Origin of the sequence: Sphingobacterium sp. UBA7038 (assembly GCF_002494055.1) — a bacterium.
In the GTDB taxonomy this organism is placed as follows: Bacteria; Bacteroidota; Bacteroidia; order Sphingobacteriales; family Sphingobacteriaceae; genus Sphingobacterium; species Sphingobacterium multivorum.
The window spans coordinates 1-57671 of sequence record NZ_DLAV01000012.1; the positions used below are offsets into that span (position 1 = coordinate 1).

Genomic DNA, 57671 nt, shown 5'->3' on the forward strand with positions numbered 1-57671 from the left:
TTCTGAAAATGCAGTGATGATACAGATCTGGACTTCACTGATCGGCATATTACTGTTAAAGTACCTCCAAAAGAAGGCCAAATATGATTGGAATCTTTCCAATCTTGTGGCATTCATCAGAATGAATATCTTCGTGAAAATAAACATCTGGAAATGGATAGATGATCCATTTGTCAGGCCTCCGGTCAAAGGAAAAAATGGACAGCTGAACATCTTCACGGAATGAAAAGTAGGGGTCAAAATTCAAATGAGCAAAAAATCAATGGTTGTAACACAGAAAACGACTCCTAAAATTTATTTAGGACACATGTGATAAAACAAACACATACATCGAAAACACACCAATAAGAAAATTATAAAACAACAAATACTCTTACTCAAAAAAAAAAACTTGACTAAAATGACAGTTCGACCTTTTTATCTGATGAAGAGAATTTATAATTTGCCTATGATCAACTTAGTTTATCTCACACATGTAGCCATGGCTGTCCAGCTTGAACATGCTGTGACGCTATTTTATGCAACGGGAAATGCTAGCAAGTATGCAAGCCCACTCCTCAAGCAAAAACACCAGATATATATCAATTGTACGAAGAGCTTCAAAATCAGTCTTATCAGATTGTTTATTATTACGAGCCTAGATAAGGCAGCCTTTTTCTTAGGCTCCACCGAATTAATTAGAATACGAACAAGTTTACTGTTGGTATTCTAATGGATAGTTAGAAAATTTTAAATCGCTATCCTAGAATTTCAGTAGAATCAAAGTTTATGGAGGAAAAATATACCGTCGAGTAACTTTATATGTTCTAAAGTTTACTTATAAAGTCAAGTACATCTGCATATTTACCATCTGTACGCTGGCCTGCAATTGTTACCGTATTTTTTTTACCTCCGGAACTTATTGTAATCACATAGTCTGCTCCATCTACACAACGTGCACATTCGTCAATTTTGGCGTTCATTAAATCATACGTTTCGACATATGACGATAACTTTCTAAAAATGTCTTCACTTGTTTTGTAGCTTTTATCTTTTACAGTTTGAGGATTGCCAGTAGTTCCAGCCGGATACTTTACCTCTGTCTTATTTTGATCGACACTGATATTTACAAATTCGCCCCAGCCAGAAATTCCTTTTATTTCTACTTTAAGTCCAGAAGTTGAAGGATCATTGGTATCATTCGATTTTTTACATCCAAAAAAGAGGAAAATACCCATTAAAACTAAATAGACTGTTCGTTTCATAATTTAGAATTTATTTTATTTGACTATTTAACGAATTATTTAAAATATATGCTACAATAAAAAGAGTGTATCCGAAAATCCAGTCAATGTTTTTGCTATCTGCTCTCTGTTAAGCAGCATGTTATAGGCAACAAGCATAGTCATTACTTATGTCTTTGAAGTAATAAATTCATGTGACAATAATCGAGTTTTTTTTGAATACAGCCGAGCTTGTTTTATAAATCTTATCTTGTACAACCTTTTGAATCCCGTAAACAAGAAGCATATTTCAACTCTGTTTTAAAACTGATCAAAAGTGATTTTATACTGATAACCGCAACCTAAGTACAAATAAGACTTGGCTCAAGATCCGAACTAAATATTTCTAAACCTTTTTTTGAGTTAGTTTTTTACAACTGAAAAACAATAAAACAAGTAACAAAATAAAGTAGGCTGATTTTTGCCTATTGTGTACATTTGAGTCACATCATAATTCAATAGAGACCCTACACGTAATAGGATCTCTATTATTTCTGCTTAACTATTTTTCAAATTAATCTACTTGAATAGAGAAGTATGACGAATAATCATTACTATTCTGATTGCCCGAATCTTGGATCTTTACCTGAATGTTGTTATAAAAATGACCATCATTTGACGGCAAGTAATTTGCAATCGAAGTGCTATATACACCTGTATTAGCTACATTAGTAGCAATAACTCGCACCATTTGATTATTTTGATAAAGATAAAGATTTATAGATCGAGTATTCACCAAATTTTTATTCCATTTAATTTCTATCGGATCGGTATTTTCTGAGATATAGAAACTAGAATATTCAATATAATTGTTCACATAGTTGTAAAATATCTTTCGCTCCGGTACAGTAATCCAATTATCCAATGAGCTATAAGGATACAACGTCTGTGCTGCCACAATATCATAGTTTGAAAAGCCATTCCAAAGATTTAGCGCTGTCCCCCCATTCATAACCGAATTTGGATCCGAAGATGGAGTACCAGAAATTTGGATGGCCCCTTGTTGTTGCTCGCCATTTATTTGCCAATTGGTATGTCTTAAACCTAAGCAATGACCTATTTCATGAACCATATTATAAATTTTTCCGGCGTCCGATACGGACATATTAGAATTAAAATCAGGGTTAATTCTGACTCTAAAGCCAGATAAGCCATTGGATGGAAATTCCGCAGCAGCAATTACATAATCGGGCAAGACACCATTATCAAATGTGAACAAAATTTGATTCCCCATCGTGTTCCCTGATTTCAATGGATAGAAATTCAGTTTTGTATTACTAACATTAGCCCAATGGCCAAGTGCCTTTTCTACAGCACTTGTCCAATAATAATCAACAAAATCACATTGATAGGCTATTAACTCAGCATTCTTATTTGCAATAATATCGGGTGTTCTGGTTTGTCCCTTATTTGTACTTTTTGCTTTCAAATTTACCTGATCAGCATTGCTTGTCTTTTGTGGGTTGCCGAAAAATAGTTTCACTTTTTCAATATCTGTTTCCCCCTTTTTGAATAGCAAGTCATTTTCTACCAAATAATAACCTTCTAGATCTTTGATCATATCTGCTCGTACCCCTGAAGATACAAGTGTTTGATATAAGACATCTGCATTTTTTGATAACATTTCAACTGAACTAGTATCAGCCTTTTTGCACGAATACAACAGCGCCAACAGAAGGCAGTTTAAAATCATTTTCTTAGAAAATGATTTTTCAAAATTTAAGTATTTCATAATTTTTGTTTTTTTCAAAACAAGCAAACAAAAATTAACTCAATATCAATTAAAAATTAATTTTAACCTATTATGTCTAAAAATATTACAAATAAAGAAACAAACCGCCTAAAAAAATGCACTTTATTAAACAAAATAATGAATCGATAAATTCAAACAACATCATTTTTACGTCTTCTTTAGAAAAAAAAAATCCTGCACAAGGCAGGATTTTCTACATATTATTGTTTTTCGATATTAATTTTGTGTAACTCTACCTGGAGTTGTATAATTTAATGACTGCGGATCAAAATGAGTCCAACTTGCTGTCCAATCCTCTGTTCCAAATGCACCTCGATAAGCTACTTTATCGAAGAAAGTTCCGGAAACCTTAGCATTTGTAAAGCTTGCTCCCGTAGCTGCAGCTGATCCTGTTGATAACGTAAAGTTTGGATTTGCAGGCGTACTAGAAAAGTCTTTTCCAAAATTATAAGGAGCTGTAAACAAGCCGATTGCATACATTTTATTCTCAAAAGTATTATTAGCTTTAATTAGCGCATCTACTTGACTTGCTATACTCGTTGTTGAAGTTGTCTTGATCCCTACTGGATTTCCGTAAAACAAATTATTGGTAAATACGGCTTTTCCATCTACAACATTTTTAGACGTTGATTCAGCTGTAGTCACTTTTGTATCATCAACATAAATTCCAATAGGGAATCCTGAAATCACAGAATTTACTACACTGATTGAAGAATTACGACGAAGTTGGATACCATGTTGGAAATTCGCATTTGGTGAAAATCCATCTTTGGAAATCGGGCCTATGATAGATACATTTGAAAAAACAGCAGATGTCTTTGGTGTCTGATCAGTTCCACTACCGTTATTATCCGATTCAAAACCATTGGATTGTGAAACGTCAGCCGCTGCATTAGCACGTTGAGCCACTGCAAATTGGACATTTCCAGAGTAACCAAAATCCGTATCAAAATCATCATCCCAAGTACCTATTGCCAATAAGTGTTTTGCATTGACAGTACCACCAAACCATTCGAAAGCATCGTCTCCAGAGCGATATACCTGAATATAATCTAATGTTGTTCCACTACCAACACCACCTAAGGTCAATCCATTGATTTCATTATCTGGTGAGAAAGGAATTCCGCCGAATTCTATGCGTACATATTTTAGAGTTCCAGAATTGTCAGCTGCATCAGTACCACCATAATAGATATAGTTTTTGTCATCTTTACCTGTTGGAGCCGTCAAACCGCCTTCAATTTTAACATCATTACCTTGGTTAACAGGTGCTTTACCAAGTATAATAACGCCTCCCCAGTCTCCATGAGAACGAGCTCCTGATGTCAAGCCTGAGGTAAATACAATTGGTTTATCAACCGTTCCAACAGCATTGATTTTTGCTCCACGTGTGATCGTCAATGTTCCTTTAGTTGCCTTATCCCCTTTGATAATGGTACCAGGTTGAATCGTTAACGTCGCGCCATTAGATACATACACAAATCCTTTTAACACATAAATCTTATCGGAAGTCCAAGTGGTGTTACTTGTTATTTCTCCGGAAATTTCGATCACATTTTCATTTCCTGGATTAGTCGGAGTTTCTGTTCCACCACCATTATCCGTAATTGTCGTTTCTTTACATGCTCCTGCAAGTAACAATGCAGATAAGGATAAGAATAAAAATCTTTTTTTCATTTTTTAAGTTTTATATACTGTACAAATAAATTCAATTACTTTAACCTTGAAATTAAATTCCTATTAATTTTATATTATGATCTAAAATGTATAATTAAATGACAATGAATAGTTTGAACCTGGTTTATATTTAAAACTAGTTTCATTAGGCATACTCAACTGCTTATTATCATAATAGACATTAATCGCATTATTTAAAATATCTCCTGCATTGAGTTTAACCTCTCCTTTGCCCTTCAAGACCTTATAACCAACTTGAAAATCCAACACATTCCGAGGCGCTTCCCAAGTACTTGCAAAGCGAATACCACTGGCTTGAGTAATGCGCTTACCTATTCTATTATAAAGGATGTTGACGCTCAACTTATTATCGAGTGCTGAATGTTGTAATCCCGCATTTATCACATAAGGAGATTGCCCTACCATCGGTCTCGATTTATCAATATAATCCAAATCAGTAGGATTTTTCACTTTAGAGTGTACCAAAGAAACATTCAAATAAGCGATTGTATTTTTCAAGAATTCCTGTTCATTAATAAAGCTTAAATTTTTACGCGCTTCCACCTCAATGCCATATAGGTCTGCTTTAGGTGTATTGAAATAACTGATATCTGGTGTTGAATTCACATCGTAACGAAACGGTTCAATCGCATCAGTAAAACCTTTATAAAAAGCAGATACGGATAGAATTTCACCAGCAGAAGGATAATATTCGAAACGTAAATCCGCATTATTAATGGAGCTTCTTTTTAATTTCTCATTTCCAATAATCATCCCCATATTCTCAAAATCATAGAACGAGAATGGAGCCAACTCCCTAAATTCAGGTCGTGCCAATGTACGATAATATGACGCTCTGATATTGGTTTTAGGAGTCAAACTATAAGTCATATTAACTGACGGCAAGAAATCCAGCTTAGTGTCATCAACGCTTTTCTCAATATTTCCTGACAATATCCGTAAAGCATCTACCTCTACATTGTAATTTTCAACTCTTAAACCGTATACAATCCTAAACTTATCCGCAAATTTTTGGTCCATCATTAAATAACCAAAGCTCGATAACGATTTCGCATTATAGATATCACCATCCCCTTTTACTTCGCCAAATTTATAAACGTTCTGATCAATCAGCGTTGGTGAAAAAATCTGATCTGGAGCCAATTGAAGGATACGTGTTTGTTCATCACCAGTTATAGCCAAAGTATTTAATTCAAACCCTACAAACCTTGCATCAAAATTACGTTTCCTAAATTGCGATCCCAGACCAGCTTTTAAAGTACTTGGTGCACTCAAGAAATTTAAAGGTGTTGAATAACTAGCTTCACCTGAAAAAATATTCTCGTTCAGATCCGCAAACAGTCTTGAATTTGCTTTACCAACAGTAGTTAAATTTGCAAGATATGGAACAGAAGGATCATTCGCATAATCTTCATGCTTTTGATAATTTATTTTGGTTTGATTCGGTTGATTATTCCCGATATTACTCCAAGACGCCGTCCATTTAATCTTATCATTTTTATCACTCAATACATGCTCACCATCTAGAGTAGATTTAAACAGGGATTTTTGCATTAAGTCAAATGCATAAAACTTGTTAATGGAAGATGAACTACCGTCTGTTCCAAATCGTTCCGTATATGTGTTATCATAAGTTCGATTGTACAAGTTTTTCCAAGTTATTTTATTCTTTCCAAATGTATAACCAAAATTCGCTAAAGCACCTAAATTAGTAGAGAACTTGTATTGTTGATCACGGTAATCATAGGTAAACCAATTGCGTTCAATATTTGGAAGAATATTCTGCGAATTACGATAGTTTACAGAAAATAAAGCTCCAAAACGACTATTATCTTCGTATTGTTTTACACGCCCCAAAGAAAATTGGTATGTCTGTGAAGGCAACGCACTTTTTGTCTGAATACCAAAATCATTCGGAAGCGATTTTAGTGCTAGTCTTTGCCATTTTTGAGATAACTGTCCATCAACATCTGCCCGAGATGGAAAATTTTTAGCCAATTGACTTGATCCATCATCAAAACCTAAATAATTTTGAACGTTCTTTTTAGTTTGTAAAAAATCTTTAAATGTCGATGCAGAATTATAACCATATCCCAAGCCGAAAGAGATAAAATTTCGATCTGGGATATCTTTTGTAGAAATTTGAACTGCTCCCCCAGCAAAGTCCGCAGGAAGATCAGGTGTTGCAGTCTTCGAAATTGTAATTTTATCAATTAAAGCCGCTGGAATAATATCAAATGAGAATGCGCGACGATTGGCTTCTGTACTTGGTAATACCGAGCCATCCATCATAGCAACATTGTAGCGGTCACTCAAACCGCGAACGATGACAAACTTATTATCTTGAATTGTCGTACCACTGACACGACGTAATGCTTCGGATGTATTTTTATCTGGCGATCTTCTGATCTGCTCACTTGAAATACCATCAGAAATCAATGCACTATTTTTTTGTTGCGAATATAACGCACCGATAGATTCTTTCTTAAAAGATCCTGTAACCACAACTTGATCTAACACCTGTCCTTCTGAATTATCAAGAACGATATCTAAATTGGTTAAATCATTCGCTTTAATCTCAACTTCGGTAACTTGCTTTGTCGAGTAACCAATGTAAATATATTCTACAGTATATTTACCTGCCGGTAAAGCTGGAATACTGTACTTCCCGGATACATCCGAGCTCCCACCCCTTGATGTTCCTAAAATACGAACAGTTACTCCAGTGATTGTTTCACCAGTTTTGCTGTTAGTAATAGTCCCCATTAACTTCCCACTACTTTGTGCATAAACTGTTGTTGATGCAGCTACTACAAGCGTCATGGCAGCAGCGATTCCTTTAAGTTGTAATTGTGGTTTCAATTTATTTGTTTTTTGTTTCTGCAAAGCTATTAGCAGAATATTAGATTAACATTAACAACAAATTACCATTACATCAATCAGTTGTTAATTTAATGTTACTTACCTCCTATTTTTCTCGATTTTCAGCAAAAAATGGCTTTTTATCCTATTTATACGAATATTTGCTCCCCTTAATGGGATAGCATATTAAAGAAGTGTAATAAAATTATTAAGCCCTTAATTTATTAACACAATAAGATTATTTTCCTAATTTATACCTCAATAAATGCGATGTACTGCTTTATATAGATAAGTGGCACTGCGAGTTAAAAGAGAACAATCATATTCCATTGCCAACTGTTAACTCACCGCAGTAAATTGCTTTTTTATATGCAATATAATTGCAATTATATTGCATATAAAAAGCAATTTATCTAAGTTTGAATATATTTTCAATTTCTGATCCTCATGAGCACTCCAATCGTATCGACTACACAGTTATCATTTCAGTATCCCAATTCCTCGTCAATTGAATTTCCAGATATTCACATTGAGAAAGGTCAGCATACGCTGTTGTTAGGCGACTCAGGTTCTGGGAAAACAACACTGCTTAATATATTAGGAGGTTTGTCACGACCAGAGACAGGTCTTGTCAAAATAAATAACCAAGACCTATCCTTATTATCAAACAGCAAATTGGATCAGTTCCGTGCGCAATATATCGGGTTTATATTCCAAGAAGCTCACCTCCTAAGAAATTTAACACTTTTGGAAAACATCAAGTTGGCACAGTCTTTAGCAGGGAAAAGAATAGACCTTAATGCAATACAATTCATATTGACGCAACTGCAATTAGATCAAAAAAGTGATGCCTACCCAAACGAATTGAGTCGCGGCCAATTACAACGTGCCGCTATTGCACGTAGCATCATCAATAAACCAGCTCTACTTATTGCTGACGAGCCAACTGCCGCTCTAGATGACAATAATACCTACAGGGTATTAGAACTACTATTATCGATAGCTAACACTGCAGGATCGACTTTATTGATAACAACACACGACAAGAGAATAAAAGATCAGTTCTCCAAAATGTACCTTTTAAAATAATTGTTTTACTTTAATTTACGCGTCACCCTTAGTTTTTAGAATTTGTTATGAACACGATACAATTGGTTTGGAAAAATTTAAGTAGGCAGTTTGGCTCGGTCTTTCTAAGCATTCTGTTAACGGCATTTGGAATCTCCATCCTTGCCGTGCTTTCAATTACCGGAGAAACTTTTGAAAAGCAGCTTGACAATAACAGTAAAAATATTGATTTGGTTGTTGGAGCCAAGGGAAGCCCCCTTCAATTGATCTTATCAAGTATTTATCATATTGACAATCCAACCGGCAATATCCCACTGGACGAACTGGAACCATTACGCCAAAATCCCCTTGTTCAGCTTGCAGTGCCCCTATCTTTAGGTGACAATTTCAAAGGCCATCGCATTGTCGGAACAGATTCATCTTTCTTAGCTATTTATGAAACAGCAATAACTGAAGGCCGTATCTGGCAAAATAACTTTGAAGTAGTCATTGGTGATCAAGTTGCAAAAAAACAACAGCTCAAAATTGGCGATCAGATCCATAGTTCACATGGCTTGAGCAAAGATGGACATCATCATGACGAACATCCGTTTACCATTGTTGGTATTCTAAAACATAACAATAACGTTACCGATAACTTAATACTAACGAACTTAGAAAGTGTTTGGGATGTACATGGCATTGCACATAAACATGAGCATCAAGAAACAGCAGTAGAGAAAGAATTACGCGAACGCCAAGAAGACCGGGAGGAAACCGTCAGGGCGCATCTCCACCATCATGGTGAAGATATAGCGGAAAATCCATCTTCTCCTACCGAAATGGACGAAAAAGGACATCAGGAGCAGGAAGACCATCATGAGCACGCGGAGGAAGGCATGTTTGTGAAGTCAATAGGTGCCGACATGGTAAAGCAAAATGGACTGGAAATAACCGCCATTCTACTAAAATATCAATCCCCTGCAGCGATCGGAATTTTGCCAAAATTGATTGATCAGCAAACAGACATGCAGGCCGCATCTCCCGCCATGGAAAGCACTCGTCTATTCTCGCTATTAGGCGTAGGGATAGATTCTTTATCGATACTCGCTTATGTAATTATGTTTATTGCAGGTTTAAGTGTCTTTATTAACCTATATAACGCATTAAAGCAACGTAAATACGACCTTGCAATCATGCGTACGCTTGGAGCCTCCAAAGGAAAACTCTTTGCCATTGTGCTTCTTGAAGGACTAACCATTACGATTCTTGGTGGGTTAATTGGGCTTATAATGGCACATCTAGCGCTTTACTATATCAGTAATCAGACAAGTCAAAGCGCCGATTTTATAGAGGCCTTTACACTTCATCCGAAAGAACTGATTTTCTTGTTTGTTGCTTGTTTAATAGGTATCTTCGCAGCACTTATTCCTGCGATCAAGGCCTACAGGACAAGTATTTCTGGAACACTATCAAATAAATAAGTTTAAACTAAGATCACACAACGACAAAAGATCACAATAAGAAGAGCAGCTTATCCTTTAAGCAGGATAACGGAAAAATACATACGAACAGCTTCTCGATACATAACAATAGCATAACACATGAAAAAAGCACTGACAGTATTCATACTTCTACTATTTTGTACAATAAAATCACAGGCCCAAATAGGCAGTAATCCGGATGTTCCAGACCATACGCCTATGATGAACAAAACTTGGGAAGCGATTGATAAGATGGCTTATAAAGTAACTTATAATGGGGCAAAAAAAGTATATACTCCATTCTATCCCAAAGAACTTAAAGCCCTTGAAAATAAAATAGTTGAATTACCGGGCTACATGGTTCCTCTTCACAGTGGTCGCAATCATAAAAACTTTATGATGTCTGTATTACCTGTGATGCAATGCCAATTCTGTGGATCCAACGGGATACCACCAATGGTTGAAGTAACGTTAAAAGGTAATGCGATAAAATTTTCCGAAGACCCGATTAAATTAAAAGGGAAAATGATCTTTACCAAGGATCCGCTTAAGGGAAATGCTGAAATTCAGATGGTAGACGCAGAACCAATAAAATAAACTAGCGTCTATTATTAAACCATTAAATGGGCTTTGCAAATCTCTCACAGCCCATTTACTGGGCCAGAGTCGTCTTTTATTCCCTATTGTCTATTCAACAGGGAAACTTCCATACAAGCTGCTAAAGCAGCCGTTTCGGTTCTTAAACGCGCTTCTCCCAACGAAATCGGATGAAACCCCATCTGTAGTGCCAAATCAATTTCCTCTTCAGAGAAATCTCCTTCCGGACCAATGAGGATAATATAATGCTGGGCAGGCTCCAAAACCTGGTTTAAATACTTCTTTTCAGCGTCAACACAGTGTGCAATTGCCTTTTGAACACCTTCTTTTGGGATTTCTCTCAAAAACTGTTTAAACGATACTGCTGGATTTAGCTTGGGAAGATAGGCTTTCAACGATTGTTTCATCGCAGCAACAACCACCTTATTTAGACGATCTAATTTCACCTCTTTTCGCTCAGAATGCTCACAGATAACTGGAGTTATTTCTTGAATTCCAACCTCAGTCGCCTTCTCCAAAAACCATTCGATGCGATCAATATTCTTCGTTGGACCAACAGCAATATGTAAATGATATTTTGGCTGCTGAAATTCCTCCTCAACATTTAAGATCGTGAGAACAGTACGTTTGGGATGAGGGTCAATAATTTGAGCTTCGTACAAACCACCGCGGCCGTCTATGAGATGTAAACGATCACCAGTATCCATACGAAGCACACGAATAGCATGTTTACTTTCTTCTTCACTAAGGATAAAATTTTCTAATGAAGGGTTTAAATCCGGTGTAAAAAATAACTGCATGTGCTTTCGTTATTGTTTTATTCTTCTGTATCATCATCGGCCGATTCGACCAATTCCAATTTGACAAACTCTATGTTCTGCTGAGCCTTACGGATAATAGTGAATACGTAACCATATTCTTCTTTACGCTCACCGACTTCAGGTATCTTATCAAAGATTTCGCTCACCAGACCCGACATCGTATCGTAATCCTGACTCTCGGGTAATTCTATCGGTAGAAATTCATTCACATCATGAATACTAGCGCCTGCATCGACCATATATTCCGTTTCCGAGATACGTTCGACAACTGGAGTTTCCTCGTCGTATTCATCCTGGATCTCACCAACAAGTTCCTCAACAATATCTTCAAGAGTAACCATACCCGCAGTCCCACCAAATTCATCCAATACAATCGCTAACTGTAGACGTTTTTGCTGAAACTCAGCCATTAGATCATTGATCTTCTTCGTTTCAGGAATGAAATAAGGTTTGCGCATAATATTTCTCATGACAACCTCTTTTCCCTTAGCTAAGAGGGGTAAAATATCTTTCGTATGGACAATACCAACGATTTGATCAATATTATCCTCATAAATTGGCAGGCGAGAGTACCCTTCTTCAGTCATGGTTTCTATCAGCTCAGAGGCATCAGCCGTGACCTCCACAGCCACAATTTTGGTACGAGGTACCATAATATTCTTAACGATACGTTCGTTAAAATCAAATACATTTTTGATCAACTCGTGCTCAGAAATATCCAGAGCACCAGACTCTTTACCTTTATCCAAAAGATATTGCAACTCTTCAGAAGAGTGAGCAGATTCCCCTTTGGTAACTTCAAATCCCAAAATCTTCAACAGAAAATTAGCGAAACCATTTAAAATCCAAATAAATGGTCTAAAGATAAAGTAGAAAAATTGCAGTGGAACCGCAATTTTCATTGTTGTTGCAACAGGTTTTTGAATCGCAATTGATTTAGGAGCGAGCTCTCCAAATACAATGTGTAACACGGTAATAATCGTAAAAGCTAATACATGACCTGCATTCGTCGCGATTGTACCTGTCAATTCAACTCCGAAAAAACCTAGTACCCCCTGCACAATTTGGGTCATTACAGCCTCTCCTACCCAACCTAAGGCCAGTGAAGAAAGTGTAATACCCAATTGTGTAGCGGCCAAATAACCATCCAAATGCTCCGTTATACTTTTGGCTATTGTAGCAACTTTGCTACCTGTTTTTGCCTGAACTTCAATTTGGGAGACTCGGACCTTGACAATAGCAAATTCTGCCGCGACAAAAAAGCCGTTGGCCAATACTAAAAACAATGTCCAAAATATATCGAGCGCCATGCTTGGGGTTATTTGTTAACAAATTCTTTTTTGTACAAATCGATAGCCTCGATCAAGATTCTTTGTGCTTCTTCACGTCCTTTTACACCCTCAACAATGACATGCTTCTTTTCAAGTGCTTTATAACTCTCAAAGAACTGTACAATCTCCTTCATGGTATGCGGAGGTAACTGATCAATATCTTTAATGTAATTAAAAACGGGATCATTTTTAGCTACCGCAATAATTTTATCATCTTGTTCTCCACCATCAACCATATTCATCACACCAATAACCTGTGCTTCAACCAATGTTAATGGTAAAATATCCAATGAACAAATGACCAAAATATCCAAAGGGTCTTTGTCATCGCAATAAGTCTGTGGGATAAAACCATAATTGGCAGGATAAACGACAGATGAACTCATTACTCTGTCCAAAAGCAACAAACCAGTTTCTTTGTCTAATTCATACTTTCCTTTGGATCCGTTTGTAATCTCAATGATAGCATTTACGGCATTTGGAACATTCTCACCTGGAGAAACCATGTGCCAAGGGTTTTGTTTACTCATTTTTTATTTTACTGTATATTTTGTTTGTTTCTTTTATCTTTTATACGCTTTTTTAACAACGTTATTGCAATTGGTAAAAATGCGATCACAATCATACCAACGACAACATATTCTACATAATGTATAATCCAAGGGAACTCAATACCAAGGAAATATCCAGACAGGGTCAATACAAGTACCCAAATGGCAGCTCCGGCAACATTATACAGAACGAACTTCTTAAAATCTAATTTTACAACACCTGCAAAGATAGGTGCAAAAGTACGAACTATTGGAACAAATCTTCCTATAATTAAAGCAGTTCCACCATATTTATGGTAAAATTCTTCGGCCATGACCACATATTTTCGCTTAAAGATGAAACTATCTTTTCGCTTAAACAGCATCGGCCCCGCTCGATAACCAAACCAATACCCTGTAAAATTCCCTAACACTCCCGCTATAAACAAGCCCAAACAAAGCGTGTATATATTAACGTCAATTTTATTTAGCGCGCAAAATAATCCTGCAAGAAATAATAAATAATCCCCAGGTAGAAAAAATCCAAAAAATAGGCCCGTCTCAGCAAATACAATTAAGATAACCAGATAAAACCCTCCTGAACTCAATAGCTCCTCCGGGTTTAATAATTGTTGAAATGACAACAAGAGTTCATGCATAACCTTTAGTAAAAATCAATGTTGCGTTCCTTTTTTAGAACAACTTCCACGCTTATCTCTGTACAAATTTGAAACGACAAGGTACAAATATAGCATTCTTCTAAAAAACGAACGTAAATCAAGTGTAATATAATCCTTTCTAATTATTGATTTTGAGCAGTTATACTGACGATAGACTCGCGAATAGTAGTCGCAATTTCATGAAGTTCGTCCTCTGCCAAGCTCAATTTAGGTCCAGCAAAGTTTAAATCACTAATTTTATTAATAGGCACCAAATGTATATGTGCGTGAGCCACTTCTAAACCAACAACTGCAACACCAACTTTTACACAAGGAATCACTTTTTTAATACCTTGAGCAACAATTTTAGCAAATACCCAAAGTGCCATATATTCATCATCCGCTATATCAAAAATATAATCTGTTTCTTTCTTAGGGATCACCAGAACGTGTCCCTTAGCCAATGGGCTGATATCCAAAAAAGCCAGAAAATCATTACTTTCTGCAACTTTGTAAGCTGGAATCTCCCCAGCAACGATTTTTGAAAAAATTGTCGACATATTATTCTAATCTTGGAATAAATCTTTTAAACAGTGATTAGCAAACAACAGACTTTAAAATGCAAAGCCTTCGGTATGTTAACAATTAAAAATTTAACTGTAGATTTTATCACACCCTGTTTTTCTACTGTCAACAAATATAAACAAAAAAGGTCGCGATTACTATATCACGACCTTCTTAATATAAAGTTAATTTGTGGATGCGCGGTTATGGCATACCGCACATAACCGACATATATTATCTTGAAATCTCTACGATTTCGAATTCAATTTTACCGGCAGGCACTTCAATAACAGCTGTATCACCTTTCGATTTTCCCAACAAACCCTGGGCAATAGGAGATTTAACTGAAATCTTGCCCGACTTCAAATCTGCTTCTGACTCCGCCACCAATTGATAAGTCATTTCAGCACCATTCTTTTTGTTCTTGATCTTAACAATCGATAAGGCCAAAACTTTAGATGTATCCAATTTGGACTCATCAATTAAACGTGCAGTCGCCAATGTATTCTCCAAATTGGCAATTTTAGCTTCGTGAAGCCCCTGAGCTTCTTTAGCTGCATCATACTCTGCATTTTCTGACAAATCTCCTTTGTCTCTAGCCTCTGCAATAGCATTGGCAATTTTAGACCTTCCTTCCGTCTTCAGATAAGCCAATTCTTCTTTAAGCTTACGCAATCCTTCTTCCGTAAAATAAGTTACTTCTGCCATAATTTTATCTTTTTTCTTATTTTCTACTTTTTAAAAAAGAAACAAGACCATATTTCCCTCGTCAGGAAACATGGTCTTGCTTTGAATCTATACGAAGATAATAATTGTTTTCAACAAAACAAATTCTTACCCGTTAAATAAAATTAAATCTCTTCCTCATCAACAAATTTATACCCCAGCCCCCGAACTGTTTGTAGATAATGTGGCTTATCTGGATTTGTTTCGATCTTTTTCCTTAAACGAACCACATGCATATCCAAAGTACGTGTGTTGACATTGGAGCTATAACCCCAGACAACCTCCATTAACTCCTCGCGTGTAATCTCCCGGCCTAAGTTTTGTAAAAAATGAAGCAAAATTCGGTTTTCCAAAATGGTCAACTCAACTTTCCTTCCGTCACGTATTAAGGAATGAATATTCGGATGATGTTCCGTTTGCCCAAATTTATATACTTCGGGACTGTTCTTAGGTAAGAAAAATTTCACCTTATTATCGATCATAGCAATAAGCACATCCATATTGAATGGCTTACTAATGTAATCAGTCACACCAAAGCTATAGGCTTCAATTTTGTCCACATCTTGAGACTTCGCTGTCATCATGATAATGATATTCTCAAACCCGGCTTTACGGACATCTTCACAGATTTCGTTGCCTTCTTTTCCTGGAAGCATCCAATCCAACAAAACCACATCGGGTCTCTTTTCCAAGATCAAACTTTCCGCTTCATTCCCATTTCCACTCTGAATGACCTGATAGCCTTCGGATTCCAATCGATGTTTTACCAAGAACCGTAAGTTCTCATCATCTTCAATAACAGCAACAGTGATGTCTTTATTCATATTTAAATTTATTTTTTAAACCGGAAATACCAAGGTAAAGGTGGTCCCCTGTCCCAATTGACTTTTTACTGTAATATCACCGCCTATAAATTCGGTAATCTCTTTACAGAAAGCCAAGCCCAAACCGATACTTCCTTGCTGATTATATTGACTTTTTATTCTATAAAACTTTTTGAAGATGTTGTTAAACTCTGCCTTCTCAATACCTATTCCTTCATCCTTAAAAGTGATAACAAAATTCTTCTTGTTTTGTTGTATCGCAATATCTAAGATTTTATGCCCCGCTTTCGAATATTTATAGGCATTATCGATCATATTTTGAAACACACTACTTAACAGTACCGGATCTGCAAGCATTGATGTCCTTACATCAATTTTTGTGCTAATCTTGAAATCCGCATATTTTATTCTTGACGAAGCTACTAGATTTTCGGTAAATTCCTCCAAATCAACTTCTTCTTTATTTAATTTTATGGTTTTATTTTCGATCTGACTAAAAGACAACAGCTTATTCATCAAGTTATTTAATCGGTCTGCCTCCTGATCTAATATATTTCCATACATTTTCCGCTCTTCATCAGAGAGTACCTGCGCACTCTTAATATTATTTCCAGCAATTTTAATAACACTCACAGGCGTCTTAAACTCGTGGGTAAGATTATTGATGAAATCGTACTGCAATTTAAAAAGTCTTCCGTTAATTTCTAAATTTCTATAAATTAAATATAATATTGCAATCAAAATAATATAAATCAGGGATACCCCTCCCAATACCGGCCAAAAACTGCGATTTATCTCTTTTGACAGAAAACTTTTACTCGACCTAAAAAGAAGTTTGTAGTCTGCTAAGGCTCCAGGTAACGGCATCTCCGTTGAAATCTCGTCATTTTCCGGCGTGATCGGAGCACCAACCAGTGGCACTATTTCTACTTTCTCATAAAGATTTGAATAACTATTTTTTACTTCCAGATACATTGGATCAATCTGAAAATTGAACATATCCTGTTCATATCCGACAGTATGATCCAAATTACCTTCCATAATAGACTTATAGACTATTAAGTCGTTGACCCTTGGAATATTCAGATAGGTAATCTGTCCAGGTCTTATGGTATAAAAAACCTTCAGAATATCCTTATCAGAAAGCTTGGCATTCGGTTGCAATTTATCGATATAAGTTGCCAGCTTCACACCAATATTATTAATCTCTTCGGAATGCAAGCCCATCTGCCCACGATCCCGAATCGTATTTTTATTCAGGCCAGACCTGGAAACGGTAAAAAAAGTAATGGTTTTCGGTTGAATTCTAAGGTTATTAACAATAAAACCATAGTTCAAGTTATGATCATTATTAAATTGTAAATCAAAAAAACCAATTTCTCTAACGAATGGGTAGGAACTTAATATACTATATGCATATTTTCCCGCCTGGACTGAATCCAAAAAACCTTGATAAAAAGATACTTCAGGAATTCTATTCTGAAAAAAATCATTGAAAGGGACTAAGGTTTGATCAAATATCTCCGATTTCCGATTGGTAAATTCGTTCTTAATATGCGATTCTGTATAATTACGCGAAAGAAAAAGGGCAAATATATAAAGACCACTAATCACGATGAAAAACATCAACAATAATCCGTAATTTTTTCGATAGCTATATTTCTCTGCTTTCATAATCTCCCGCCCTTAGTCTACAAGATATTTCGCCAAAAATCGCTCCAACTCATTATAGTAACCAAAGACATTCTCGTCCCGTTTAAAAGTTCTATCCTCGTCCTCTTTTAGGATGTATTGTACGGGAATATTATTATTCTTTAATTTCTGTACAAATTGATTTGCATCTGTTACCGAACTAAACCGATCCTTTCCTCCCTGTACCAATAGCACCGGTATCTTTACTTTATCCGAATGAAATACAGGTGAAATATTTTTAAATAGCTCAGCCTCCCGAATCGGATTCCCAACTACTTGATACATTTTCTGCACATACGATTTAAAATATGGCGGTATATCTCTAAAGTAAGTGAACAGATTGGTATAGCCGGAATAAGACACGGCACATTTATAAAGATCAGAATTAAAACAAGCAGCGTGTAGCGCCGAATAGCCTCCAAAACCTTTCCCTACAATAGCGACACGTTCCCGATCAGCAATTCCTTCTTTAATCAACCATTTTACTCCATCAGTAATATCATCCTGAATCTTCCCGCCCCATTCCTTAAATCCCGCAGTCCAAAACTTCTTACCGAAACCGGTCGATCCCCTATAGTTCATCTGAAAAACCAAATAACCCCTGTTCGCCAAAAACTGCGCTTCGTTATCGAATCCCCAAACCTCCCGTCCGTTAGGTCCATCATGGGGCAATACAACCATTGGAAGATCTTTGCGATTGGAATGTATGGGGTAAGTCAGATAGCCTGAAATCTGAATACCATCGCGTGCTGTATAGGTGATATACTCATTGGGCGATAGCTCTTTGTCTTTTAGATCGGAATTATTATCTGTTAGCTTCGTTAATTTTTGAGTCGAAAAATCATAGAAATAAATACCGCCCGGGTTTACGTCCGTATAGGTTTTGATAATTACTTTGTCACCCGAAATGTCGGTATTTAGCACCTGAAATTCAAATCCATCGATCTGTTTGGACAACTGATCATATTTCTTTTTGGTAGCTTCATCAAAAAAATGCCTATTTTGTCTAGAGGTACTGTAATTTACGAACAATAGCTTATTTTGTTCCGTAAAATACCCTCCAGGACTCACATCAACATCTTTATGGCTGTAAAGTTCCCCTAACTCCTTCTGGTTTGCCAAATCATAGCTAACCAATGCCAGTTTATCCCGGTCTATATTGGATAAGGCATAAATGATCGCATCAGAACTATCTTGATAACCCAAAGGTGTAAAACTGCTCTCCACATCACAGCGTATAATCTCTTTAAAAGGTTCTTTCTCGGAACTCCGATAGAGCACAGACTGCTGTACGGAATCATTGGCTACCGCCAATCTTACCTGCCCATCATTGGACACAACCCAAGAACTCATATTTCCCGGATTCTGTAAAACCAATTCCCGAGGCCTCCCGTCTAAATAGATACGATAAAGGTCAAAAAAAGAAGAGTCTCTATCGTTGATTCCCGCTATAAAACTATCACCTCCGGTCGCCATAGCATGAATCCATCGAAACCGACCTCGTACCGGTTTAATCAATGGCCAAATCTTTTCTGTGTTGATGTCCACAGCATATAAACGTAAACTGTCCTGCGAAGATTGTTCCGTCAAAAAGGAAATTTTTGAATCATTGTTCCAAGCGAAGGATTTTACATTAATATCATTTTGATAAGTAAGCTGTTTGGAACTATCCTTATTGATCAAATCTATTAAATAGATATTTTTGCAATGATTATCTAAGCCAATGTAAGCGATAAATCGACCATTTGGAGAAATCTTAAAATTTGATTTTTCAGGTGTAGAAAAAAATTGATTTATTGGAATAAGATCAACACTATATCGTTGACACCCCAACATGATCATGGCAGAAAAAAACAAACCTATCCAAAATTTCATCCTCATAATCCCAAATACATCCTTATCATTTATTCCAAATATTGCAATTAAATACGGAATTGCATGAAATGCAACCTTATTTTTACAAGATATAGTAATTAAATGTAATATTCAAACTTATCTCGGTTCTGTCCTTTAGAATCTTTTTTATCGCAGAAAAATAGCGTATTTTTGCATATGTTTTTATACAATGTCTCCGTTATAGCAGAAGAAACAATCCATCAAGAGGTCGTTTCATGGATTCAGGATAATATCGTGCAATCCCAAAAATTTCAAGTGCATTTTCTGGAAATGCTCCAGTCGCCGCATGAAGGTATGACCTACTGCATTCAAGTTATACTCCCTACAGAAGACCATATAGCAGATTTTCAGCAAGTGCATCTAATTCCATTACAACAACTCATTTCGGAAGTATATAAAGACAAGGTGTTCCTTTTCGACAGTACCATGAAGTATCTAAAAAAATAAAAGAGCTCTGTGGAGCTCTTTTATTTTTTTATTTCATTAATATCGTTACCATCTTCTTCAAGGTTCTTATTATTCTTTTCACCTATCTCTGCCGCCAATTGATAGCGCGGATCATAACTGATTTTTGGCGTTAAAAAATGAAGTAAAATCAAACGGGCATATCTAAAATTAAAAGGTGCGAAGACCAAAATGGTTACAGCTAGACCAATCAGATAAGACCAAGGAGACTCGCTTCCTGTCAAAATTGCGATAGCAACAGATACAGTAACAATCTCAGCGACAGACAAAGCATAACTCACATACATGGCAGCATAGAAATACCCCGGCTCAACCTCGTACTTGACACCACAATAAGGGCAAGTATCATTCATATGCTGCTTGTGTAAACTGTATACCTTTCCTACAAATACATTACCAATATGACACTTCGGACATTTGGAATGTATCATTGCATGGAATTTGGATGTGGGCATTAAGAATCTATTTTATTTCGTTTAAAAATTTCTTTGTTACGGGGTTCTTCTTGCGGTATTTTTTATACCATAAATAACCAAGGCCCGCCGCGGCTAGATAAGGTATTACCAATAGAAACAAAATACCGTCATTCAGACCTCTTCCTTGCATATTCCCTTCCTTCGTAGAATTCTCAGCGTTCAATGTACACATCGCACACTGTCCGTACGAAACAGACACAGCCGAGCAACTTAAGGTAAATATTAGGAGTAAATATTTAAACCATTTCATAGCACAAAGGTACTGAAATTTTAACGATTAGCGTGCCAAAGATTCAAATTTATCCCAAAAGCCATCTTTCGGCAAAGAAGCGATCAATTCCATCTTATCCTTTTTTATTGGATGCGTAAAGGTCAATGAACGAGAATGTAAACAAATACTGCCCAAAGAACTGCCTCTTGGATATCCATACTTATTATCACCAACAATAGGACATCCCATCGCTGCAAGTTGCGCACGAATCTGATGTGTACGACCTGTTAAAGGCTCTACGCGCAGCAAATAGAATCCATTCAACTCACCCACCAATGTATAATCCAGCTCGGCATAACTTCCGCCTTTCACCTCGCGTGGAAAGGCCTTTGTTACCCTTGTTTGTCTATTCCGAACCAACCAATTGATAAGTTTCCCCTCAGTTTTTCGCGGACGCTGTCTAACGATTGCCAAATAGGTCTTTTTCACATGTCTATCCTGAAAAAATTTATTCATTCGCTCTAGCGCCTTGCTTGTTTTGGCGAACAAAATCATACCACTAACAGGTCTATCTAATCGATGAATAACACCAACAAATGCTTCATTTGGCTTATCATATTTCTTTTTCAAATATACTTTCACCATATCTTCTAAAGATAGGTCTCCTGTTTCATCCACCTGCACAATATCCCCGGCTTTCTTATTTATAGCGATGAGATGATTGTCTTCGTAAATGACGTCTTTATCGGTTATTTCGCTGTGATTCATTTCTTTCAAATATAAAAGGGTTATCCAAATACTACACAGTGCTAAGACCTGTTGAGTTGGATCCCATAATGACGCTATTATTTATTAAAAAAGGCCCTACGCAAGCGTACAGCCTTTCCTTATGTTCTTTTTTAACACAACTTACTTTGCAGTGTCCGCTTTAAGCAACTCAGCTTTTTTCGCATCCTCCTTCATCTTCTTTTTAAAGAAACCACGCAACAAGAAATTATGCTGCAATGCCTCCATATTCTCGTCCAGTTTGGATGTGCTCGAATTTAAATTATTGATTGCCGATTTAATTTGATTTGCCGATGCCGGGTCATTCAATAACACACCCACCGCATTATCTTTATCATTCAATCGACTTGAAGCATTATTCAAATTGTTTATCAATGCATTTGCTGTCTGGGAAACTCCTTGCAACTGCGCTGCAGACTGACGCAGATTAGAGAATATAGCGGTATCGGTCGTTAAATCATGAATCAAGCCCTTATTGCTATTTAAAGAGTTTGTCAAGGTGACCAAATTAGCAGAAGCTTTGTTTGCATTATTCATTGCAGCACTGATCGATAATAACGTCGCACGCAATGTATTTACCATGGACGTATCGGTCAACATCGCGCCAACCATTCCTTTTCCATCCGCCAATCCACGTGATATTTCTACAAAGTCAGTGGTAATCTTTGCTAAGTTTTCATTATTTACCTGCAATGTTTCCATCATCGCTTCCATGTCCGCAGTCTTCGCCGAACGCAAGAAATCACCTGTCTCCACAGTGGGCGCGTTTTGCGACCCTCCAGAAATCACTACGATCTTGTTACCGATCAAACCATCCGAGCCCAATTTTGTTACGGCATCTTTACGAATATACTCAGCAGATTTCTCCTCAATGGTCAATACCACCTCAACATCCTGCACGCTTTTAAAATGTATATTCTTAATGATCCCGACCTTAACCCCAGAAAACCAGACATTACTCCCCACCTTCAATCCAGCGACATCGGGAAATGAAGTCGTAATTTCAATATTTCTAGTAAATTTCTTTTGCTGGCTACCCAAAATAAAAATACCCGCTAAAAGAATCAATACGCCTAAAAAAACAAAAATACCGACAATGATTGCTCTTTTATTTTCTGCCTTACTCATGTATATTATAGAATAAAATTATAATTATAAAACGCTCTTACTCGTGCGTCATCTGTATCAAAAATTTCTTCAAAAGACCCCTGTCTTTCAAACTTACCATCCAACAACATCACAATCCGGTCTCCCACTTCTTTCGCACAAGCCAAATCGTGCGTGATAATAATTGATGCTGTTTTATACCTCTCCTGAACCTCGTTAATCAATCCATTAATCTCCAAACAAGTAATCGGATCGAGCCCTGCTGTTGGCTCATCGTACATCATGATTTCAGGTCTAAGAATCAGGGTACGCGCAATACCAATTCGCTTCCGCTGTCCACCAGACAACTCTGAAGGCATCTGATTGATCGCTTGCGAAAGCCCTACTCCATCCAACACCTCTTCTACAGCTTGATTGATCTCCGAACGAGTTAAGTTGCGTTTATTTCGAACCAATGGAAATTCCAAATTTTCGCGCACAGTCATACTGTCATAAAGTGCGCTATTCTGAAAAGAAAACCCTATTTTCAAACGTAATTCACGCAATTCACGATCATTTAATTCAAGAACTGACTCTCCCAAAACATTGATCGTCCCCTCATCCGGTCTTAATAAGCCCGAAATCAATTTGATCAACACGGATTTCCCTGTTCCAGAACGCCCAAGCACAACGAGATTTTCTTCTTTATATAAATCCAGATTGACACCACGTAGGACGTGATTATCACCGAAAGATTTACTAACATCCCTAATTTCAATGACCGGCTTCGAATGGTCGATGGTTGACTTAATCTTTTCCATAGCTCACTATCCAAAGAACGATAAAACTTGAACAATAATTATTTCCTCAATAAAGACAAGGAACATCGAAGCTACAACGGCCGCATTCGCTGCCTTTCCAACACCTTCAGTTCCCTTTGAAGAAAAATAACCGCAATAACAACTTACAGCTCCAATGGTAAAACCAAATATAACTGCCCGCAACACCATAGCGCCTAAATCCTTAAATGCTATCGTTTCAAATACTTGCGTAAAAAAACTCAAAAAACTTAAGTCATCTTTACTCATCATACTTAGGTAACCACCTAAAAGGCCTATACCTGCCACATAAAAACACAGTACTGGAATTCCAATAGTTGTAGCTAATATTCTACTTACAATAAGAAACTTATATGGATTAGTCCCCGAAACTTCCATCGCATCGATTTGCTCCGTGACATTCATCGAACTTAGTTCTGCCCCAATTTGCGAGCCCACTTTACCCGAAGCTATTAAAGCCGTCACCAATGGTGCTAATGCACGAACAATAGCGATCGAAATAAGCGAAGGCAACATCGAAGTCGCTCCAAATTCCTCCAAAGAAGGACGTGACTGTTTTGTAAAAACAAATCCAACAATAAATCCCGTTAAACTGATCAAAGGCAACGATTTATAGCCTATTTCATAGCACTGACGGACAATCTCTTTAAATTCATAGGGTGGAGTTACCAATTCACGCCAAAACCGTAGCAAAAAACGGTGAATGTTTGCAAATTCTAGAAAAAAAGTCTGAAGTTTTTTAGCCATTTAAATGATGTCTATTTCAAATTAATGTGTTTTAAAACACGTCTTATGCTGAACAAACACGTAGCAATTCGAGCGGTAAAGGTAAATAAAAATATGTATCTAAAATTGTCGTTTATGTAAAAAGATCATCAATTTGACTTTTATATATAAAAAATCAGATTTCTAATGTACCGATTAAACCATTTTATACGTTATGCTGTCATAATAACAAAGACAATAGCATAGAGTTTGTCACACTTTTAAATATTACAGAAATGAAAAATTTAGGCAACATAAAATATTGGGTACTTGGTTTTATCGGTATCGCTTCTTTTTCAAGTTGCGCTACTTCAATGGCCCAACGGGGTGGATATAATAATGGTTATAACAATAATGGTTATAACAATTATAACAATGATGGAGTTTCGTTCCAGCTATTCTATGATCAGCTTTCACCTTATGGACAATGGGTTAATGATCCCAATTATGGTTATGTTTGGATCCCGGACGTTGGTCCGAACTTCCAGCCATATGCAACCAATGGTTATTGGACAATGACTGACTATGGAAATACCTGGGTATCCAATTATGACTGGGGTTGGGCCCCTTTCCACTATGGTCGCTGGAACTACAATGACCGTTATGGCTGGGGATGGGTTCCTGACTATGAATGGGGACCAGCATGGGTAAATTGGCGTCAAAGTAATGACTACTACGGTTGGGCTCCTCTGGGCCCAGGCATGAATATTAATGTATCCGTTAATATCCCAATGAATTTTTGGACATTTGTAGGCGTCAATCACTTTATGCGGCGAGACATGGATAGATATTATGTTAATCGAAGAAATTACAATAATATCTACAACAGAACCACCATTATCAATAATACCACGATAATTAACAACAACTATTATGTTGGCGGTCCGCGAAGATCCGATATTGAACGTTCGACAGGAAGAAGCGTAACAGTGAATAGAATCGCAAGTGTCGATAGACCTGGGTCTGTACGCAGTAGCAGCAACCGCAGTAATGAAATCAGTATGTACCGTCCGAATGTAGACCGTAATACAAGATCCTCTGCACGCCCCACGAATGTCGTAGATGCTTCTACCCGAACACGAAATAACAATAGTGAGATTTCAGATCGAACCAATCGTGTCATAACCAACAGAGATAACATCGACTCGAGATCAGGAAATCGTGAGTTATATATTGACAACAGTGGAAATGCTTCTGTAAGGTCTCGTAATGATGCCAACAGCGGTGGTTCAAGCCGTAGTTCAATTAATAATACTCGAACCGGAGACAATGGTACTATAAATAGAAATACGAATGGTACACAACCTAATTCGAATAACTATGATTTTAGAACGCGATCAAGTCGCCAGTCGGATGCTTCAAACAATAACAACCCTACATCTACCACTAGGGACAGGCAAAATCGCTCCGTTGACAATAATGGTGTAACCAACGGCAGAAGTACAGACTACAATAGAAACACAGATTATAATTCACGCTCGCGGTCTAGTGCGAACGGTTCCGATCAGGCTGTGCCGCCAAGAGTTGCGCAACCTACGACAACGCCGCAACGAAATGGAAATTATGATGGCAGCAGAACACGTTCGAGCCAACCTGTGTCGCAACCTGTAGCACAACCAACTCAAAATCGGAGCTACGAAAACACAAGAAGTAGATCAAATACAGACAATTCATCCTCAGTATCTCGATCAAGGTCTTCAGAAAGCTCAGGCGAACGTAACTCTGGACGTTCTTCGCAAGGATCAGAAAGATCTAGAACAAGATAATGACAGCCGAATAAAATAATAATTCACATTTGGCGGGTAAAATGAAAAATTTTACCCGCCTTTTATATGCATGTCTTTTTATATTTATCATGAACAATCCATACATTTTCACGTTAATTAGTAAATTTACCGCTTCAAACAAAAAACAGATCGATAAAGATGGCTTCATTTACCTCTATATTAGATAATGACTTTTACAAATTCACCATGCAGCATGCCGTGGTCAAGTTGTTTCCAAAGGCCAAGGCACGTTATCATTTTATTAATCGGGGACATCATAAATTTCCCGATGGTTTTGATGTACTCCTGAGGGAGGCCGTCCATGAGATGGCTAATTTGAAGTTAACAAAAGCAGAAAAGGCTTTCTTTGCCAAGACATGTCCTTATATAGACCCAACCTATTTCGATTTTCTTCAAGGTTATCGCTACGATCCCGAGGAAATCAAAATATTTCAGGATGGCCCCGACCTTGAAGTCATTATCGAAGGGTATTGGTACCGTACTATTCTTTGGGAAGTCCCATTAATGTCGCTTATCTGTGAACTTTTTTATGAATCCCAAGGTCTACAACGTGCCTCGGATGCAGCTGTGATCGCCACCGCCAAAGATAAAATCGAAAAATATAAAAAACTCAATATCACAATTGCTGATTTTGGCACGCGCAGACGTCATTCTTATGAAGTCCACGATTTGGTCGTTCGCACACTGAAGCAATACGGCGAAAAAACATTTATAGGCACCAGCAATGTACATTTAGCAATGAAATATGAGACGAAACCAATCGGCACACATGCCCATGAATGGTTTATGTTCCACGCTGCCAAATACGGATATAAAATGGCGAATCTCCTTGGCCTTGAACATTGGTCTGATGTCTACCGGGGTGACCTCGGAATAGCACTATCGGACACCTATACGACGGAAGTCTTCTTTCAGCAGTTTGACAAAAAATTAACCAAATTATTTGATGGAGTCCGACACGACAGTGGAGATCCACTTGAATTTACAGATAAGGTCATCGCACATTATAAGAAGAATGGAATCGATCCCCTCTCCAAAACAATTATATTCTCGGATGGACTGGACTATGAGAAAGTCGAAAGAATCGCGAGCTACTGTGAGGGAAAAATCTTGCATTCCTTTGGCGTTGGCACCAATTTCACCAATGATGTCGGTCTTAAACCCATGAATATCGTCATTAAGATGACCGACGCTTTGCCAGAAGATGATCAATGGACCCCGGTCATCAAACTATCTGACGAACCCATGAAACATACGGGAGATGAAGACTCCATATATATAGCAAAAAAAGTACTAATGATTGATGATGACAATGCATAGAGACGTATACGGTGAAGCTTTAGATGATTATTTCGTACATCAAGAAGAAAAATTTCCTTTAGTACTCCACACGAGTTATGGCGACCGAGACGAAATGCCGGTCGAGATTTTCTTTCGTGAACCTGATGATTTCCCTGAACTGGAATTTATTGGTCTATCCTTATGTGATGGACGTGTACTGGATGTTGGAGCTGGAGTTGGCAGCCATAGCCTTTATCTACAAGAAAAAGGTTTTGAAGTAGATGCACTGGAACTCTCGCAGACCGCCTGCCATATTATGCAACAACGCGGGGTACAACATATTATCTGCGAAGATTTCTATAAATTCGAAGGCCAAAAATACGATACACTTTTGCTTTTGATGAACGGAATAGGCCTTGCTGGCGACGTAGATGGCTTTCGAAAACTATTACAGCATAGCAAAGAATTATTGACTGAAAATGGCCAACTGATTTTTGACTCTTCAGATATCAGTTATCTGTACAAAGATTATAACATCAAAAAACCAGCGCATTATTTTGGGGAAATTCAATATCAATACGAATACAAAGGCAAAAAAGGAAACCTGTTCAAATGGCTCTACTTAGATCAGGATTTGTTGATTAAAATTTCGCACGAAATGGGCTGGGTTGTCCAAATTTTGTATGAAGATGAGAATGATCAATACCTCGTCCGCATGGAACTAAAAAAATAGCCTGTTATTCTAACAGGCTATTTTTTTTATTTCTGTGTTCTTATGTAAATATCTCCCATGGATGTTTTTAAGATAACATCCTGTCCACCACCATTCATTTTGCCTTTCACCGCATTTCCCATTGGCGTTGACTTCGGCTCTTCAGACTGTTTCTCAAACTGAAACTCGTCTGCTGCATAGATGTTCCCCATGGCTGATTTCACATCCACATTAGCACCAAAATTCTTTGGAAAGGCCACATCTACGGCCCCCATTGCTGCGACCAAAGAAATCGGTCCTTTAACAGGTTGAACAAATTTGGCCGTTACATCTCCCTGTGCAACCTTGACATTGATCGGCCCCGTCACGTTCAATAAATTCACATTCCCCATTGTACTAGCAACTTCGACCTCAGCCCGGATATCTTTTAATTCGATTTCCCCAGCATTAAACATCGCTCCACGACCGCCTTTGATCGTCACAGGCAGATCCATCGGTATCCTGATACGAATAGAATCTTCTAAGGGCATCCCTACCATACTTATTTCAGTCACCCCACCTTCTGTTTTGATATTCATACCAAGCCCTGAATTATCCGATAAGCCCGAGCCATTGATCACACGTAGGCCTTTGGCGCGGTCATTTTCTTCACTTTCCTCCACTTTGGCCGTAATCAGCACGTCTTTTCCCTTATACCCTTCGATATAAACATTATCCAATTTTAATAGGAGCTTATTCCCCAAGTTGGGCACTTTAATTTCTTTCCAGCTTTTCGGCCCATTGGAACGGCCGAATCCAGCAGAACTGTAGGTAAAATTATGATTATTACTGACAACAACTCCTGACACCGCTCTAGCCTTTTTAGGAGGATTAGGAGGTTTTGGCGCAGCAACTCCTTCAACATTTTCATTTACCTGGGCCTGCAATGCGCTTGCAAAGATCAGTGCGACCCCAATCATCATTATCCTTATCTTTTTCATTTCGTTTTAGTTTTACTTTATTATGTGTCAAATAATGCATTTTAAGCTTTTTCATTGATTAACATACACAATCCGACTTCCAACTTAATATATTCCGTTATTGATTTAATAATACTGCATAGGCCTGCTCCTTCACAAATTTCAGGGTAAAGGGATCTTCGACAATTTCATTTAACTTTTCCTTTGTCGTCGCCTTCATCGTCGGATCCGCCTGTTGGGCCATCATTTGCATCAGTTCCATTTGTAAAGTGGGATCATTTTGCTCCACAAAAAAGTCCTGAACCTTTTGTTGACGTTCTTCCGGACTAAGTCCATTTAATACCGTTTCAATTGCAGCCATGCGTACATTACTGCTTTGATCTGATACAGCAGTCTTTTCTAAAGCTCCCCTACTATTCCCATCTAAGCTTCCCCCATCTTTCATCGCCAAGACAGCACTTAACCGCGTACTCGCAGAACTGGAATCTTGAAGCATCTGAACATAATCCATTCTCCCTTCCTTTTCGTGATGAGCAGCTTCGGATACGCTTACTTTTGCCAATTGTTTTCCTTTGCCTTCGACACCAGCTATTGCGTTAACCCGAGCTGAATTCTTTTGGCTATCAGAAACAATATCCATCAGGCCAGCATGATGATCCACATTTGTATCTCCAGTACTTTTCTGAACAGTAACCGGATGTACTGCAACCACAGGTTTTTCTACCGCTAATTCATGATGTTGGTCAAAAGCAATAAAGGTTGCTGTCCCAACTAACAATGCTGCTGCCGCAATACTTGCCCATTTCCATAAAGGCTTAATCTTTCTTTCCTGAACAGTGGGGACTACTTGTGGCCTAATTTTATTCCATAAGTCAGCCGAAGGTTCTCTCTGATCAAATGCCTCCCGATTAGCGTTCACAAAATCTTTTAAATTATCCCGCATAATTATACCTTTCCTTCAATTGTTCGTAAATTTTCTTTTTAGCACGGTGGTATTGGCTACGTACAGCAACTGCTGTCATCCCCAATGTTTCCGCAACTTCATCATGGCTCATATTTTCAAACAGATAAAGATTGACCACCATCTTAGGTACACCGGTCAGTTGATCGATCACATTTTCCAAATCTGTCAAACGACATTCACGCCACTCTTTTTCCAGCAATTCGTCTTCGCCATCATCCTGAATTTCCAGATCATCCACCGGCGTAAAATATTGCTTATTCTTCCGTAATAATGAGATTGCCTTATTCACCCCCATTCTTCTCAACCAGGCCTCCACACTAAGCACTAAATGCCATTTATCTGATCTTGCAAAAAAATCAACAAAGGTTTCCTGTAAAATATCTTCACTTTCTTCCTGATTCGACAAAACCCGATAAATAGAATTAAAAATCTTTTTTGCATACCGATGATAGAGCTGCGCAAAGCCAGACTCGTTGCCCGTTTGGCACATCGCTAATAATTCCTTATCGCTAAGCTGATTTTGCACGTTCTAAAATTAATACTGTTAATTCTTATGTTTCTACTATGTAGTCGGGCCCCTGTTGAAAATGTTGCAATATAATTTTATTTTTTTTCTAAAATAATGCTATTATCGCATAAAAGCCTTTTAAAGGGCCTCCCAGCAAACAAAAAAAACACTCAAGAAATCTTGAGTGCCTGCATTAATAAAATAAACTTAAGAGGGATGTTAAAATTCCAGGTATAAGAATATTGATTATTTGACTTTTAAATAGGTTTCCACAATGGTATGTTTAACCCCCAATTCAGGTAAATTTTCCTCACCGGTTTGAATCAAGGTATCTCCTTTTAAAGTAAGTTTAAAATCAAACTTATTGCTTTCCCAATCCCGCATTGAACAATATTGTAGTCTTTCTTGATAGTTGACACCATCAAAAGAATAGGTACCGCCACCGGCTACAAATAGCGGTTCTTTCCCTTTACCTTTTTCCTTATCGTGGTTAAAGAAAGAAAAATGGTCATCATTGAACATTTTAAACATCTCTGTTTTACTGGTATCCGTAAAAACGGTCACCGTATCCTTCCCTTTAATTGTCTTGCTTTCAATAAGCTTATAGGTACCGGACAAAGAAGTTGATTTTACCGCATCAACTTCTTTTTTTTCAGTATTATTTTTACATGAAAAAACAAGACAGGAAGTCGCGATCGCAAACAGCAATTGATTTTTTAGGTTTATCATATTTTATAAAAGGTTTAAAGAGGCCAAACTACGAAAGTTCAGCCTCAATCAAAAACAAACCATTGTAATTATTTATCCCACCAAACTCGACCAGACAACTTGTCTCCGCCAGGTACTGCGGCCGAAGCTGCTCTGTAGTTTTCGCCATTGATAGCCGCTTCAGTAGAAGGATAAGGGAATCTTCTTGGAATAGTCCCCGACGTTGCATTGCCTGGATAATTCACAGGAGTTAACGCTGGATAGCCACTTCTACGCCAGTTGCTCCAAGTTTCATAAAAATCCATCATCGTTATCGTATGTGCCCAGTATTGGGTATTGATCTGTTTTAAGGCATCAGCAGCATTATACGGATTCGCAGCCAAATAAGTCTCAGCATCTGCATCACTTATTGCCAAGGAACCATCATACTGATTCAGATAGGTAATACTTGCCTTCACACCTTTTTTATAATGATCGCCTGCACTACCACCTATTCCCCAACGTTGGGCAGCCTCAGCCAACAGCAACTCGGATTCCCCATAGGTCAAAATAAATGTCGCACCGGTCCGCTTGATCATATTAGGATTGGGCGAAGAATATTCCGCAAAGGTCGTGTAACTTGGATCGCTACTGATGTTATACTGCGCATTTGAGCCCAAATCCTTACCGTTAGGCATCCCCTTTTGCTTGGTTGGGTCTGTGATAAAACTCCCGTTCTGTCCTTTATCCTTTTCCGATAAATACAGTTTTGTGACAGCTACCTTTTGTAACCTCGGATCATTATTGCTTTTTAGATAGTCAATAAATGTTTTAGACCATTTTACATAATAATTCTCTTGGCCACCATCGCCCAATAAAACCTGGCTATTTCTATTCTGAGTAACCCTAGATCCTGATTCATCATGTAAAATAAATGCATTGTCGGCATTGCTGTCCATTGTCTTACCCGCAGCCTTCTGTACATATTCCTTCGCTTTAGATTCGTCTACTTTAACCAAACGCATCGCTGTTCGTAAGAGCAGAGAATTGCCAAATTTACGCCATTTGGCAATATCACCTTTATAAATAACATCACCAGTGACTTTATCACCATCATCCTTTAATGCTGCAGTAGCCGTTTCAAGTTCCTTTAACAAATCGTTATAGATGTCCTGCTGCTTATCATACTTCGGTTTATAAACTTTGGTATAAAACCCCAGTCCCGCCTCCGAATAGGGAACATCACCATACAAATCAGTCAAGCGAGCAAAAATTAAAGCTTTCCAAATACGTGCGACATTATACAGATTTGCATATTTTGGTTTGTCTTTTGTAAACTCAACCACATCCACAATATTACGAACCTGCTCAATATAGGCCCCAACTGTACCCGTACCCCAATACGCCGCGGTATAGCTTTCATTCAGCATATATTTATCGCCGGCCCAATAACTCACTACGGTCGATAGCCCCTGCATCATTGTCGACGAGTAAATTAGATTTCCACGCCATGTATCGTATGCAAAATCAAAACTTCCTGTATAAAATAATTGTGCAGAGCTCAATGTATAATTTGGATCCCAATTTTCTTTACCATAAGCAACTGGATCTGTATTTATCTTATCAAAATCTTTTGTACAGCTACTTTCTATAAATAACGTCGCTGCCATTAAACTAATAACTACCGGTTTAATATATCTTTTCATGATTGTTTGCAATTAGAATTTAACACTTAAATTAACACCGTAAGTACGTACAGCTGGTACACCTCCAAGCTCTAGGCCCGGGAAAGTTGCATTATAGCTCGACTCTGGATCTATGTTATTTGTTTTCTTCATGATCGTCCAGAGATTGCGCGCTACAGCACTTACTGTAATCGACTTAACTTTGTTATTAAATAGATTGGATGGGAAAGTATAGCCCATAACGACCTGTCTCAATTTTACAAAATCAGCGCTGTTTACAAATATCTTGGATACATTATTCGCTGTATTGGTATAATAAGTAGAGGCCGTTCTACCCAAGCTTTCACGATCTGCCACAGTTTCCTGATGCAATCCAAAAATGTAACCGTAGTAGTCTGTTCCTGAGAAAAGCTTTCCACCCCATTTTCCATCAATCAAGAAAGAGAAATTAAACCTTTTGTAGTTAAATTCATTGTTCCAACCTGCAAACCATTTATTCATAGCTGAACCATAAGACTTTAACTCACCCCGGTCAGGAGAACCGTCAGCCAATTTTACGATCTCGCCATTGCTATCATACTTATAATCGAAAGCCATGATCTGAAAAGCAGGCATACCAACTTTATTCATTAAGTAACCTACACCCGAACGGGACGTTGCTACCGTCTGTTCGTCCATTCCTTCAGCCAATGAAATCACTTTATTGTCGTTGTAAGAACCATTCAATGAAGACACCCATTTAAAATCTTCGGTTTTAACAACAGTAGCAGAAATCAACGCTTCAAATCCCTTATTTTGCATCTTTCCGGCATTGAGTACGGCACCGGCGTACCCGCTTGCTGAAGGGGTTGTGATAAAAGAAATCTCATCTTTCGACTTCTTGTTATACCAGGTTAGATCCAAGTTTACACGATCATTAAAAAGACGCAACTCCGTTCCAATTTCCAACTCTGTTGCTGTAGAAGCTTTCAAGGAAGAGTTCGGGATATTCACATTGTTAATAACCCCTAACGGTTGACCGTTGAGTACCTCGCTTCTAAAATTATAGGTTAGCAAGGTTTGATAAGGATCTGTTGCCTGCCCTACCTGAGCAAAACCTGCCCTCAACTTTCCAAAACTCAACCACGATGGCTTTAGATATTCTGAAAAGATAAATGATCCCGAAACTGCTGGATAAACCGAGTTCAATTTATTATCCACTCCCGGAGTTGCTAGCGTAGAAAACCAGTCAGAGCGCAAACTACCTGTCAGATAGGCGACATCTTTATAAGCAAATTCTAAGGTACCGTAAGTAGACTGTGTCTCCGATTCGCTTTCGAGATACGCTACCGATTTATTTTTTGCATTCAAAATATTGTAAACACCGAATATCGCGAAGTCGGTACCCAAATTTGTCGTTTGTCTGATTTTAGTATTTCTGTAACTCGCTCCGAGATTAGGCGTCAGGGTATAATCTCCGAAAGTGAATGACTTACCAACCAAAACATCCGCATTAATATCCGCAAATTTGGTTTCTTGTTCAGCGATTTTACCATTTTCATAATAACCCGTACCAGAAGGCAATACATTTTTATAATGATCAGTATAGCCATCCCGTCCCGCTCTTCCTTGAACAAACAAACCGTTACCCATCGTATATTTAGCCGTAACAGAGGCTATGGAGCGGTCACGATTGGTATTATTGATAAACTCATTTGCAGCAAACCAAGGGTTGGTCGCATACACATTGCCTGAATTATAGAGTATCTCTTTTCCATTGCCATCCTTCCATGGCTTCAAATCATTGACATTAATGCTCGATGGCAAAAACATAACGTTGTAATTGGCGTTTCCTGCACCGTCAGAAACCATTGGACGATTTTTGACCTGCTCCAAAATCATGTTGTAACGCGCATCAATCGTCAAACCTTTGAGTGGTTCAAAAAGTCCGACCAAATTAAACGACTGTCTTTTCAGTCCCGAATTTGGAACAACAGACCTGTTATTGACATCTGTTCCCGACAGACGGATAGATCCGCCATCAAATGATTTATTTAATGCCAGCGTATTTGTCCATGTTGAACCCGTACGATAAAACCTATCTAAATTCCCTTTTTGTAATGAATATGGTCTTGATACACCGTCAAATTGGACTACGGGAGAACCGTCCAATTTAGCTCCCCAGCTCGATCCGCCCACTTGGGCCGCTCCTGCTTGGGTTGTTGGCTTCTCACCGTTCGCCCCCTGACCATACACTGTTTGCCAATTGGTGTTGTCAATGATCTGCTCGGCAACAAGGTTACTATTGAAATCGATCGAATTACCTTTACCTGATTTTGTCGTAATGAGGATAACACCAGCTTTCGCTCTTGAGCCATATAATGCTGATGCTGCCGCACCTTTTAGAACCGAAATACTTTCAATATCGTCTGGGTTGATATTGCCGATCGCATCACCAAGATCGGGTGCATTATCCCATTGGCTTCCTGAGTTTCCCTTGGAATTAGCATTTCCAATTCCTACTGGTTTACTTTCCATGGGGATACCATTGATTACGTATAATGGCTGATTTGTTTGGTTCAAACTTGATACCCCACGAATGGTCACATTGGACGCAGCTCCAGCCCCACCAGATGTAGAACTGATATCCAATCCGGCCACCTTTCCTACGAGTGAATTCATCACATTATTTTCACGGGCTGTGGTTAGTGATTCACCGGCAACCTGCGTAACAGAATACCCCAACGAGCGTTTCTCTTTCTTCATACCCAATGCCGTCACAACAACCTCATTGAGCATCCGATTGTCTTCCAATAAAACAATTTTCAGATCCCCCTCTTTGGTGACGGCGACTTCTTGCGAAGTATAACCTGCGAAAGAAATAATCAAGGTGTTTCCAGTTGCCGCATCGATCGTAAAACGTCCATTGATATCTGTTGCCCGCCCCACCGCGGTTCCCTTAACACGTACCGTGGCACCAGCTAAGGGATTGCCCTTATCGTCCGTGACGACACCTGCGACAGCTACCTGCTGTTGTTGACTGACAACCACAAGACCTTCCTTAGAAACGGAGTAAACCAATCCACTTTTATTGAAAAGCTTAGCCAATACATCCAATACCTTGGTATTATTCGCATTGACTGACACTTCTTTATTTAAATTTTCGTTCGTCGAATTATAGACAAAGTAATAATCACTTTGCTCTTCGATCATTTTAAGTACCTTGCTCAGTTTTGTTTTTTGGACATCCAAGGAGACTTTTTGTTGGGAAAATACATTTGCCGAAACATTCATAACAGCACACGTAGTCATAATTAAGGCTAGTTTCATCCGGATAATGAATCTAAAATGCACAATATATCCATTGCGCATTTGCAATAAGCAATTTTTAATCATATTTTAGTGTTGGTTAAAATTAATATTAAGCAGCACGCCCCAATGTTGCTGCTTTTGGTTAATCATTTTTTCAATGAAGGATGGTGTTGGTCCACCATCCTTTTTACTTTTCTGATATAGTTATTTTTTTCCCATATACATTAAATTTAAAAGGTTCAACTTCCTGTAAAGCACTTAATACCTGAACAATACCTTCCTTGCTGAAGGTTGCCGTAAAGCGATATTGTTTTAATTGATCATTTTGGATTTGTATATCCACATCATACCAACGTTCCAGTGTTCTACGAAGTGATTCAAAATCTTGGTCCACGATTTCTAATCTATTTTCACGCCACGCAATGTCTGGTATTTCAGCTGTATTGGATTCTATTGTAGGGATATTCTCTATGGCAATTTCCTTAATCGGTAATTTGCTCACGTTTGGTTTATTGGTTTTACGAGCGATTGCTACTTCAGTTTGATTCTTAAAGATCGTGATTTTTTGATTCGGTTTTATGACAACAGAATTTTCACGCTGCCCTTTGCTCGTCATCTCAATAGAACCTTCCACTAGCAATGCTTCTGCTGTAGGTTCATCAGAATAACTCTTTACATTGAATGTTGTCCCCAGTACCTTGATATCAAAATCAGCTGCCTGTACCACAAAAGGTTTCTCCTTATTCTTTGCTACCTGAAAATAGCCTTCACCAGCAAGCCGCACCACACGCAATTCCTGATTGAAATCTGCGGACAACTCTAATTTACTCGCAGAATTTAGCGTTACTGTACTTCCATCACTTAATTCGAAGGTCTTTTTCTCCCCATTTTTTGTTTGATATACTTGGCCGATTGCGCTTATTGGCAATGAGGAATCAACTTTACCGGGTTGAGCATAATACCAAACTCCGCCCGATACCAATGCAACAAGTACAGCGGCAATGGCTGCCCATTTGGGCCAGTTAAACCGAAAGGATGCCTGATGCTCCACTGGAACATTCTGCAGATCTGTCTTCAATTTTTCCAATTGCTCATTCACAGGTCGACGATTGCCAACCAAGAGTTGATAGAGGCGTTTGGCTTTCAGAATCGTCTCCGCTTGTTCTGGATGGTTCAGGCTATATTGTTGCCAGTACAGAATACAGTTTTTATCTTCTCCCGAACAATACTTTTGAAAAGTATCGTCAATCAAAAAATCTTCTAACTGTTTATAATCTTTTTGGCTCATTCTTTTGGGTATTTACTCTATAGTGCCCAAAAGACGTTCTTTTGCCTAAAGAAAATTTAAAATATTTCATAAAACACTGAAATTCAGATTTTTATTTTAAATAAAGAATACAAGAATAGCATTCTGTAATAGTTTTCAGCGCATGCTAAACGATTATTGGATCTGCAAAGGAACCACAACAGGTTAAACTTAAATATCTTTTAACTCTTCCCGTAGGATTTTCAAAGCATCGTAAAGCGTATTATAGGCTGTCTTTACAGACATTTGTGTAATTTCTGAGATTTTTTCATACGAATATCCCTCAAAGAACTTGAGATTCACCAGCTGTTTTTGACGAAATGATAACTTCTCCAGTGCTTCTTTCAAACGGATCTGTATGATTTCATTCGTCTGTACTTTGATGACAAACTCCTCATAGGGCATCTCCACCCAATCATCTTCAGCTTTTACATGTTGAAGGGCTGTATTTATTTTATGTTGTTTCTCCAGCAAACGCAGAATACGTCTTTTTAAAAAAGTAATGAGATAGGACTGTACATTTTCGACCCGGTCAAGCTGTTCTCGTTTTTCCCAAATTTTCACAAATACCTGATCGGTTGCTTCACTTGCCAGGTCACTATCGCCACATGTACGTATTCCAAAATTGACAAGCTCTTGATAGAGTGCCGCATATAGGTCAAAGAAAGCCGTTTCGTCTCCAGTACGAATACGTTCCCACAATAAGCGGTACCCCATTTTATTTCTCATAATAAAGCATATAATCCGAAAAAAGGCTAATATAAGTCCTCAGTTCCAAAAGTATAAACTTAATCGGTAAAAGGAGAAAGAAACGAAAAATTACATTGAAGCGAAGAACAAAGTCAATCGTTTGAATTGAATAGTGTAATTTAGTTCCTAAATTAAGAATATAAAAAGTAAAAACTCAGCAGCAGTATACAGCCGTTGATTAGATTTAAACTCACATGAAAACTATTTTTGCCATTGTTGGTAGCGCCAGTGCACATTCATCCAATCATCATATTGTAAATCACCTCCAACAGGAGATCAATGCCGATATCCATTTCACCCTATTTGATCGTCTTAAAGAACTGCCTCATTTTGATCCAGAGGAGAGCCAATCTCATCCACCTATTGAAATTATTGCACTTCGCCAGGTAATCAATGACGCCGATTTAGTATTGATCAGCAGCCCTGAATATATTTTCAGTGTACCCAGTGGATTAAAAAATCTACTTGAATGGTGCGCCGCAACGACGGTTTTCACCGATAAGCCCGTTAGTATCATTACTGCTGCTGCGCAAGGCGAAACAGCGCATGTCGAACTACAGCGTATCCTGCAGGGATTAGGAGCTCAAATTGACGAAAAAAGAAATCTACTCATACAAGGAGTCAAAGGAAAACTGGATGCTACGGGAGCAATTTGGGACGAACAGCTCAATTTAGATCTAGAAAAGCTGGCCACACAACTTAATGAATATTAATACACACTAAGTTCTGTTCCATTTTCATTCAAACCATAGAAATTAGCATAATCCATAATTTGAAGATTATTATCTTTACGACATGCAAGAACAAATTAATAATCCATTACACGGAAAAAGACTCGACACCATTATTGAATATTTAGTGGAGTATTATGGCTGGGAAGAGTTGGGACAACGCATATCCATCCGTTGCTTCAATGAAAATCCGAGTGTCAAATCATCCCTAACTTTCTTAAGGAAAACACCTTGGGCAAGAGAGAAGGTCGAGCAACTCTATGTAAAAACCTTGTTGAAGAAATAAGAAAATTTCTTATTTCATAGCGAATAATCTGATTATTAAGCATATCTTTGCCGCCATGAAAAAAATTGCCGACTACCGGAAGTTACTTAATGTAGATAAATCTGTGGATCTGAAAACCCTAAAATCTACTTACCGGACAATCATGAAAGAATGTCATCCCGATAAATTTGTCAATGATGAAGAAGGTCGTTTGGCTGCAGAGCAAAAAAGTGTTGAAATGATCGAAGCATACCATTTTCTGGTAAGCATTTGTCCGGAAACATTAGAGCAACAGTTACCAATCTACACGGAGACAATTACCAATTCTGGTATTCAGGATATTGACTGGAAAGGACAAATATTGACAGTCACTTTTCACGATGGTAGTCAATATGAATATTTTGGTGTTCAGCGGAATGACTATATTAAATTTGTCAACGCAGATTCTTTAGGTCGATTTGCCCGCAGACACATCTTCCATTCTTATCCTTACCGTAATGTATTAAAGACTGCGACAGTCGCTTAAACACTGTTCTCCAATCAGCTATACAAAGATAAACGCCCGCTATCAAATTGATATTGGGCGTTTACGTAAAATGTTAAATGTTTAAAAGCTATCTATAGAACAACACTATTAACAAATAGTTTTCAGTTTTATAATTTTAACATCAGCCCTGCCATTCCACCGCCATAAAATGTATTTCGTGTTCGGTCTCTTCGCCAAGCTTTCCATACCGTACTACCGCCAGAAATTGTATTTTCATCTCGCTCCGCATAGTTCAAACTGGGAGCAACAAATATAGATATACGGTCACTTAATTTAAAGGCTGGAATTATCCGCAGCGAGGACTGATGGTTATCCAGCATTTTAAATTTCTCGGTCAAAAGATTACGCGCTGTTATTTCAGTGCGGAGACTGAATTTAGACCCATTGAGCACTACAGCTCCTAACCCAGCTTCAAAGGCATATTTATCAGGTCGATTACCTTCAAGTGCCACATTGATCGATAATAGGCTATAAAGTACACGACCACCTGAACGAAATTGCAGTCCGAGGTAGCTATCTTCATTAATTGCTATTGAAAGACTTTTCTCGCCATTTTTAATAAAATTGAGCAGACCAATGGGATAATCGCTGCTATCCGCGATATTGACGATACCGGCCAATTGAATTCCTTTTACTTTTTTTGCTTTATTGGCGAGGCCTGCAATTTGATTTCCAACAGTCGATTCGCTATGATTAAGTATACTGGCAAGCTGTACCGTTCCAGAAGCATCTTTCGTCAAATTTACAACTCCGGCAATCTGAACTCCTCTCACCGTATCTGCTTTGTTGAAAACACCCGCTATTTGTAGACCTTTTACTTGCCCGACAACATGGTTTCCCACACCAGCGATCTGTACCCCACTTACATTTCCACCTACGCCATTAAAAACACCTGCCATTTGCAAACCTTTCATTTCTCCGAAAACACGGTTTCCTACACCGGCGAGCTGCACCCCACGCACATTTCCGCCCACCGCATTGAACACCCCAGCCATCTGCATACCCTGCATATCATATTGATTCATATTAAATACGCCACCGAGCTCCATACCTTTTACGCCCGCCGTAGATCCACCAATGATATTGATGGAAAATTTATTCACAATTTGCGAGCGTATAAAACCATGCGTACTTAATCCCGGTGTCATCGAAATTTGGTAAGGACTATACAAAAACATTCCACCTAAATTCATACTTTGGATCTTCTGGGCAGGCGAGAGAAACACCCGTCCCCAAAACGATCGATAAAGACCATGATCTTCTTCATAACCCTCAAAATAGCCATAATCACGCGTTTTCTTATCTCCAATTTTCGCTTCTATCGGAAAAATCACCATAACACTGGTATCCCGAAAAGCCTCCTTACTCACATTCACAGCAATGAGATTACTCCTTTTCTTTACATCTAGTTCAAAGTAGCCGTTTTGATCCGTCAATGTAGACAGTAAAGCATTTCGATCAAAGATACTCGCATTGGAAATCGGGCGGTTGGTTCGAATATTCTTGATATAACCTGTTATAACCACTTTATTCTTAGTGGGTGTTTGTACTTCAAAATCTACCGACATCCGTTGTGGTGTATATTGAATGATAATATGTCTGCCCAGTTCTTTAAAAGAATATTCCTTTCCCAAAATCCCATCTAGATAATCGTACAAATTTCCTTTAAAAGGCTTGGTATGAATAACACTGTCTGTAGGATATTTCCATTGAAGGAGAACAATACATCTTCCTTCTCTTTCAAAAGCTGAAAGATTTCACCTACTGTGGTCTCCGCAAAAACAGGCATCTGAATCTCTACAGCAAGCTTTTGCTGTGCTCGTCCCGAATGGAACGAACACAGCATTAAAATGAAGAGGTAAAGCTCTATCCTTTTTATAAAAAATAGTATCATGTTGTTTTTATATACAATTTTGTTCCGAAAATATATCTATTTGTTGGCTCATCTCGTCAGATGAATCTCCCTATCTTTCACATGGACTTTTAATCCAAATGTGCTAGAAATGACTTTCAAAATTTCAGTTAAACTATTTTGTTCGAATTTTGCTGTCAATAACAATTTCTGATCAGGAGAATGATCTATAATAATCGTATAGTCATAAGCTTGATTGAGCACCTCGACAACACGTTTCAATGGGGTATTCTGAAAATCAAACACACGATCAACATAGTATTTATAAAACTGATCTTTGACAGGTTCCTTTCCTACTTTTATCGTATCCCTGTCCCGGATCGTAATCATTTGTTGTGGCCGCAAAAAGACTTCCTTATTTGCATACCCCACTTTGACCAATCCTGTAGCAACAATAACTTCCGTCGCATCGGGTATCCGTCGCACATTAAAACTTGTGCCCAATACCGTGATTTTGGTTTTACCCGTTTCAATGACAAAGGGGTGCTTTTTATCCTTGTGAACCTGGAAAAACACTTCCCCTCTTTCCAGGGTCACGTTTCTATTTTTATTGGTCCAACGACTTGAATAAGCCAGCGATGTATTTTTATTTAGTGTAACAACCGAGCCATCAGGAAGGGAATCTTGGCGCACTTGATCCCTGCTCGAAAGAAACATTTCTTCACGATGCGACTGATCAAATACATAGAATCCTACTGCACAGAGTATCAAGATACTCGCGGCGAGCCACCAGCTCCATTGCTTCACAGGAGTCATTTTTTGGGGTAACGACGCAGCTTCTGACGCTCTTTTATCTCGTACCACTTTGAAGTCAGCCCAAGCCTTATCCACATCCACATCAGGAACATCTAGGGGTTTCGGCAAACTATCCCAGATTTTTTTCATTTTTATGTATTCCTCCTTATTGTTGGCATCTTCTTCCAACCAATTTTTTATCATGGTATTCTCTACCTCGTTGGTCTCACCAACGATATATTTTTCTAACAGTTCCTTATTCATAGCCTATAGATAAGAAAGCAAATAATCAATGTTAAATAATCCACAAGTTCAATACGCAAATGTCGCAGCGCCTTACTCATATGTCCCTCAACAGTCTTTATCGACAGATCCAAGGTTACTGCGATATCCTTATACTTCATTTCCTGAAAACGGCTTAACTCAAAAACCGTCCGACTTTTTTCGGGTAATTCCGCCAAGGCAATCTGGAGCCTTTCGTCCAAATCCCGTGTACTTTCATCAACTGCAGGCGCAAAATCCTGTTTATGCTGCTCATGTGATTGATATTTTAGCTTTCGTTGCTCCTTTTTTAGCACATTCATACTTTCATTATAAATAGCCCGATATAAATAAGCTTTTAATGAAGTATGTATCTGCTCCTCCCAATCGCGTTCCCAAAGCCGCAAAAACACCTGTTGCACAACCTCTTCCGCCACATCACTATCACCTAGATATCGATAGGCATAACGATGTAACTCCTTGTAATGTGTGCGAAAAAGCTGCTCAAAATTCTTTTCTTTATTTTCCGACATTGATCAATTCTATTGTTTAAATAATCCGCTCTATTAGTAAGACATCCTAATAGACTGTTACCCTTACAAATTTTTCATTTTTTTATCAGCTTCAATGACCTGAATCAGGTGATCGCAAATCCCTAAGTCGAACCTATTCTGAAATCTTTTCATATCAATACGACAACAAGCACAGTCCATTTCCCATCTGAAAAATGGGATTCACCCGAGAAGAAGTATAGAAAAGCTATTGTTATCACTAAAGGTAAGTCATCTATTTTATAAAATATTTTTTTTCTAAGGGTATACAGTTTTTCCGTTGTCATAAAGGAAAGAACAATATACAATTGATAACAAAAATAATTTGACAATGAAAACAACATTCAAAGTAGCCCTGCTGAGATTGACATTATTGGGATTAACAGGTACTACACAGGCACAGGACATCACGTATGGGCTGCAAGTCGGAAGCAATTATCATATGAGTTCCTTTGGCAATAAGTCTGTCAAAGATAATAACGGCAAAGTTGGCGTATCAGTTGCAGGATTTGCACGTATTGGAGATCGTGTATTCTTTCAGCCTGGAATCGGTGCCAGTCTTTTACGCAAAGCATATAACTTCGAAAACGGACAGAAAACGCCTAAATTTTATCAGATCAATCTTCCCCTTCAAGTAGGGTATAAATTTTTGGAAAATGGCGACTTCAACCTCCGGGGACTATTGGGCCCTCAGTTAAACTATGATGTTAAAACAGTCAAGTCGAGTGCAAATACCGATTATAAGAAATTTTCATTTGATGGTCGTGTGGGTATTGGTGTAGACATCAGTCACCTCACCTTAGATGCTTATTATAGCCACGGTTTTACGAGTGTAGACAAAACCTTAGATGCAAAAAATAAAACAATCGGCATTATGGTCGGTTATAAGTTCTAAGCAGCATCTCGTAGTACACAAAGCGCCATTCTAAAAATCGAATGGCGCTTTTTCGTAATTATATTTTATTTTTTGTCAATAATTATTATTTTAGCGCTACCAAAAATTATTCTTAATCATGGTCCTATTCATAGCGGCCGTTCGATCAGAATAAACGGGATGTAGCGTAGCCCGGTATCGCGCCAGCATGGGGTGCTGGAGGTCGTAGGTTCAAATCCTGCCATCCCGACTTGATTATCAAGGACTTATGATCTAAAATCTTAAGTCCTTTTTTGTTAGGTCTAACATGGGTCTAACACTTTCTTTGTCTTTCCGTGAGTTGAACTAGATTTGAGTTTTTCGTTTTGTGTAATTTATTAGTTTTTATTCTGCATATATTTCAATCTGTTTTACACGTGCTTTGCCGCTTGCTCGCAAAACGTCGAAAAATCAGTTTGGCCTTTCTGGTGAATCGCAATAATATAACGTAATTTCTCCGGAGAAGCATCCGGGTTGATGGGCTTAGGCTCATAAACGGCTGGCGCAGCTATCTGGTATCCGCTTTCACCATAGTACGTAACTGTACCGTCAGTGACGCTATAGTTATAATTTTCAATCCAAGCGCTTTGATTTCGTGAATGTAGCGTGGAAGTCGGCGCCGCTTTTTACTTTGGCATGAGCTGCCTTTATTTGTTCGAGTGTGAATCCTTTTGCTGCTGAGTTTTTTTCCACTGTTTTTTGAACTTTAAAGGGGGGATACCGTAACGCTTAGTATCACCCCGGTTAACAATTGTTCTTATAACCGTGCACCCCACGTCTTGGAATATAGGCAGACGATTGTCCCTGCCGGAGCTTCGGTTTGGGCCATTGAACTGAAATCCAACCACCAAGCGGTATTGGGTAACACATGATAAACCTGGGCAACTTCAGCGCGTGAGATAGCCAAATGACGCTGCAAGGGACTTTTCCTAAACTTTATCACATATCCGCCAAGTTGCGGCTAAGAAGAGGCAATTTAGTAAACTTATCGAAGATCAGCCTGCTGGCTAAAACTTTCTGAGTTTAGTTTTCTACCGCCACTTTGTGATCTTGACGGTGGTCCCTTTCCCTAATTCGCTGTTTATCTCGGACCGATCTGAAAATCTCTTTGCGCCGGGAAACCCGATGCAAAGCGTTTTGCCGGTTGAGTACCCCTGCTCCATCGCAAGTTCCACATCCGGAATTCCACGGCCTGAATCAACAAAGATGACGTTAACTCCCTGCCTAGAGTTATGCGAAATCAATTGGATTTGGACAGTGCCTCTGCCTCCATATATAAGCATATTATTATGCGGGAGCGGTTCTATAACCGGCACTTCCACAAAGGATTTGCTTCTACCAATTAACTGTATATATTTTGCAGAAATTCTTTTAGGCTGACCGGGCTCCTCCCTAGTAGTCGCTTCACATCGCTTTTATTCGTATCAAATTCACCTCTAGCAATCGCTCCACAGAACCTTGCAATGTACGCTGCATCATCTTCAGAAAGACCGGCCTGTATAAGCTGTGCAACATATGCACTTACGTCCGGCTGGTGATAAGCTAATGTTTTTCCGGAAATGTCTGATAGCAGGTCAGCAATCTCTGCGAAGGAAAAGGCGGTTTCTGAGGCGATGATATATTCTTTGTTTTCATGACCCGGAGTAGTCAATACAACAGCATTTGCTTCAGCCATTTCGCTTATTGGTAAAAAGGGAGTTTTGCCATCTCCTGCAGGGATAGAGATTCCATTATTCAATATATCCTTTCCTACAAGGAAGGGAATCATGTCAGCATACATTGTGTTGTTCATTAAAGTGTAGGGGATACCTGTTTGTCTTAAATAATCAGCTGTATATGCATGATATCGAACCTCTCCACCCATGATACTTTGCTGTAAATTCTTCATGTCAAAGCTCGTATAAATAATATGGCCAACACCAGATTCATTCGCCGCATTGATCGCATTTTTGTGCTGCTCAAACCTTTTGCCTATATCTGATGAAGAAGACACCAGCAGCAGCTTGTCGACGCCCCGAAACGCACTTTTTAAAGACTCCAAATCCTGATAGTCGCCAAGTTTGATTTGAAGTCCTTTTGATTTTAATTCTGCCGCCTTGCTTTCATCTCTGACTAACGCAGTAATGTTGTTTGGGGCTATACCCCTGTTTAATAATGAATCGATGGTGGCTTTACCTAAATTTCCTGTTGCACCGGTTACTAAGATCATATTTTTTTGTTTTTAGATTAATTATTTTTGTCAGGTAAAGAAACAAATTTGATTTTGAAAAATTACCCTTGCTGCGGGTAACAAGACAAAAAGCGGTAACCTAAAAGTGACTAATGGAAAAGGAATTAGAACATGATGACTGTCCTGTTACAGCGACGATAGCCTTATTCGGAGGGCGATGGAAGCTGCCGATTTTATATATACTTTCAAAAAATACCAGACGTTTTGGCGAAATCCAGGTTAGGGTACCCTCTATTTCAAAAAAGGTGTTAACTAATCAATTGAGAGAGCTCGAAGCCGATGGCCTGATCAGCAGGAAACAGTACAGGGAGCTGCCTCCCCGGGTAGAATATACGCTCACTGATTTTGGAAAAACCCTTTGCCCTTTGTTGATTGATATAGCAGCCTGGCAAAGAAAAAGCATGGACACGCTTACCAAGGTGAAATAAAGCTTTCCCGTGAAGTCGTAACCAAAACGCCTAATCAACGTGATTATGAAGTACTGTTTTGGATAGATAAGGATAAAACGCCTAGGTAATCACTAAACCATTGCACCATCCCTAAAAGCTATTAAGCGAAGACGAAACTATCCTATTTGCCGTCTAAAAAATCGGGTGAATACAATGTTTGCCCATGTGAGCGGGCAATATCCTGAATGCGTTTAATCGCTTCCGCATTCGTTGGAGGCGGAAATTCTCGTGCGGCTACTGGCTGCCCAATCTCTAAAAAAATCTTCTAAACCTGCTGGCACTACAGTACGGAGCAACTTAGCTACAGCATCGCTCACATTTTTGGAGTAATGCACAGCGCCGCCCTTGGGAATGAGTACGAAAGCGCCTTTCGCGGCGGTATATACGTAGGCCTAAGAGTGTACTTCAATCTCACCTTCCACGATATAAAGAGATTCAAAAAAGTCGGCATGTGAACTTGGGCTAGGACCATTTTGCGGAGGAACCAGCATTTCTATACCTATTCCGTTACCTGTTTTCAGTTTTTACCTTCGAGGCATTGAAAGTGAAGTTATGATTTGTGATACAGGGAAATGGGCACTGACAGAGCCTTATATAGGGTTATTTTTACCCTTTTTTTACCATAAAGCCGAAGGTTTCAATCTAACTCAGTAGTCAATTTGGCCCTGAACAGGGTGGTCAACCACCATACGCTCCTTTCTTCAATTCCGGTGTTGTAACCGCTTGTTTTTGGCGCAAGACAAAGCCGGTGCCCTGCGTCAGGAATCAGAAAAAACGAAAAACATGAGATGCGTTAACGGCTTATTGCTGCCGAATTTTCATTTGAACTGTCAATTTTTCGAGGGGAAAGAAGTGGTACATGGTTTGCCTGCGGCTTTCTTTTCCAACTCTACCCGGCATTCCGCCTGGTTTGATCACTGCCGGCGTCCTAACGATATTGTTTGCGGCGCAGGTATTCTTCAACCCTGTATTGGGTGCCGTGACCATTGACCTGGACGGCAACGGCCTTTATATTCACCGGTATTTTTAATGGTCTTCTGGCCTTCAGGTTGAAGGATGCCAACGATTTTTTTAAACGTCATTCATTATCAAACTGATTGTTGCTTCAGGGCGTTACAACTTAGCCTCCTTAAATTTGAGCCGAATAGAAGTAGTTCGCCGGAATAGCCGGTGTGATCAGAGGTCGCATCAAGTCGGCCTTTGATCACACCAGCCGCTCCGGCAAAGCCCGATATCTATGTCCACTCCATTCTCATTTTTAAAATGTGTACGAGAAAGCTTTCTATACGACTGGGTTATTAATAAATGAGTTTCCTTTTCATCTGTAAATTCAATTACCGGTCTTGCTTGTGCGAGTCAATGATGCGTTTCCTGTGTTGCAATCCCCATTCCGCAATACTGTCAGTCAGGCTCTTCAGCGTCATTCCATAAGGCGTTACATCGTAGGTTACAGACAGCGGTTGTGTTTGAGATACCTCCCTTTTAACCAGACCGTTTGTTTCAAGATCTTTTAATTCCCGGCTAAGTACCTTCCCTGCAATGCCATTGATATCTCTTAGAAGTTCCGAATACCGCATCGGCTTATAGCCAAGGCGTGAGAGTATCGATATTTTCCATTTGCCGCTTAAGATATCCATCGTGTCATCTATTGCCCGTATCTTTTTAGCACACTCACTGTCTATAAACCGTGATTTAGTTTCAATTTCCTTTTCCATAAATTTATATGGATACTTTTTTGTCACATAGGTTACCTCAATGTCACAGTTACTTTTTGTCACAAAGTTACAATATAACAGCGATCGCGCTACCTTTACTCAAAAATAAAATATGAGTTTACTTAATGATTTACAATGGCGCTATGCCACCAAAAAGATGAACGGAACCAGGGTTCCGGAGGAAAAAATTAATTATATCCTTGAAGCCGCCCGGATGGCGCCATCCTCTTCAGGTCTTCAGCAATACAAAATAATCGTCATTTCTGACAAAGCATTACTGGAGAAGATCAAAGGTGTCGCTTATAACCAAAGCCAAATCACCGATTGCTCCCACTTACTGGTGTTTGCCGCATGGGATCATTATGACGATGAACGTATTTCGAAAGTATTCAACTATATCATGGACGAACGCGGGCTGCCGCACAGTACGATGAATGCCTATAAAGAGACAATTATGGACCTTTATGAAAAATCAGGAACGGAATGGCAGGCGCATCATGCGGCAAAACAGAGTTACATCTCATTTGCAATCGCGATTGCGGCAGCAGCAGAACAAAAGGTTGATGCCACGCCTATGGAAGGCTTTATACCAGAAAGACTGGACGAGCTTTTAAAGTTAAAGGGTACCGGTTACAAAAGTACGGTGATCCTACCATTGGGTTACCGGGATGGAGAAAACGACTGGTTAGTCAATATGAAAAAGGTACGCACCCCTAAAGAGGAATTCATTACGGAGATGACCATTACAGACGCAGTGGACACAGTTGAGCCAATGGCAGAAAATCTTGAGGCATTCGTGCAGAAGTAATTGCCAACTGTTTTTGATATTAGAGAGGCTGCCGAACAAGCAGCCTCTTAACACCTCACAGGACATCATCGTAGTGAGTCAAAATCATCAGTACCCTATCTCAGTCTATCTATAAAGCTATTTTCAGTTTTCATTCTCTTACTGTAAACTTCCATAAATTATGGTGGATTAAGCCGGCTTTGCTTCTTAACGCTAATTAGATGTTTTGCTTGATCATTGATAAACCTCAGATTTATCCTGCCAGTTAAAAGTTCCTGTTCGCTCAGCAATAAGCCAGCGGTTACCATCACGTACATAATCATCCTGGTAAACCGCCCCAATGGTGGTTTTAATTCTTTTGCTGTTCTCTGTGCCAATCAAAGTAATGGTACAGTAACATGTTCCTGAGGCCTTATCGCCATCTATGCTTATAATGTGCTGTCCGTTAAAATGGTAAACAGTTTCGTAATCCTTAAGGAAATTACCAAACGCTGCTGCCATTTCCTTCCGGCACCGCAGTTTTAAGATAGAAGTTCCGCCGGCAAAAGTTTCTGACAACGCATCTTCCGAAAATAGCTGGACCTGCGCGTTAAAATCCTTTCTGTCGCCCAAAATTGAAACCCTGTCTACGAGCTCCTTTATCAATAGCCTGTCTTTTAATTGTTCAAGATCCTTCATGGTCGTTATAAAATAAATAAGTTTTTTAGGGTCTTATACCGATTAGAATTAGAAAAGGCTATCTGTAATGGATAGCCTTTTAATGGGACTCGCTGTAGTGCTTTGACCCCAACCTAGCGAGCCTTTATCTTTCTAGGCCACGGTGAGCACAATCTTACCCTGGATACTTCCCTGAGCAGCTCTTTCGTGGGCTTTTCGGGCATCGGCAAGCGGGAAAACACTATCAATGACGACGCGTATCGTACCGTTGTCAAGTAATTTGGCTACTTCTGCCAATTGCGCACCATTCGAACGGACCTGGGTGGTGGACATCGTCACACCAAGCTGCTCAGCCTCTGCTCCACCGGACGCGCCGAGCCCGAAAATGGGAAAGAGTGCGCCGCCCCGCCTGAGCGTACGTAAAAAACGACTAGTCGTTGGGCCGCCAACCGAGTCGATGACCAGATCAACGCCACGCACCTCATCCTCGGGTACGGTCTTGATATAATCAATGAATTCGTCAGCGCCAAGATCACGCAAAAGTACTTCATGCTTACCAGATGCCACCACGATCACGTAGGCCCCTTTCCATTTGGCGAGTTGCAGGGCAAAGTGGCCGACACCGCCGGCCGCACCATTGATGAGTACTTTTTTGCCCTCAAGCGGCACCGGTTCATGTTGCTTCGGCTGAAGCGGATTGGGTACATTATGCCCCTGTTCAATCATGAATTGCCAGGCGGTGAGCAGAGACATAGGAGCAGCGGCCGCATGGATATGATCGATAGCGGCCGGCTTAAGCGCTACCTGCGATGCGGGCGCGGTGATGTATTCGGCATAGGCACCACTTTCTACAGAGAGACCCTCCGGAAAACGAACCATCGAGTAAACTTCGTCCCCGACGGCGAAGTCCCTAACATCATCAGCCACCGCCTCTACCACACCCGATACATCTGTTCCCAGAATAAGCGGGAAGTTCCCCTTTGGCCTCCACTCAGGAGGAAGCGATTTAAACCCGTCACGCAGGTACCAGTCGGGCGGATTGAGACCAACCGCGTGAACCCGAATGAGCACTTCGCCCTGCTTAAGCATAGGTATCGGAGCGTCCTCATAAAGGAGAACTTCAGGACCACCAAACTCGTGCTGACGGATCGCCTTCATTAAGCCTGATTTGTTTTGTGATTTTAATTCCATTTTTCTGCTGTTTGATGTGGACAATATTAAATTTTTCCAATACTTTTGTCAAGTATGTACTTATCTGTATCTTACCTACCAAAAAGTATGTATTATTGATTATCAAAATGTTGTAAATAAATTAACATGAAAAAAAATGCAGAAATTCCTGAGTGTATACAAAAATGTGGAGTTGAATATGCTTTTAAACGCATCGGCGGGAAATATAAAGGTCGCATTCTCTGGCATCTGGGCATGCGACCGGTATTGCGGTATGGAGAGTTGAGCAGAACCCTCCCTGATATCACTACCAAGATGCTTACGCAAACTTTGAGAGAGCTGGAAGAGGACAAGCTCATCATCCGGAAAATGTATCACGAAGTGCCGCCTAAAGTGGAATATTCATTGAGCGAAACCGGCCTGGAGTTGATGCCCTTTATAGAGCATCTTCATAACTGGGGAAAGAAACAACTTGAAAAAGAAGGATAGGATAAGAGGCCGCAGGGTACAATTTTCCTAACAGCATGCTGCCGTAGTTTCTAAAAACCCGAGGCGCTGCTTGAGCCATAACCGTAAAAGCCTGTCTCGTATTTTGTTTTTGTTGATGATCGTTAGTTGCGTTATTTAACTATGTAAAGTTGTCAGACAGGATGAAAAAAATTCAGTTTCAAATGGCCTAAAGCTGTTATTTTGCTATTGAAAAAGCCATGCGAAACAGTTAAAATATAGCATAATTGCTGTTTTTTAAACATTTTTTGTACAACCATTTCGGATTGGCATGCTGCTTGACTAATCGTTCACAGAACTTCGGTTCTTAAGTTTAATTGATTCATTAATTGTTTAAGAAAGGAAATAAGTTATGTCATTGGTTAAATTTAATTCAGATCGAAAACAAAATGCGTTAATGCCAGGCTTTAACGACATCTTTGAATCTTTTTTTAATGATTCTTTCTTATCGGACCGTATGGTGACCCGTGTACCTGCGGCTAACATCAGCGAAACCCCTGATGAATACCATATCGAACTTGCCGCTCCTGGCCTGAAGAAGGATGATTTCAAAATCAATATCGATCATCAGGTGCTGAACATTTCTGTAGAACAACGCAGCGAGAACACCGAGAACAGTAAGAAATACAATAAGCGCGAATACAGCTATAGTTCTTTCGTGCGTTCTTTCACCTTGCCTGACAGTGCGGACGACAGCCGCATCGAAGCAAGCTATACCGACGGCGTTCTGAAGATCAATGTGCCTAAGAAAGAAGAGGCCAAATCGGTGACCCGTCAGATCGAGATCAAATAAGGTTGAATTCTCCGGAGTTTACGGGCTGTCCGAAAGGGCAGCTCGTTTTATATCCCGCTTTATCAAAGGAGTTTGATCGGCATGGCAGGCAGCTATCATATCAGTCTCGAACTGAACACGCTTTTCGGAATGGAAACGATAGGTTCTCTGGAACTTGGCACAGAAAAGGATTTCGCTGCTCAGGTATTTGAGGAGCTGCATGGAGATGACCAGGTCACCGGGCAGGGATCATTTACCTTGATATTAACAGCATGTGAAGACGGCGTAAAACTGCCATTAACCATGAAGCGCTGCAACTCGGATGAACTCGCCTGGAACGTGAAACTCATCGCCCGCGAGCTCTTTAAGAAATATAACCTGGAAGCAGATGATCCGGACAACTAATATTGTATTGAAATCGATGTAAAAAAGTGACGATAAATATTTTTCAGGAGGTACAACAATGTTATTGAACAAACGTCCCCCTTTTAAGTATCTGTTCAACAAGGTCAGGTCTGAACTGATCTACATTACTATAACCACGATCCTCGTGTACGGGCTTACCAGGGCATACGAACATTTGATCCCGGAGATCCCGCTTACCATCATTAACAGGAGTCTTCGCATACCGCAATTTATAGAAATTAGTAGCCAGATTTAAAGTATATCAGAAATGATACCTAAGTAATTAGTTCATCTTAAAGTGCTAACGAATTTCCTTCCGATAGAATATAAACACTCCTGACCATTGCAACGCTTAAACAACCAGAGTTGGAAGCAGGGAATTGTCAAGGGCAACGGTGATAGCCGTTGTTTATACACCCTTGACGGTTTTCCTGCGTAGCTACGTTTGTAATGGCGGTGCAGTGCCCTTCTTTCTATAATACGTAGGGAAGGCAGGCGTATATGAGGTACAAATATTTGCCTGCGTGCGGCGGCGAGGCGGGCTGCGCAATGAAACCCGGCGCAAAGTGTGTGGTGCAATGCAGCAACCTGCCTCAGCTGCTGGCCTTGCCTCCTAAAGCTCAGTTTTCTTTCTCCTGAACATGCCGCTGCCAGTACTGCTCCAATATGCGTTTGTCCCTGCCATTCGCATGTTCAACTGCCGCATTATAATCCACGATGAATTCTGTTCCCAGCGCAGTTGGTCATCAACGTACCGCTTTCGACGATGAAAGGTTTTGAAGGATCTTTCGCTACTTTAAAACTGACCCTTCCACTGAATAATTTAACCCGTCTAAAATCAAGATCCGGTTTTATGCCCAGCTGAATCAGTGCCCCGGGTTCCAAGGTTAAAATCGAATGGTCCGCTGCAACAATTTCTTTAGGCTGAGCAGAAGGGTTGTAGTAAATTTCATGAATGAAACTCGCTGTTTGTAAAGGTTCATCAGTTGATGTGCTCAAAAGATTGGTTAAGATGAACAGGAAACCAAACAGTATGAATACAGTAATGATTCTCAACAGGCTATCACCACCACGTTTTGACTTATTTTCCTGATTGATATAGGAAACCCAGTCATCTTCTGAAATGAAATCATCCAATAAGGTCGGATCATCATTCAGCCATTTGAAGACAAGTTTCGCTTCCTCAGCAGAACATTCATTCGCCAGGAATTTATTTAATAAGGATTTGCGATTCATAACAGTTTCTATCCTTTTAGCGGGATAGGTATATAACTGTTATACGAATAGTGATGGGCTTGTCCCCTAAGACAACTTAAAAAATTTTTTAATAAATTTCAGACCAATGCTAACGTGGTTTTCTACCGTCTTCGGGGAGATAGACAATTTGACGGCAATTTCTTTATAACTCAATTCCTCAATTTTATGGAGATAAAAGACCTGTTGCCGCATAAAAGGCATTTGTGTAATCAGCTCTTTTACGTATTCTAACTCTCCTTTATAGGCAATTTGTCGTTCAAGATCTTCATATTGGGTCAGTACAAAAGGTTTCTCAAACTCTACATATTTTCTATTCAAAGCACGCCGCCGCAACTCATCAATTAATTTTGTTCATGCAATCTGAAAGAGCTGGGTACTGAATTGGATTTGCTGATTCGCATGATTCTTGCGTTCCCAAACAATTAGAAAAGTCTGCTGGACGACATCTTCGGCCAGATTCGAACATTGGGTCTTCTGATACAGAAAATAGTACAATTTCCTGTACCAATAACGATAAGCTAAAAAAAACTCCTTTTCGTTAGTCGGTGCCCGCTGTAGGATTTTATCCATCATAATCTACATTTAGATAGTCTTGTTTCAATGCTGTTATCCTCTTTCCAAAGAATATCGAAATTGGTATCTGACAGAATTTCAATTTGATCCATCAAAATGACCCATGCTTTTTGGCTAGTTATCCACCTCTAAAGTGATTATTTTTTATCAAAAAAACAAGATAATATTTTCGATAAGGCCATCGCCTCAATCTCCATTTTAAGCGCTTTCTTTCATAAAAGCTACTTTGCCGATAGGCAACTTATGGGTCCTGTTTTCTTCTCTTGTATTTTTTAGGCGCAGCAAGTTCGTTTCAACTCGTGACCAAATTAGTCCTTTTAACAGTGCTTGTTCAGTGATTGCTCAGTGATTGCTCAGTGTAAACTGAATAAACAATGACTGATTACTGTCTAAAAATTGATTAAAAATTGTGAAGAGGTATAAGTTGGTATTAAGATAGATTAGTTTTAATCACTATATAGAAAAAAGAAGGTATTTAGATGATAAGAAAAATCACTTGTCATCTAAATACCTTTGCACTAAAACAAACACCGTGAAACTGCTTGTTTTATGGATATCAATAAAATCTAGTATCCTGGATTTTGTTTTAAATTTGGATTGACAGCAAGCTGTTGACTCGGAATTGGATAAACCAATGTTTTCGGGCTGGAATCCGCAGCTTTTTCCTGCCAGGCTAATAAAAACTTACCAAAGCGGATCAAATCCTGTCTTCTCCAACCTTCCCAATACAACTCACGCGCACGCTCGTCTAATATATTATCAAGCGTCAACGCTGTCAAGTTATTCACACCACGGTTTGTCCGAATAGTGTTAACTAATCCAAGTGCCTCTGTTGCAGTTCCGGTTCCGCCTCTTAATATAGCCTCTGCTTGCATCAACAATACATCGGCATAACGGAAGACTACCCAGTCGTTATTTCGTTGACCAGTGACAGCATAATCAAAGGCATACTTCATTGGACGGATACCCGCTGTTTCCAATGTAGCTCCAGAGGTCCGGATGGTCACTTCACGCGTGAAGACCAAAGGTGCATTCGCTGGATTTCGCGCCATCAATGGTTTGTTTGTACTCCAATTGTATTGCTGTCCTGCAAAAAAACCTACATTTTGACGTTTGAATTCTTTTGTTCTGTTAGAAGTCGTATCAGCCGGATAATTATAGTAAATTCCTCTTCTTTCATCGGCATCCGAAAATTTATCGTAATAATCTGATAATGTACACCAACCGTTCCAGCCCCCAGGTCTCATATTATAATGCGCAATAGTATTCCAGGTACGATCCACATTTCCACCTCTATCGCCATTTTTATTATATAAAGTGAAAATATTTTCGGTAGACTTTTCGTCATTATCGGGCGCGAAATTATCAAAGTACTTGCCCTTTGCAGAAACAGTATAGGATCCCGAAGCCGTAATTTCCTTGGCTAAGGCCACCACTTTATTCATATCTTCGGCAGCAAAAGAAGGAGCTTGTCTGTTTAAAAATGTTCCCTTATTCAAATAAATCTTCATCAGCAATGCTTTTGCCGCATTTTTATTGGCTACATAGGCTGCTTTCGGACCGTTTGCAGGCAAACTCGCTATAATTTCGTTGAGATCCTTCACGATATAATCAATAGCCGCCTGTGGCTGTAACACCTCTGGTGCGATTCTAAAATCTTCAAAAGAGGCTCCTTCCCGGACGGGTACTACGCCATAGAGATCCAACATATCGAACATGACCAACGCACGAATAAACTTCGCTTCAGCACCTTGCTGTGCACTCGGATTATACCGCAACACATTACCCGCATTATAGATGGCTGTACCAAGACTTACAAATGTATTGTTCATATAACCATTATCAGCATTCCAGGTATGTAAATGGATCGCACGATGCATCCCATTATCATCCCAGTCACCTCCCCGTGTAGGAGCCATAGCAGCATCTGTGGATATTTCCTGCATCACCCAGCGCTGTTCCTGCTGATAAGGGGTATTCAATGAATTATAAGCTGTGATCAACAAGCTTCCAGGATCCACATTGGATGTCCCCTCTTCCAATTCTCCTTTAAATTCCTCCTTTAGTTTAGTACAAGAAAATGTACTTGTTACAATGGAGCCAATTATTCCGATATATAATAAAGTTCTTAATTTCATCTTTTTCATCCGTCTAAATTTGATTATTTATTCATCCATTTTGACTGTAAGGCATTCATACTGCCTTTAGTGTTTCATTCGTAATGAGGCGATCAGATTTATTCATTCACTAATATGAATATGTTTAAATCAATCTTAATACTCTCCTCTTTTTATTATCTAATGATCTACAGTATACGCTTAAAGTGAGAAGTTAACCCCCAATAGGATATTTCTTGCCGGTGGATATGGTAAATATTCGATACCCAACGAAGGAATACCATTTGTTGCACCATCTGTATTCACCTCAGGATCAAACCCTGTATACTTCGTGATGATGAAAAGATTCTGTCCAGTAAGGGATACATTTAAATTCTTCAGTGTTCTGCCTACATTTCCAACACGATAGCTTAAAGTAAGATTAGCCATTTTTAGATAATCACCTTTTTCAAGGAATCGCGTCGAAGGCGCAGCCGAATTGGAAGTAGACTCTTTTACAGCTGTATTAAAGAATGCTGAACCGATATTCCGTGATGACAAATTGCTCAATCCCAAAGTTGTCGCTGCCGTATTATTGAATAGATAATGTCCAAAAGCGCCATTCATATTGGCAGCCAAAGAAAACTGTTTATAATTTACATTGGTGGAGATACCCAATAATGTGGTTGGATTTGGACTGTTCATATAAAACTTATTAATTGCAGGATCGTTGGCCGTACTGATACTACCATCCTGTCCACGGTACATGCTCATTCCGGTTTGCGGGTCGATACCTTGGTAATCGGCCAAATACCATACATTCAATGGCTGGCC

The 57671-nt window shown here is 39.1% G+C and carries 58 protein-coding genes, 1 tRNA gene and 1 pseudogene (1 of these 60 running past the window's edge); 18 read left to right on the forward strand and 42 right to left on the reverse strand.

Translation table 11 applies throughout. The features are described from left to right. Nucleotides 1-226 (forward strand): annotated as a pseudogene (locus B3H30_RS06300) (transposase); the annotation flags it as partial. Between the two features lie 580 nt (nucleotides 227-806). Here B3H30_RS06300 and B3H30_RS06305 read toward each other — a convergent pair. From B3H30_RS06305 to B3H30_RS06320, 4 genes are all read right to left on the reverse strand, one after another. Then, complete coding sequence (locus tag B3H30_RS06305; protein ID WP_286775024.1) at nucleotides 807-1244, reverse strand: hypothetical protein; 438 nt, start codon at nucleotides 1242-1244, stop codon at nucleotides 807-809. Nucleotides 1245-1776: 532 nt separating this feature from the next. After that, nucleotides 1777-3012 carry a M57 family metalloprotease gene (locus B3H30_RS06310; RefSeq protein ID WP_286775023.1) on the reverse strand — a complete coding sequence of 412 codons (1236 nt, stop codon included), beginning with the start codon at nucleotides 3010-3012 and terminating at the stop codon, nucleotides 1777-1779. Between the two features lie 219 nt (nucleotides 3013-3231). Next, nucleotides 3232-4692, reverse strand: a complete 1461-nt coding sequence (locus tag B3H30_RS06315) for a hypothetical protein (protein WP_286775022.1) — start codon at nucleotides 4690-4692, stop codon at nucleotides 3232-3234. A gap of 81 nt (nucleotides 4693-4773) precedes the next feature. Continuing rightward, nucleotides 4774-7575, reverse strand: coding sequence for a TonB-dependent receptor (locus tag B3H30_RS06320; protein ID WP_286775021.1), 2802 nt, complete (start codon nucleotides 7573-7575; stop codon nucleotides 4774-4776). Between the two features lie 447 nt (nucleotides 7576-8022). On the opposite strand from B3H30_RS06320, the gene B3H30_RS06325 reads away from it, so the two are divergent. The 3 genes from B3H30_RS06325 to B3H30_RS06335 all read left to right on the forward strand — a co-directional run bounded on the left by B3H30_RS06325 (nucleotide 8023) and on the right by B3H30_RS06335 (nucleotide 10703). Beyond that, nucleotides 8023-8664, forward strand: coding sequence for an ABC transporter ATP-binding protein (locus B3H30_RS06325; RefSeq protein ID WP_286775020.1), 642 nt, complete (start codon nucleotides 8023-8025; stop codon nucleotides 8662-8664). Between the two features lie 47 nt (nucleotides 8665-8711). Next, nucleotides 8712-10106: an ABC transporter permease gene (locus B3H30_RS06330; RefSeq protein WP_286833730.1), complete on the forward strand. Its 1395-nt coding sequence runs from the start codon at nucleotides 8712-8714 to the stop codon at nucleotides 10104-10106. A gap of 120 nt (nucleotides 10107-10226) precedes the next feature. Further along, nucleotides 10227-10703 (forward strand): hypothetical protein, encoded by a 477-nt coding sequence (locus B3H30_RS06335; RefSeq protein WP_286833731.1) that lies wholly within the window; start codon nucleotides 10227-10229, stop codon nucleotides 10701-10703. Nucleotides 10704-10786: 83 nt separating this feature from the next. On the opposite strand, the gene B3H30_RS06340 is transcribed toward B3H30_RS06335, so the two are convergent. From B3H30_RS06340 to B3H30_RS06380, 9 genes are all read right to left on the reverse strand, one after another. Beyond that, nucleotides 10787-11503, reverse strand: coding sequence for a 16S rRNA (uracil(1498)-N(3))-methyltransferase (locus tag B3H30_RS06340; protein WP_286833734.1), 717 nt, complete (start codon nucleotides 11501-11503; stop codon nucleotides 10787-10789). Between the two features lie 17 nt (nucleotides 11504-11520). After that, nucleotides 11521-12834, reverse strand: coding sequence for a hemolysin family protein (locus tag B3H30_RS06345; protein ID WP_070567307.1), 1314 nt, complete (start codon nucleotides 12832-12834; stop codon nucleotides 11521-11523). An 8-nt stretch (nucleotides 12835-12842) separates the two neighbouring features. Beyond that, a complete protein-coding gene (locus B3H30_RS06350; RefSeq protein WP_286833736.1) occupies nucleotides 12843-13385 on the reverse strand; it encodes an inorganic diphosphatase in 543 nt (180 codons plus the stop codon). A gap of 8 nt (nucleotides 13386-13393) precedes the next feature. Beyond that, nucleotides 13394-14044 carry a DedA family protein gene (locus tag B3H30_RS06355; RefSeq protein WP_075991666.1) on the reverse strand — a complete coding sequence of 217 codons (651 nt, stop codon included), beginning with the start codon at nucleotides 14042-14044 and terminating at the stop codon, nucleotides 13394-13396. 143 nt (nucleotides 14045-14187) lie between these two features. Further along, nucleotides 14188-14604 (reverse strand): HIT family protein, encoded by a 417-nt coding sequence (locus tag B3H30_RS06360; protein WP_286833738.1) that lies wholly within the window; start codon nucleotides 14602-14604, stop codon nucleotides 14188-14190. Between the two features lie 238 nt (nucleotides 14605-14842). Continuing rightward, nucleotides 14843-15316 (reverse strand): transcription elongation factor GreA, encoded by a 474-nt coding sequence (greA, locus tag B3H30_RS06365; RefSeq protein ID WP_046674213.1) that lies wholly within the window; start codon nucleotides 15314-15316, stop codon nucleotides 14843-14845. A gap of 143 nt (nucleotides 15317-15459) precedes the next feature. Continuing rightward, nucleotides 15460-16158 carry a response regulator transcription factor gene (locus tag B3H30_RS06370; RefSeq protein WP_046674214.1) on the reverse strand — a complete coding sequence of 233 codons (699 nt, stop codon included), beginning with the start codon at nucleotides 16156-16158 and terminating at the stop codon, nucleotides 15460-15462. Nucleotides 16159-16173: 15 nt separating this feature from the next. Continuing rightward, a complete protein-coding gene (locus B3H30_RS06375) occupies nucleotides 16174-17832 on the reverse strand; it encodes a sensor histidine kinase (RefSeq protein WP_088160664.1) in 1659 nt (552 codons plus the stop codon). A gap of 12 nt (nucleotides 17833-17844) precedes the next feature. Then, nucleotides 17845-19725 (reverse strand): alpha/beta hydrolase family protein, encoded by a 1881-nt coding sequence (locus B3H30_RS06380; RefSeq protein WP_070567315.1) that lies wholly within the window; start codon nucleotides 19723-19725, stop codon nucleotides 17845-17847. A 177-nt stretch (nucleotides 19726-19902) separates the two neighbouring features. On the opposite strand from B3H30_RS06380, the gene B3H30_RS06385 reads away from it, so the two are divergent. After that, on the forward strand, nucleotides 19903-20193 hold the full coding sequence (locus tag B3H30_RS06385; RefSeq protein ID WP_070567317.1) for a DUF4286 family protein: 291 nt from the start codon (nucleotides 19903-19905) through the stop codon (nucleotides 20191-20193). A gap of 20 nt (nucleotides 20194-20213) precedes the next feature. On the opposite strand, the gene B3H30_RS06390 is transcribed toward B3H30_RS06385, so the two are convergent. From B3H30_RS06390 to B3H30_RS06415, 6 genes are all read right to left on the reverse strand, one after another. Continuing rightward, complete coding sequence (locus tag B3H30_RS06390; RefSeq protein WP_070567319.1) at nucleotides 20214-20564, reverse strand: DUF983 domain-containing protein; 351 nt, start codon at nucleotides 20562-20564, stop codon at nucleotides 20214-20216. Nucleotides 20565-20673: 109 nt separating this feature from the next. Beyond that, complete coding sequence (locus B3H30_RS06395) at nucleotides 20674-20937, reverse strand: hypothetical protein (protein ID WP_070567322.1); 264 nt, start codon at nucleotides 20935-20937, stop codon at nucleotides 20674-20676. A gap of 27 nt (nucleotides 20938-20964) precedes the next feature. Next, a complete protein-coding gene (locus B3H30_RS06400; protein WP_070567324.1) occupies nucleotides 20965-21666 on the reverse strand; it encodes an RluA family pseudouridine synthase in 702 nt (233 codons plus the stop codon). A gap of 141 nt (nucleotides 21667-21807) precedes the next feature. Beyond that, nucleotides 21808-22812 carry an MlaD family protein gene (locus B3H30_RS06405; RefSeq protein ID WP_070567326.1) on the reverse strand — a complete coding sequence of 335 codons (1005 nt, stop codon included), beginning with the start codon at nucleotides 22810-22812 and terminating at the stop codon, nucleotides 21808-21810. 5 nt (nucleotides 22813-22817) lie between these two features. Then, a complete protein-coding gene (locus B3H30_RS06410) occupies nucleotides 22818-23591 on the reverse strand; it encodes an ABC transporter ATP-binding protein (protein ID WP_046674221.1) in 774 nt (257 codons plus the stop codon). A 6-nt stretch (nucleotides 23592-23597) separates the two neighbouring features. Then, nucleotides 23598-24356: an MlaE family ABC transporter permease gene (locus B3H30_RS06415; RefSeq protein ID WP_046674222.1), complete on the reverse strand. Its 759-nt coding sequence runs from the start codon at nucleotides 24354-24356 to the stop codon at nucleotides 23598-23600. Between the two features lie 254 nt (nucleotides 24357-24610). Between B3H30_RS06415 and B3H30_RS06420 the strand changes: the two genes are divergently transcribed. From B3H30_RS06420 to B3H30_RS06430, 3 genes are all read left to right on the forward strand, one after another. Further along, entirely contained in the window at nucleotides 24611-26140 is a 1530-nt protein-coding gene (locus tag B3H30_RS06420; RefSeq protein WP_070567328.1) for a DUF6600 domain-containing protein, read from the forward strand. A 159-nt stretch (nucleotides 26141-26299) separates the two neighbouring features. Beyond that, on the forward strand, nucleotides 26300-27481 hold the full coding sequence (gene pncB, locus B3H30_RS06425; RefSeq protein WP_070567330.1) for a nicotinate phosphoribosyltransferase: 1182 nt from the start codon (nucleotides 26300-26302) through the stop codon (nucleotides 27479-27481). Further along, nucleotides 27474-28175 (forward strand): class I SAM-dependent methyltransferase, encoded by a 702-nt coding sequence (locus tag B3H30_RS06430; RefSeq protein ID WP_046674368.1) that lies wholly within the window; start codon nucleotides 27474-27476, stop codon nucleotides 28173-28175. Before pncB ends, B3H30_RS06430 begins: the two co-directional genes overlap by 8 nt. Before the next feature lie 26 nt (nucleotides 28176-28201). Here the strand turns inward: B3H30_RS06430 and B3H30_RS06435 are convergent, their stop codons facing one another. The 8 genes from B3H30_RS06435 to B3H30_RS06470 form a co-directional block, all read right to left on the reverse strand. Then, on the reverse strand, nucleotides 28202-29134 hold the full coding sequence (locus B3H30_RS06435) for a DUF4097 family beta strand repeat-containing protein (protein ID WP_070567332.1): 933 nt from the start codon (nucleotides 29132-29134) through the stop codon (nucleotides 28202-28204). 97 nt (nucleotides 29135-29231) lie between these two features. After that, nucleotides 29232-30056 (reverse strand): hypothetical protein, encoded by an 825-nt coding sequence (locus tag B3H30_RS06440; RefSeq protein WP_070567335.1) that lies wholly within the window; start codon nucleotides 30054-30056, stop codon nucleotides 29232-29234. After that, on the reverse strand, nucleotides 30046-30603 hold the full coding sequence (locus tag B3H30_RS06445) for an RNA polymerase sigma factor (protein ID WP_046674226.1): 558 nt from the start codon (nucleotides 30601-30603) through the stop codon (nucleotides 30046-30048). The genes B3H30_RS06440 and B3H30_RS06445 overlap by 11 nt, the downstream gene beginning before the upstream one ends. Nucleotides 30604-30831: 228 nt before the next feature. Beyond that, nucleotides 30832-31314 carry a hypothetical protein gene (locus B3H30_RS06450; RefSeq protein WP_070567337.1) on the reverse strand — a complete coding sequence of 161 codons (483 nt, stop codon included), beginning with the start codon at nucleotides 31312-31314 and terminating at the stop codon, nucleotides 30832-30834. 68 nt (nucleotides 31315-31382) lie between these two features. After that, a complete protein-coding gene (locus B3H30_RS06455; protein ID WP_070567339.1) occupies nucleotides 31383-32978 on the reverse strand; it encodes a SusD/RagB family nutrient-binding outer membrane lipoprotein in 1596 nt (531 codons plus the stop codon). A 12-nt stretch (nucleotides 32979-32990) separates the two neighbouring features. Then, nucleotides 32991-36266: a SusC/RagA family TonB-linked outer membrane protein gene (locus B3H30_RS06460; RefSeq protein ID WP_254667728.1), complete on the reverse strand. Its 3276-nt coding sequence runs from the start codon at nucleotides 36264-36266 to the stop codon at nucleotides 32991-32993. Nucleotides 36267-36435: 169 nt separating this feature from the next. After that, on the reverse strand, nucleotides 36436-37536 hold the full coding sequence (locus B3H30_RS06465) for a FecR family protein (RefSeq protein ID WP_070567341.1): 1101 nt from the start codon (nucleotides 37534-37536) through the stop codon (nucleotides 36436-36438). A 189-nt stretch (nucleotides 37537-37725) separates the two neighbouring features. Continuing rightward, the gene (locus B3H30_RS06470) at nucleotides 37726-38283 is read right to left on the reverse strand and encodes an RNA polymerase sigma factor (protein ID WP_046674230.1); all 558 of its coding nucleotides are present in this window, start codon (nucleotides 38281-38283) and stop codon (nucleotides 37726-37728) included. Nucleotides 38284-38498: 215 nt separating this feature from the next. Between B3H30_RS06470 and B3H30_RS06475 the strand changes: the two genes are divergently transcribed. From B3H30_RS06475 to B3H30_RS06485, 3 genes are all read left to right on the forward strand, one after another. Further along, entirely contained in the window at nucleotides 38499-39017 is a 519-nt protein-coding gene (locus B3H30_RS06475) for an NADPH-dependent FMN reductase (protein ID WP_070567343.1), read from the forward strand. Between the two features lie 82 nt (nucleotides 39018-39099). Beyond that, nucleotides 39100-39321: a VF530 family DNA-binding protein gene (locus B3H30_RS06480; protein ID WP_046674232.1), complete on the forward strand. Its 222-nt coding sequence runs from the start codon at nucleotides 39100-39102 to the stop codon at nucleotides 39319-39321. Between the two features lie 55 nt (nucleotides 39322-39376). Further along, entirely contained in the window at nucleotides 39377-39826 is a 450-nt protein-coding gene (locus B3H30_RS06485) for a KTSC domain-containing protein (RefSeq protein WP_070567345.1), read from the forward strand. A 128-nt stretch (nucleotides 39827-39954) separates the two neighbouring features. Here the strand turns inward: B3H30_RS06485 and B3H30_RS06490 are convergent, their stop codons facing one another. From B3H30_RS06490 to B3H30_RS06505, 4 genes are read right to left on the reverse strand one after another with little or no spacing between them, the layout of a single operon-like run. Further along, a complete protein-coding gene (locus B3H30_RS06490; protein WP_070567346.1) occupies nucleotides 39955-41505 on the reverse strand; it encodes a hypothetical protein in 1551 nt (516 codons plus the stop codon). Next, the gene (locus B3H30_RS06495) at nucleotides 41490-41741 is read right to left on the reverse strand and encodes a hypothetical protein (RefSeq protein ID WP_070567348.1); all 252 of its coding nucleotides are present in this window, start codon (nucleotides 41739-41741) and stop codon (nucleotides 41490-41492) included. Before B3H30_RS06495 ends, B3H30_RS06490 begins: the two co-directional genes overlap by 16 nt. Before the next feature lie 48 nt (nucleotides 41742-41789). Further along, nucleotides 41790-42758, reverse strand: coding sequence for a FecR family protein (locus B3H30_RS06500; protein WP_070567350.1), 969 nt, complete (start codon nucleotides 42756-42758; stop codon nucleotides 41790-41792). Then, the gene (locus tag B3H30_RS06505) at nucleotides 42755-43288 is read right to left on the reverse strand and encodes an RNA polymerase sigma-70 factor (RefSeq protein WP_070567352.1); all 534 of its coding nucleotides are present in this window, start codon (nucleotides 43286-43288) and stop codon (nucleotides 42755-42757) included. The genes B3H30_RS06500 and B3H30_RS06505 overlap by 4 nt, the downstream gene beginning before the upstream one ends. A 349-nt stretch (nucleotides 43289-43637) precedes the next feature. Here B3H30_RS06505 and B3H30_RS06510 point away from each other — a divergent pair, with 349 nt between their 5' ends. Continuing rightward, a complete protein-coding gene (locus tag B3H30_RS06510) occupies nucleotides 43638-44201 on the forward strand; it encodes a porin family protein (RefSeq protein WP_070567354.1) in 564 nt (187 codons plus the stop codon). A 155-nt stretch (nucleotides 44202-44356) separates the two neighbouring features. Then, nucleotides 44357-44430: transfer RNA gene (locus B3H30_RS06515), tRNA-Pro, on the forward strand. Nucleotides 44431-44590: 160 nt separating this feature from the next. On the opposite strand, the gene B3H30_RS06520 is transcribed toward B3H30_RS06515, so the two are convergent. From B3H30_RS06520 to B3H30_RS06530, 3 genes are all read right to left on the reverse strand, one after another. After that, entirely contained in the window at nucleotides 44591-44797 is a 207-nt protein-coding gene (locus B3H30_RS06520) for a DUF1398 family protein (RefSeq protein WP_083296025.1), read from the reverse strand. 179 nt (nucleotides 44798-44976) lie between these two features. Further along, nucleotides 44977-45162, reverse strand: a complete 186-nt coding sequence (locus B3H30_RS06525; protein ID WP_139145029.1) for a hypothetical protein — start codon at nucleotides 45160-45162, stop codon at nucleotides 44977-44979. A 399-nt stretch (nucleotides 45163-45561) separates the two neighbouring features. Then, nucleotides 45562-46428 (reverse strand): SDR family oxidoreductase, encoded by an 867-nt coding sequence (locus tag B3H30_RS06530; RefSeq protein ID WP_070567358.1) that lies wholly within the window; start codon nucleotides 46426-46428, stop codon nucleotides 45562-45564. A 113-nt stretch (nucleotides 46429-46541) separates the two neighbouring features. Here B3H30_RS06530 and B3H30_RS06535 point away from each other — a divergent pair, with 113 nt between their 5' ends. After that, nucleotides 46542-46877, forward strand: a complete 336-nt coding sequence (locus B3H30_RS06535; RefSeq protein ID WP_070567360.1) for a winged helix-turn-helix transcriptional regulator — start codon at nucleotides 46542-46544, stop codon at nucleotides 46875-46877. Nucleotides 46878-48232: 1355 nt separating this feature from the next. On the opposite strand, the gene B3H30_RS06540 is transcribed toward B3H30_RS06535, so the two are convergent. Further along, complete coding sequence (locus B3H30_RS06540) at nucleotides 48233-48676, reverse strand: winged helix-turn-helix transcriptional regulator (protein WP_239468724.1); 444 nt, start codon at nucleotides 48674-48676, stop codon at nucleotides 48233-48235. Nucleotides 48677-48725: 49 nt separating this feature from the next. On the opposite strand from B3H30_RS06540, the gene B3H30_RS06545 reads away from it, so the two are divergent. Next, nucleotides 48726-49421 (forward strand): nitroreductase family protein, encoded by a 696-nt coding sequence (locus B3H30_RS06545; RefSeq protein WP_070567362.1) that lies wholly within the window; start codon nucleotides 48726-48728, stop codon nucleotides 49419-49421. A 213-nt stretch (nucleotides 49422-49634) separates the two neighbouring features. Here the strand turns inward: B3H30_RS06545 and B3H30_RS06550 are convergent, their stop codons facing one another. Both B3H30_RS06550 and B3H30_RS06555 read right to left on the reverse strand, forming a co-directional pair. Beyond that, nucleotides 49635-50078, reverse strand: coding sequence for a nuclear transport factor 2 family protein (locus B3H30_RS06550; protein ID WP_070567364.1), 444 nt, complete (start codon nucleotides 50076-50078; stop codon nucleotides 49635-49637). Between the two features lie 132 nt (nucleotides 50079-50210). After that, nucleotides 50211-51248, reverse strand: coding sequence for an NADP-dependent oxidoreductase (locus B3H30_RS06555; protein ID WP_201303494.1), 1038 nt, complete (start codon nucleotides 51246-51248; stop codon nucleotides 50211-50213). A 126-nt stretch (nucleotides 51249-51374) separates the two neighbouring features. Here B3H30_RS06555 and B3H30_RS06560 point away from each other — a divergent pair, with 126 nt between their 5' ends. The 3 genes from B3H30_RS06560 to B3H30_RS06570 all read left to right on the forward strand — a co-directional run bounded on the left by B3H30_RS06560 (nucleotide 51375) and on the right by B3H30_RS06570 (nucleotide 52911). After that, complete coding sequence (locus B3H30_RS06560) at nucleotides 51375-51716, forward strand: winged helix-turn-helix transcriptional regulator (RefSeq protein WP_070567366.1); 342 nt, start codon at nucleotides 51375-51377, stop codon at nucleotides 51714-51716. A gap of 370 nt (nucleotides 51717-52086) precedes the next feature. Further along, nucleotides 52087-52527, forward strand: a complete 441-nt coding sequence (locus tag B3H30_RS06565) for an Hsp20/alpha crystallin family protein (protein WP_070567368.1) — start codon at nucleotides 52087-52089, stop codon at nucleotides 52525-52527. 81 nt (nucleotides 52528-52608) lie between these two features. Then, nucleotides 52609-52911, forward strand: coding sequence for a hypothetical protein (locus B3H30_RS06570; protein WP_112374265.1), 303 nt, complete (start codon nucleotides 52609-52611; stop codon nucleotides 52909-52911). A 705-nt stretch (nucleotides 52912-53616) separates the two neighbouring features. On the opposite strand, the gene B3H30_RS06575 is transcribed toward B3H30_RS06570, so the two are convergent. From B3H30_RS06575 to B3H30_RS06595, 5 genes are all read right to left on the reverse strand, one after another. Then, nucleotides 53617-54147 carry a FecR domain-containing protein gene (locus B3H30_RS06575; RefSeq protein WP_070567372.1) on the reverse strand — a complete coding sequence of 177 codons (531 nt, stop codon included), beginning with the start codon at nucleotides 54145-54147 and terminating at the stop codon, nucleotides 53617-53619. 66 nt (nucleotides 54148-54213) lie between these two features. Continuing rightward, a complete protein-coding gene (locus tag B3H30_RS06580) occupies nucleotides 54214-54486 on the reverse strand; it encodes a sigma factor-like helix-turn-helix DNA-binding protein (protein ID WP_139145030.1) in 273 nt (90 codons plus the stop codon). A 33-nt stretch (nucleotides 54487-54519) separates the two neighbouring features. After that, nucleotides 54520-54741 carry an RNA polymerase sigma factor gene (locus B3H30_RS06585; protein ID WP_070567376.1) on the reverse strand — a complete coding sequence of 74 codons (222 nt, stop codon included), beginning with the start codon at nucleotides 54739-54741 and terminating at the stop codon, nucleotides 54520-54522. Between the two features lie 566 nt (nucleotides 54742-55307). Continuing rightward, nucleotides 55308-56879 carry a RagB/SusD family nutrient uptake outer membrane protein gene (locus B3H30_RS06590; RefSeq protein ID WP_070567634.1) on the reverse strand — a complete coding sequence of 524 codons (1572 nt, stop codon included), beginning with the start codon at nucleotides 56877-56879 and terminating at the stop codon, nucleotides 55308-55310. 180 nt (nucleotides 56880-57059) lie between these two features. Beyond that, nucleotides 57060-57671 carry the 3' end of a SusC/RagA family TonB-linked outer membrane protein gene (locus B3H30_RS06595; RefSeq protein ID WP_046674242.1) on the reverse strand. The gene runs 2373 nt beyond the window's last position, so only the last 612 of its 2985 coding nucleotides appear in the window; its start codon lies beyond the right edge, outside the window; its stop codon occupies nucleotides 57060-57062.

What these genes read in the sequence shown, in the direction of transcription:
- B3H30_RS06305 (WP_286775024.1), bottom strand. Translation starts at nt 1,244, where the DNA reads ATGAAACGAACAGTCTATTTAGTTTTAATGGGTATTTTCCTCTTTTTT.
- B3H30_RS06315 (WP_286775022.1), bottom strand. Translation starts at nt 4,692, where the DNA reads ATGAAAAAAAGATTTTTATTCTTATCCTTATCTGCATTGTTACTTGCA.
- B3H30_RS06325 (WP_286775020.1), top strand. Translation starts at nt 8,023, where the DNA reads ATGAGCACTCCAATCGTATCGACTACACAGTTATCATTTCAGTATCCC.
- B3H30_RS06330 (WP_286833730.1), top strand. Translation starts at nt 8,712, where the DNA reads ATGAACACGATACAATTGGTTTGGAAAAATTTAAGTAGGCAGTTTGGC.
- B3H30_RS06335 (WP_286833731.1), top strand. Translation starts at nt 10,227, where the DNA reads ATGAAAAAAGCACTGACAGTATTCATACTTCTACTATTTTGTACAATA.
- B3H30_RS06340 (WP_286833734.1), bottom strand. Translation starts at nt 11,503, where the DNA reads ATGCAGTTATTTTTTACACCGGATTTAAACCCTTCATTAGAAAATTTT.
- B3H30_RS06345 (WP_070567307.1), bottom strand. Translation starts at nt 12,834, where the DNA reads ATGGCGCTCGATATATTTTGGACATTGTTTTTAGTATTGGCCAACGGC.
- B3H30_RS06350 (WP_286833736.1), bottom strand. Translation starts at nt 13,385, where the DNA reads ATGAGTAAACAAAACCCTTGGCACATGGTTTCTCCAGGTGAGAATGTT.
- B3H30_RS06355 (WP_075991666.1), bottom strand. Translation starts at nt 14,044, where the DNA reads ATGCATGAACTCTTGTTGTCATTTCAACAATTATTAAACCCGGAGGAG.
- B3H30_RS06360 (WP_286833738.1), bottom strand. Translation starts at nt 14,604, where the DNA reads ATGTCGACAATTTTTTCAAAAATCGTTGCTGGGGAGATTCCAGCTTAC.
- greA (WP_046674213.1), bottom strand. Translation starts at nt 15,316, where the DNA reads ATGGCAGAAGTAACTTATTTTACGGAAGAAGGATTGCGTAAGCTTAAA.
- B3H30_RS06370 (WP_046674214.1), bottom strand. Translation starts at nt 16,158, where the DNA reads ATGAATAAAGACATCACTGTTGCTGTTATTGAAGATGATGAGAACTTA.
- B3H30_RS06375 (WP_088160664.1), bottom strand. Translation starts at nt 17,832, where the DNA reads ATGAAAGCAGAGAAATATAGCTATCGAAAAAATTACGGATTATTGTTG.
- B3H30_RS06380 (WP_070567315.1), bottom strand. Translation starts at nt 19,725, where the DNA reads ATGAAATTTTGGATAGGTTTGTTTTTTTCTGCCATGATCATGTTGGGG.
- B3H30_RS06385 (WP_070567317.1), top strand. Translation starts at nt 19,903, where the DNA reads ATGTTTTTATACAATGTCTCCGTTATAGCAGAAGAAACAATCCATCAA.
- B3H30_RS06390 (WP_070567319.1), bottom strand. Translation starts at nt 20,564, where the DNA reads ATGAATGATACTTGCCCTTATTGTGGTGTCAAGTACGAGGTTGAGCCG.
- B3H30_RS06395 (WP_070567322.1), bottom strand. Translation starts at nt 20,937, where the DNA reads ATGAAATGGTTTAAATATTTACTCCTAATATTTACCTTAAGTTGCTCG.
- B3H30_RS06400 (WP_070567324.1), bottom strand. Translation starts at nt 21,666, where the DNA reads ATGAATCACAGCGAAATAACCGATAAAGACGTCATTTACGAAGACAAT.
- B3H30_RS06405 (WP_070567326.1), bottom strand. Translation starts at nt 22,812, where the DNA reads ATGAGTAAGGCAGAAAATAAAAGAGCAATCATTGTCGGTATTTTTGTT.
- B3H30_RS06410 (WP_046674221.1), bottom strand. Translation starts at nt 23,591, where the DNA reads ATGGAAAAGATTAAGTCAACCATCGACCATTCGAAGCCGGTCATTGAA.
- B3H30_RS06415 (WP_046674222.1), bottom strand. Translation starts at nt 24,356, where the DNA reads ATGGCTAAAAAACTTCAGACTTTTTTTCTAGAATTTGCAAACATTCAC.
- B3H30_RS06420 (WP_070567328.1), top strand. Translation starts at nt 24,611, where the DNA reads ATGAAAAATTTAGGCAACATAAAATATTGGGTACTTGGTTTTATCGGT.
- pncB (WP_070567330.1), top strand. Translation starts at nt 26,300, where the DNA reads ATGGCTTCATTTACCTCTATATTAGATAATGACTTTTACAAATTCACC.
- B3H30_RS06430 (WP_046674368.1), top strand. Translation starts at nt 27,474, where the DNA reads ATGCATAGAGACGTATACGGTGAAGCTTTAGATGATTATTTCGTACAT.
- B3H30_RS06435 (WP_070567332.1), bottom strand. Translation starts at nt 29,134, where the DNA reads ATGAAAAAGATAAGGATAATGATGATTGGGGTCGCACTGATCTTTGCA.
- B3H30_RS06440 (WP_070567335.1), bottom strand. Translation starts at nt 30,056, where the DNA reads ATGCGGGATAATTTAAAAGATTTTGTGAACGCTAATCGGGAGGCATTT.
- B3H30_RS06450 (WP_070567337.1), bottom strand. Translation starts at nt 31,314, where the DNA reads ATGATAAACCTAAAAAATCAATTGCTGTTTGCGATCGCGACTTCCTGT.
- B3H30_RS06455 (WP_070567339.1), bottom strand. Translation starts at nt 32,978, where the DNA reads ATGAAAAGATATATTAAACCGGTAGTTATTAGTTTAATGGCAGCGACG.
- B3H30_RS06460 (WP_254667728.1), bottom strand. Translation starts at nt 36,266, where the DNA reads ATGAAACTAGCCTTAATTATGACTACGTGTGCTGTTATGAATGTTTCG.
- B3H30_RS06465 (WP_070567341.1), bottom strand. Translation starts at nt 37,536, where the DNA reads ATGAGCCAAAAAGATTATAAACAGTTAGAAGATTTTTTGATTGACGAT.
- B3H30_RS06470 (WP_046674230.1), bottom strand. Translation starts at nt 38,283, where the DNA reads ATGAGAAATAAAATGGGGTACCGCTTATTGTGGGAACGTATTCGTACT.
- B3H30_RS06475 (WP_070567343.1), top strand. Translation starts at nt 38,499, where the DNA reads ATGAAAACTATTTTTGCCATTGTTGGTAGCGCCAGTGCACATTCATCC.
- B3H30_RS06480 (WP_046674232.1), top strand. Translation starts at nt 39,100, where the DNA reads ATGCAAGAACAAATTAATAATCCATTACACGGAAAAAGACTCGACACC.
- B3H30_RS06485 (WP_070567345.1), top strand. Translation starts at nt 39,377, where the DNA reads ATGAAAAAAATTGCCGACTACCGGAAGTTACTTAATGTAGATAAATCT.
- B3H30_RS06495 (WP_070567348.1), bottom strand. Translation starts at nt 41,741, where the DNA reads ATGATACTATTTTTTATAAAAAGGATAGAGCTTTACCTCTTCATTTTA.
- B3H30_RS06500 (WP_070567350.1), bottom strand. Translation starts at nt 42,758, where the DNA reads ATGAATAAGGAACTGTTAGAAAAATATATCGTTGGTGAGACCAACGAG.
- B3H30_RS06505 (WP_070567352.1), bottom strand. Translation starts at nt 43,288, where the DNA reads ATGTCGGAAAATAAAGAAAAGAATTTTGAGCAGCTTTTTCGCACACAT.
- B3H30_RS06510 (WP_070567354.1), top strand. Translation starts at nt 43,638, where the DNA reads ATGAAAACAACATTCAAAGTAGCCCTGCTGAGATTGACATTATTGGGA.
- B3H30_RS06530 (WP_070567358.1), bottom strand. Translation starts at nt 46,428, where the DNA reads ATGATCTTAGTAACCGGTGCAACAGGAAATTTAGGTAAAGCCACCATC.
- B3H30_RS06535 (WP_070567360.1), top strand. Translation starts at nt 46,542, where the DNA reads ATGGAAAAGGAATTAGAACATGATGACTGTCCTGTTACAGCGACGATA.
- B3H30_RS06545 (WP_070567362.1), top strand. Translation starts at nt 48,726, where the DNA reads ATGAGTTTACTTAATGATTTACAATGGCGCTATGCCACCAAAAAGATG.
- B3H30_RS06550 (WP_070567364.1), bottom strand. Translation starts at nt 50,078, where the DNA reads ATGAAGGATCTTGAACAATTAAAAGACAGGCTATTGATAAAGGAGCTC.
- B3H30_RS06555 (WP_201303494.1), bottom strand. Translation starts at nt 51,248, where the DNA reads ATGGAATTAAAATCACAAAACAAATCAGGCTTAATGAAGGCGATCCGT.
- B3H30_RS06560 (WP_070567366.1), top strand. Translation starts at nt 51,375, where the DNA reads ATGAAAAAAAATGCAGAAATTCCTGAGTGTATACAAAAATGTGGAGTT.
- B3H30_RS06565 (WP_070567368.1), top strand. Translation starts at nt 52,087, where the DNA reads ATGTCATTGGTTAAATTTAATTCAGATCGAAAACAAAATGCGTTAATG.
- B3H30_RS06570 (WP_112374265.1), top strand. Translation starts at nt 52,609, where the DNA reads ATGGCAGGCAGCTATCATATCAGTCTCGAACTGAACACGCTTTTCGGA.
- B3H30_RS06575 (WP_070567372.1), bottom strand. Translation starts at nt 54,147, where the DNA reads ATGAATCGCAAATCCTTATTAAATAAATTCCTGGCGAATGAATGTTCT.
- B3H30_RS06585 (WP_070567376.1), bottom strand. Translation starts at nt 54,741, where the DNA reads ATGATGGATAAAATCCTACAGCGGGCACCGACTAACGAAAAGGAGTTT.
- B3H30_RS06590 (WP_070567634.1), bottom strand. Translation starts at nt 56,879, where the DNA reads ATGAAATTAAGAACTTTATTATATATCGGAATAATTGGCTCCATTGTA.